Origin of the sequence: Polaribacter glomeratus, from assembly GCF_002954665.1 — a bacterium.
Lineage (GTDB): Bacteria > Bacteroidota > Bacteroidia > Flavobacteriales > Flavobacteriaceae > Polaribacter > Polaribacter glomeratus.
Genome location: NZ_MSCM01000001.1, coordinates 2,130,290 through 2,187,960, shown reverse-complemented (window position 1 = coordinate 2,187,960; position 57,671 = coordinate 2,130,290). Strand labels below are relative to the sequence as shown.

General features: G+C 30.5%; 43 protein-coding genes, 1 tRNA gene and 1 pseudogene (1 of these 45 cut by a window edge). 30 read left to right on the top strand and 15 right to left on the bottom strand.

The window, feature by feature from the left end; all coding sequences use genetic code 11:
• Window positions 1-682, bottom strand: the start of a protein-coding gene (locus BTO16_RS09265) for a putative porin (protein ID WP_245892051.1). Its footprint begins 1,226 nt before the window's first position; the window shows 682 of its 1,908 coding nt (coding positions 1-682); its start codon is at window positions 680-682; its stop codon lies beyond the left edge, outside the window.
• 241 nt (window positions 683-923) lie between these two features.
• On the opposite strand from BTO16_RS09265, the gene BTO16_RS09260 reads away from it, so the two are divergent.
• Window positions 924-1,523, top strand: a complete 600-nt coding sequence (locus BTO16_RS09260; protein WP_105021297.1) for a ribonuclease HII — start codon at window positions 924-926, stop codon at window positions 1,521-1,523.
• Between the two features lie 296 nt (window positions 1,524-1,819).
• Window positions 1,820-2,872: a nucleoid-associated protein gene (locus tag BTO16_RS09255; protein ID WP_105021296.1), complete on the top strand. Its 1,053-nt coding sequence runs from the start codon at window positions 1,820-1,822 to the stop codon at window positions 2,870-2,872.
• 79 nt (window positions 2,873-2,951) lie between these two features.
• Here BTO16_RS09255 and lipB read toward each other — a convergent pair whose 3' ends face one another.
• Window positions 2,952-3,653, bottom strand: a complete 702-nt coding sequence (gene lipB, locus BTO16_RS09250) for a lipoyl(octanoyl) transferase LipB (protein ID WP_105021569.1) — start codon at window positions 3,651-3,653, stop codon at window positions 2,952-2,954.
• A gap of 64 nt (window positions 3,654-3,717) precedes the next feature.
• Here lipB and BTO16_RS09245 point away from each other — a divergent pair, with 64 nt between their 5' ends.
• Complete coding sequence (locus tag BTO16_RS09245; protein WP_245892050.1) at window positions 3,718-7,473, top strand: reprolysin-like metallopeptidase; 3,756 nt, start codon at window positions 3,718-3,720, stop codon at window positions 7,471-7,473.
• A complete protein-coding gene (locus BTO16_RS09240; protein ID WP_105021295.1) occupies window positions 7,470-8,147 on the top strand; it encodes a glycoside hydrolase family 78 protein in 678 nt (225 codons plus the stop codon). Before BTO16_RS09245 ends, BTO16_RS09240 begins: the two co-directional genes overlap by 4 nt.
• A 60-nt stretch (window positions 8,148-8,207) precedes the next feature.
• On the opposite strand, the gene BTO16_RS09235 is transcribed toward BTO16_RS09240, so the two are convergent.
• Window positions 8,208-8,597, bottom strand: a complete 390-nt coding sequence (locus tag BTO16_RS09235; RefSeq protein WP_105021294.1) for a DUF2306 domain-containing protein — start codon at window positions 8,595-8,597, stop codon at window positions 8,208-8,210.
• Window positions 8,598-8,682: 85 nt separating this feature from the next.
• Window positions 8,683-10,308 carry an L-glutamate gamma-semialdehyde dehydrogenase gene (gene pruA, locus BTO16_RS09230; RefSeq protein WP_105021293.1) on the bottom strand — a complete coding sequence of 542 codons (1,626 nt, stop codon included), beginning with the start codon at window positions 10,306-10,308 and terminating at the stop codon, window positions 8,683-8,685.
• A gap of 105 nt (window positions 10,309-10,413) precedes the next feature.
• Between pruA and BTO16_RS09225 the strand changes: the two genes are divergently transcribed.
• Window positions 10,414-11,130 carry an NRDE family protein gene (locus tag BTO16_RS09225; protein ID WP_105021292.1) on the top strand — a complete coding sequence of 239 codons (717 nt, stop codon included), beginning with the start codon at window positions 10,414-10,416 and terminating at the stop codon, window positions 11,128-11,130.
• Between the two features lie 199 nt (window positions 11,131-11,329).
• Here the strand turns inward: BTO16_RS09225 and BTO16_RS09220 are convergent, their stop codons facing one another.
• The 4 genes and pseudogenes from BTO16_RS09220 to BTO16_RS09210 form a co-directional block, all read right to left on the bottom strand.
• Window positions 11,330-12,160 carry a hypothetical protein gene (locus BTO16_RS09220; RefSeq protein WP_245892048.1) on the bottom strand — a complete coding sequence of 277 codons (831 nt, stop codon included), beginning with the start codon at window positions 12,158-12,160 and terminating at the stop codon, window positions 11,330-11,332.
• Window positions 12,161-12,175: 15 nt separating this feature from the next.
• A pseudogene (locus BTO16_RS18040) lies at window positions 12,176-12,331 on the bottom strand (DUF3667 domain-containing protein); the annotation flags it as partial.
• 137 nt (window positions 12,332-12,468) lie between these two features.
• Window positions 12,469-12,855 (bottom strand): Co2+/Mg2+ efflux protein ApaG, encoded by a 387-nt coding sequence (gene apaG, locus BTO16_RS09215; protein ID WP_105021291.1) that lies wholly within the window; start codon window positions 12,853-12,855, stop codon window positions 12,469-12,471.
• 51 nt (window positions 12,856-12,906) lie between these two features.
• Entirely contained in the window at window positions 12,907-14,121 is a 1,215-nt protein-coding gene (locus BTO16_RS09210) for a type IX secretion system plug protein (protein ID WP_105021290.1), read from the bottom strand.
• Between the two features lie 165 nt (window positions 14,122-14,286).
• On the opposite strand from BTO16_RS09210, the gene BTO16_RS09205 reads away from it, so the two are divergent.
• The 12 genes from BTO16_RS09205 to nqrF all read left to right on the top strand — a co-directional run bounded on the left by BTO16_RS09205 (window position 14,287) and on the right by nqrF (window position 36,379).
• Complete coding sequence (locus BTO16_RS09205; protein WP_105021289.1) at window positions 14,287-16,185, top strand: tetratricopeptide repeat-containing sensor histidine kinase; 1,899 nt, start codon at window positions 14,287-14,289, stop codon at window positions 16,183-16,185.
• Complete coding sequence (locus BTO16_RS09200; RefSeq protein WP_105021288.1) at window positions 16,175-16,819, top strand: response regulator; 645 nt, start codon at window positions 16,175-16,177, stop codon at window positions 16,817-16,819. Before BTO16_RS09205 ends, BTO16_RS09200 begins: the two co-directional genes overlap by 11 nt.
• A gap of 147 nt (window positions 16,820-16,966) precedes the next feature.
• The gene (locus BTO16_RS09195; protein ID WP_105021287.1) at window positions 16,967-17,866 is read left to right on the top strand and encodes a phage tail protein; all 900 of its coding nucleotides are present in this window, start codon (window positions 16,967-16,969) and stop codon (window positions 17,864-17,866) included.
• Between the two features lie 21 nt (window positions 17,867-17,887).
• Complete coding sequence (locus BTO16_RS09190) at window positions 17,888-26,749, top strand: LamG-like jellyroll fold domain-containing protein (protein ID WP_245892046.1); 8,862 nt, start codon at window positions 17,888-17,890, stop codon at window positions 26,747-26,749.
• A gap of 4 nt (window positions 26,750-26,753) precedes the next feature.
• Window positions 26,754-28,043 (top strand): hypothetical protein, encoded by a 1,290-nt coding sequence (locus BTO16_RS09185; RefSeq protein WP_105021286.1) that lies wholly within the window; start codon window positions 26,754-26,756, stop codon window positions 28,041-28,043.
• Between the two features lie 13 nt (window positions 28,044-28,056).
• Complete coding sequence (locus BTO16_RS09180; protein ID WP_170064435.1) at window positions 28,057-29,610, top strand: T9SS type A sorting domain-containing protein; 1,554 nt, start codon at window positions 28,057-28,059, stop codon at window positions 29,608-29,610.
• A gap of 678 nt (window positions 29,611-30,288) precedes the next feature.
• Window positions 30,289-31,638 (top strand): Na(+)-translocating NADH-quinone reductase subunit A, encoded by a 1,350-nt coding sequence (locus BTO16_RS09175; protein WP_105021284.1) that lies wholly within the window; start codon window positions 30,289-30,291, stop codon window positions 31,636-31,638.
• Window positions 31,639-31,642: 4 nt separating this feature from the next.
• Window positions 31,643-32,860: an NADH:ubiquinone reductase (Na(+)-transporting) subunit B gene (locus BTO16_RS09170; RefSeq protein ID WP_105021283.1), complete on the top strand. Its 1,218-nt coding sequence runs from the start codon at window positions 31,643-31,645 to the stop codon at window positions 32,858-32,860.
• Between the two features lie 2 nt (window positions 32,861-32,862).
• Window positions 32,863-33,609, top strand: a complete 747-nt coding sequence (locus BTO16_RS09165) for a Na(+)-translocating NADH-quinone reductase subunit C (protein WP_105021282.1) — start codon at window positions 32,863-32,865, stop codon at window positions 33,607-33,609.
• Between the two features lie 3 nt (window positions 33,610-33,612).
• Window positions 33,613-34,260, top strand: coding sequence for an NADH:ubiquinone reductase (Na(+)-transporting) subunit D (locus BTO16_RS09160; RefSeq protein WP_105021281.1), 648 nt, complete (start codon window positions 33,613-33,615; stop codon window positions 34,258-34,260).
• Window positions 34,261-34,338: 78 nt separating this feature from the next.
• Window positions 34,339-35,064 carry an NADH:ubiquinone reductase (Na(+)-transporting) subunit E gene (nqrE, locus tag BTO16_RS09155; RefSeq protein WP_105021280.1) on the top strand — a complete coding sequence of 242 codons (726 nt, stop codon included), beginning with the start codon at window positions 34,339-34,341 and terminating at the stop codon, window positions 35,062-35,064.
• 4 nt (window positions 35,065-35,068) lie between these two features.
• The gene (gene nqrF, locus BTO16_RS09150; RefSeq protein ID WP_105021279.1) at window positions 35,069-36,379 is read left to right on the top strand and encodes an NADH:ubiquinone reductase (Na(+)-transporting) subunit F; all 1,311 of its coding nucleotides are present in this window, start codon (window positions 35,069-35,071) and stop codon (window positions 36,377-36,379) included.
• Window positions 36,380-36,480: 101 nt separating this feature from the next.
• Here nqrF and BTO16_RS09145 read toward each other — a convergent pair whose 3' ends face one another.
• Entirely contained in the window at window positions 36,481-36,663 is a 183-nt protein-coding gene (locus BTO16_RS09145) for a hypothetical protein (RefSeq protein ID WP_105021278.1), read from the bottom strand.
• A 65-nt stretch (window positions 36,664-36,728) separates the two neighbouring features.
• Window positions 36,729-37,190 carry a Na(+)-translocating NADH-quinone reductase subunit F gene (locus BTO16_RS09140; protein WP_105021277.1) on the bottom strand — a complete coding sequence of 154 codons (462 nt, stop codon included), beginning with the start codon at window positions 37,188-37,190 and terminating at the stop codon, window positions 36,729-36,731.
• A 155-nt stretch (window positions 37,191-37,345) separates the two neighbouring features.
• Between BTO16_RS09140 and BTO16_RS09135 the strand changes: the two genes are divergently transcribed.
• The 4 genes from BTO16_RS09135 (at window position 37,346) to BTO16_RS09120 (ending at window position 38,952) form a co-directional block, all read left to right on the top strand.
• Window positions 37,346-37,795, top strand: coding sequence for a retropepsin-like aspartic protease (locus tag BTO16_RS09135; protein WP_105021276.1), 450 nt, complete (start codon window positions 37,346-37,348; stop codon window positions 37,793-37,795).
• Between the two features lie 29 nt (window positions 37,796-37,824).
• Window positions 37,825-38,277, top strand: coding sequence for a GatB/YqeY domain-containing protein (locus BTO16_RS09130; RefSeq protein WP_105021275.1), 453 nt, complete (start codon window positions 37,825-37,827; stop codon window positions 38,275-38,277).
• Between the two features lie 17 nt (window positions 38,278-38,294).
• Window positions 38,295-38,368: transfer RNA gene (locus BTO16_RS09125), tRNA-Arg, on the top strand.
• Between the two features lie 167 nt (window positions 38,369-38,535).
• The gene (locus tag BTO16_RS09120; protein WP_105021274.1) at window positions 38,536-38,952 is read left to right on the top strand and encodes a CBS domain-containing protein; all 417 of its coding nucleotides are present in this window, start codon (window positions 38,536-38,538) and stop codon (window positions 38,950-38,952) included.
• A 153-nt stretch (window positions 38,953-39,105) separates the two neighbouring features.
• On the opposite strand, the gene BTO16_RS09115 is transcribed toward BTO16_RS09120, so the two are convergent.
• The 4 genes from BTO16_RS09115 to BTO16_RS09100 all read right to left on the bottom strand — a co-directional run bounded on the left by BTO16_RS09115 (window position 39,106) and on the right by BTO16_RS09100 (window position 43,605).
• Window positions 39,106-40,386, bottom strand: coding sequence for an FAD-dependent oxidoreductase (locus BTO16_RS09115; RefSeq protein WP_105021273.1), 1,281 nt, complete (start codon window positions 40,384-40,386; stop codon window positions 39,106-39,108).
• Entirely contained in the window at window positions 40,367-41,752 is a 1,386-nt protein-coding gene (locus BTO16_RS09110; RefSeq protein WP_105021565.1) for a 3'-5' exonuclease family protein, read from the bottom strand. The genes BTO16_RS09115 and BTO16_RS09110 overlap by 20 nt, the downstream gene beginning before the upstream one ends.
• A 1-nt stretch (window position 41,753) precedes the next feature.
• Window positions 41,754-42,410, bottom strand: coding sequence for a ribulose-phosphate 3-epimerase (gene rpe, locus BTO16_RS09105; protein WP_105021272.1), 657 nt, complete (start codon window positions 42,408-42,410; stop codon window positions 41,754-41,756).
• A gap of 331 nt (window positions 42,411-42,741) precedes the next feature.
• Complete coding sequence (locus tag BTO16_RS09100; RefSeq protein WP_104810249.1) at window positions 42,742-43,605, bottom strand: sigma-70 family RNA polymerase sigma factor; 864 nt, start codon at window positions 43,603-43,605, stop codon at window positions 42,742-42,744.
• A gap of 215 nt (window positions 43,606-43,820) precedes the next feature.
• On the opposite strand from BTO16_RS09100, the gene BTO16_RS09095 reads away from it, so the two are divergent.
• The 3 genes from BTO16_RS09095 to BTO16_RS09085 are packed head-to-tail and all read left to right on the top strand — an operon-like array spanning window position 43,821 to window position 45,437.
• On the top strand, window positions 43,821-44,390 hold the full coding sequence (locus BTO16_RS09095) for an RNA polymerase sigma factor (RefSeq protein ID WP_105021271.1): 570 nt from the start codon (window positions 43,821-43,823) through the stop codon (window positions 44,388-44,390).
• Between the two features lie 2 nt (window positions 44,391-44,392).
• Entirely contained in the window at window positions 44,393-44,575 is a 183-nt protein-coding gene (locus tag BTO16_RS09090) for a hypothetical protein (RefSeq protein ID WP_105021270.1), read from the top strand.
• Window positions 44,576-44,597: 22 nt separating this feature from the next.
• On the top strand, window positions 44,598-45,437 hold the full coding sequence (locus tag BTO16_RS09085; RefSeq protein ID WP_211298215.1) for a mechanosensitive ion channel family protein: 840 nt from the start codon (window positions 44,598-44,600) through the stop codon (window positions 45,435-45,437).
• 102 nt (window positions 45,438-45,539) lie between these two features.
• Here the strand turns inward: BTO16_RS09085 and BTO16_RS09080 are convergent, their stop codons facing one another.
• A complete protein-coding gene (locus BTO16_RS09080; protein ID WP_262503051.1) occupies window positions 45,540-46,166 on the bottom strand; it encodes a deoxynucleoside kinase in 627 nt (208 codons plus the stop codon).
• Window positions 46,167-46,975: 809 nt separating this feature from the next.
• On the opposite strand from BTO16_RS09080, the gene BTO16_RS09075 reads away from it, so the two are divergent.
• The 6 genes from BTO16_RS09075 (at window position 46,976) to BTO16_RS09050 (ending at window position 57,553) form a co-directional block, all read left to right on the top strand.
• Complete coding sequence (locus BTO16_RS09075; protein ID WP_105021267.1) at window positions 46,976-47,851, top strand: GLPGLI family protein; 876 nt, start codon at window positions 46,976-46,978, stop codon at window positions 47,849-47,851.
• Between the two features lie 30 nt (window positions 47,852-47,881).
• Entirely contained in the window at window positions 47,882-50,668 is a 2,787-nt protein-coding gene (locus tag BTO16_RS09070; RefSeq protein ID WP_105021266.1) for a TonB-dependent receptor, read from the top strand.
• Window positions 50,669-50,739: 71 nt separating this feature from the next.
• Window positions 50,740-51,510: a hypothetical protein gene (locus BTO16_RS09065; protein ID WP_105021265.1), complete on the top strand. Its 771-nt coding sequence runs from the start codon at window positions 50,740-50,742 to the stop codon at window positions 51,508-51,510.
• 47 nt (window positions 51,511-51,557) lie between these two features.
• Window positions 51,558-52,451, top strand: coding sequence for a gliding motility-associated ABC transporter ATP-binding subunit GldA (gene gldA, locus BTO16_RS09060; protein WP_105021264.1), 894 nt, complete (start codon window positions 51,558-51,560; stop codon window positions 52,449-52,451).
• A gap of 686 nt (window positions 52,452-53,137) precedes the next feature.
• A complete protein-coding gene (locus BTO16_RS09055) occupies window positions 53,138-54,715 on the top strand; it encodes a sialate O-acetylesterase (RefSeq protein WP_105021263.1) in 1,578 nt (525 codons plus the stop codon).
• 147 nt (window positions 54,716-54,862) lie between these two features.
• Entirely contained in the window at window positions 54,863-57,553 is a 2,691-nt protein-coding gene (locus BTO16_RS09050; protein ID WP_105021262.1) for a glycoside hydrolase family 2 TIM barrel-domain containing protein, read from the top strand.
• The last annotated feature ends 118 nt before the right edge of the window (window positions 57,554-57,671 follow it).

The window sequence follows — 57,671 nt, the reverse complement described above, 5'->3', positions numbered from 1 at the left end:
ATTGAAAATCTGGGTTATCAGACATAAAATTTTCTAAAGCAGAGGTTGTTAACCCGCCACTTTCTTCATTATAAAAATCTTGATTGGCTAAATGACCTTTTATTTCATATTGATTTTCTTTAGTAGTGTATTTAAAAGTACCTCTAAAATTACCATTACTCACTAAAGATCGTCTATAAGCACCCAAAGAACGCAAACCTTTGTATGATGCAGAAACGTTTAATCTTTTAGAAAAATTTAACGTAAAAAGAGCGTCTACTACCTGCCCTTGTTGCAAACCAGTTCTGTACATAATTTCGGTAGTTGGTGTAGGCACTTCGTAATAATCGATGTCTTCTATATCAAAATAACTAAACTGTTTGGCAGTAAAACCAATGTCTGGAAATTGTTTTAAATGATCAAAACTATACCCTAAATTATTAAAAGTTTGTCCTTGATTATGAAACTCTAAAAGATCAAAATTATCTTTTCTTAGATAATTAAACTTGTATTCTTTTAATATCGACAAAGTAGTATCAATATAGGTGGTATCTCCTTTATGAGAAAAAACTTTATAATCTGTATATGTTGTTTTTCCAGAAAGTTCAACCGTTGTTCGTCCGGGCATCAAGGAATCATTTTCTATTCCGTTTACATTATTAAATCCACTTTCAGAAATACTTCTTTGAGAAAAAGTATTCATAAAACTGAAAAAAAGGAATAAAAAAAAGAAAAGAAATGGTTTGTTCATCATAAATTATACAAAGGCAAATGTAAAATAATTAAACGAAAATAATTGGTAATAATTATGATGAAATCTCTTTATTTAAAAATTGCTTATAAATCTATTTAAAGTCTCTAGTTAGGCTGCATTCTTAGGTAATTTATATCAAGTTGATTGGTTAATAGCAAACTAAAAGAAAAAGTTTTCTTTTCTTTGTACCATGTTAAAATCTAATTACAGTGGGTTTTCTTTAGAAGCAGGAACAGATGAAGCCGGCCGAGGTTGTCTATGTGGGCCAGTTGTAGCCGCAGCTGTAATTTTACCCAAAGATTTTACCCATCCTTTTTTAAACGATTCTAAGCAATTATCAGAAAAAAGGAGGGAAGAATTAAGACCTTTTATCGAAGAAAATGCAATTGCCTTTGGTGTTTCTTTTGTCTGGCAAGAAGAAGTAGATCAAATAAATGTGCTGCAAGCTTCAATTACAGGCATGCACAGAGCTATTGATGCGTTAAAAATTACACCAGAATTTATTATTGTTGACGGGAATAAATTTAGAGATTATAAAGAAATTCGGCATGAAACAATTGTAAAAGGCGATGCAAAGTATTTAAGTATTGCCGCAGCTTCTGTGTTGGCAAAAACCTACAGAGATGAGTATATGGCAAAGATTCATCAGGAATTTCCTATGTATAACTGGAAAAAAAATAAAGGTTATCCTACCAAAGAGCACAGAAATGCAATTCGCGAGTTTGGGCCAAATATTCATCATCGAAAAACATTTAGATTGTTGCCAGAACAATTAAAGTTGAAAGTTTAGTTTTTTACGAAGCTATTTCCTGCTTTCCATTATATCTTTTTTTGAAAAAAACAAAAAAAGGATGCCATTTCAATCAGGGCTAAAATTACTTACCAATTCTTTGAGAAATTTACAGTTATTACATTTTTAAGTATAAATTGATTTTATACATTTAATTCGTGAATTCGTGGCATTGCTTTAAAAATTTTCATCAGTGAAAATCCATGAAATGCATATCAAAAAAAATCACAGAAATTCAATTTAAATCAAAATCATCCGTAAACTTTTTCTATTTTTACCATCCAAAATTTTAAATGATGATTAAAAAAACGAGAGCAGAAATTACCAAATGTATTCTTCATAAAGTAGCCAATAAATTTAATAGCGGACACAACGTGTTTTCTGAAGATTTAATACGTTTCGATCAAGAAAGTTACGACTTAATGAAAAATTTCTTGTTGAAACCTTTTGGAAGTTTAACGCAGAGTTATCGTTTTTCTCATCATGCAGATGTGCGTTTAAATGAGTTAAATAACTACGCTTCAGAGGTTTTTAAAGAAGAAAGTAGTTTTGTAGAATATTCTAAGAATATTGTAAATCATTTGTACGAACAATCCAATTCTTCACAAATTAAAACAGGCGATGTTATTGTTGTTTTTATCGAAGGCATCGAATATAAAGATGTTTTAACAGAGGCAATTGGTGTTTTTAAAATTGAGAATAAAGTCGATTTTTTTCAAACATATTTAGATGATAATGAAAGTTTTGATGTTGTAGTTCAAAAAGGAATATCAACAAAAAAAATAGACAAAGGTTGTTTAATTTTAAACACATCAGACACGGAGGGAACAGTTGTTTTTTCTGTGGACAACAACAATTACGATGCGCAATATTGGATTAAAAACTTCTTGAGTGTAAAGTTAGCTGATGATTATAATTCGCACACACAAAATTATTTAGAGTTGTGTAAAGAATTCTCTGAAGAAGTAATAAAACCAGAATTTGGTAAACACAAACAAGGAGATTTTTTAGCAAATACGGTAGATTATTTTAAAGAACACGAAGCTGTTGATTATCATGAGTTTAAAGACGAAATTTTTGAAGATGAAAAGCACAAAGATTTGTTTGAAGATTATAAAAAACACTATGAAACTTTAAATGATGTGCTAATCAGAAATAATTTTGATGTTTCAGGTGTTGTTTTAAAGAAAGAAAAAAATAAGCTAAAAACAGAAATTAAGCTAGACACAAATATCATTATAAAACTAGATGTTGATGCGCCAGATGCAGCATCAGAATATTTAGAAAGAGGCTATGATGAAGAGAAAAAAATGAAGTTTTACAAAGTATACTTTAATGAGGAGAAATAATTATTTGTCATTGCGAACGATCGTAAAGCAATCTGTATATTGCAATATACAGATTGCTTCGTAAATTCGCAATGACGAGTTATTCTACAAACTCATCCACTTCAAAAAGTGTTTTAAAATGCTTTAAAATTTTTACTTTAACCTCTTCTGCATTTACCTTTTTGCCTAATTCTACTTCCATAGAAGTTACTGCTTTGCCTCTAATTCCACACGGAATAATATGATCAAAATAACCAAGATTCACATTTGCGTTTAATGCAAAACCGTGCATGGTTACCCAACGAGAAGAACGAATGCCCATGGCGCAAATTTTACGAGCAAAAGGTGTTCCAACATCTAGCCAAACCCCAGTTTCACCAGCGCTTCTAGCACCTTTTAAACCATATTCTGCAATGGTTAAAATAATAGTTTCTTCTAATAACCGTAAGTATTTATGAATGTCTGTAAAAAAATTTTCTAAGTCTAAAATAGGGTAGCCAACAATTTGACCAGGCCCATGATACGTAATATCACCACCTCTATTTATTTTATAAAATGTTGCACCTTTTTCTTTTAATTGATTTTCGTTTAGCAATAAATTACTTAAATCGCCACTTTTACCTAAGGTATATACATGAGGATGCTCAACAAATAAAAAGTGATTTTTGGTTATTTCTTGTAAATTGTTTCTTCTATTGCTAATTTTAACATCCACAATTTCTTGCAATAAATCAGTTTGGTAGTCCCAAGTTTCTTTATAGTCTTTGTTGGCTAAGTCTGTAAGTGATATATTTTTATTCATAATTAAATACAAAGGTAAATAATTCGTTATATTTGAAACCATTCATTTATAGTTTATATATTTTATGAAAAGTAAATTCCATTTTTTAATTTTAGTAGCCATATTTTTTTTTAATGTTGATACGGTTCAGTCTCAAAAAATTTGGGCAAAAGTTCAAAAATCAGAATATCTTATTCAAAAAAAGAAAACTTATCAAAAGAAAAATTTTCCTTCAAAATATGAAATCGTATCGCTAGATTTAAACGCTTTTTCAGCAAAATTAAAAAGTAGCAGTTTCAAACAAAAAGAAACCATAGACTTACCTAATACAGATGGAACATTCTCTAAATTTATCATCAAAGAAACTTCAAATTTTGAAGCGAAATTACAAGCTACATTTCCAAATATACAATCGTATTCGGCTCAAGGAATAGATGATCCTACTGCGGTGGCAAAAATAAGTTTAGGAACAGACGGTTTTCATGCAGTAATCTTTTCTGGTAACCAAGAAACTATATATATCGATCCGTATTCTAAGGATAAAAAAGACTACATCATTTACAAAAGAAGCAGTTTACCCAAGAAAGATAAAGATTTTGAATGTTTAATTGAAGAATCTGCTAAAAAAGATATTACTACACAAAATTTTGCACGAAACGCAAATGATGGTAAGTTAAGAACGTACAGATTGGCGTTAGCCTGCAGCGCAGAATATGCGCAGTTTCATTTAGGAGCTAGTCAGCAAAACATATCAGATACGGCAAGTGATCAAGTAAAAAAAGCGGCGGTTTTATCGGCAATGAATACGTCTATGACAAGAATTAACGGAATCTTTGAAAAAGATTTGTCAGTAAAACTTGTTTTAGTAGCTGATAATAGTAAGATTATTTTTTTAGATGCAGCTACAGATGGTATTACCGATGGTGCACCAAATACAATGATTAATGAGGTACAAACTATTTGCGATAATGTTATTGGAAATGCTAATTACGATATTGGGCATATTTTTAGTGTTGGTGGCGATGGTTTAGCAGGTTTAGGAGTTGTTTGCCTTACTGGTCAAAAAGCAAGAGGCGTAACAGGTAGATCGCAACCAGTTGCTGACCCTTATGATGTAGATTTTGTTGTGCATGAATTAGGGCATCAATTTGGGGCAACTCACACACAACATAACGATTGTAACAGAACCCAATCTACTGCTGTAGAGCCAGGAAGTGCATCTACAATTATGGGGTATGCAGGTATTTGTGCTCCAGACGTGCAATCTGGAAACCCGAATGGTAATAGTGACGATTACTTTCATGCGGTAAGTATTGCGCAAATGTGGAATGTTATTCAATCTTCTGGAACTTGCGCAGCAACTACAAACACAAATAATAGAGCGCCTGTTGCAAATGCAGGTTCAGATTATAGCATTCCAAAATCTACCCCTTTTAAATTAAAGGGTTTAGCTACAGATGCTGATGGGCTAAGTTCTCTTACCTATAACTGGGAGCAATTAGATGTAGAAATTTTAGATAATAGTAGCGATAAACCAGATGTGTTGAGTTCTACAAACCTAGAAGGGCCAATGTTTAGGTCTTTACCATCGAAATCAACATCAGAAAGATACATGCCTGCTTTAGCTACTGTTATAGCAGGAAGTACTTCCTCGGCTTGGGAAGTGGTGCCATCTGTAGCAAGAGAGTTAAATTTTTCTTTTTTTGTAAGAGATAATAATCCTGGTGGCGGAAGCACTGCCCGCGATGATCTTAAAATATCAGTTACAAATGCAGCCGCTTTTACGGTAACGTCTCAAAGTTTAGCAACCACTGTAAATTCCGGACAAACAATCGTAGTAAACTGGAACAAAGGAACCACAGATATTGCACCAATAGAATGCAAAAATGTAAATATTAAATTATCTGTTGATGGCGGAATTACCTTTCCTATTACACTAAAAACCAACACGCCAAATGATGGTACAGAAAATATTATTGTTCCAGATAATGAGACTAATAAAGCCAGAATTATGGTGGAAGCGGCAGATAATATTTTTTATAACGTAAACGCATCGCAGTTTTCTGTAGTTTCAACTACTCCTACTTTTTTAATTGCTGATAAAACAGGTGAACAAGCTATTTGCAATACGGCAGCTCAAAGTATTAGTTATACTTTAGATTTCGATTTTATAAATGGTTTTACAGAAACAGCTACTTTAAGTGTAACAGGGCAACCAACAGGTTCTACTATAGCATTTAGTGCGAATACAATTAATGCAGACGGAACGGTAATATTAACAATTTCTAACCTAGAAGACAAAGAAGCAAAAACCTATAATATAAATGTTATAGGTACATCGGCAACAGTTACTCAAAACATAAACTTAGTTTTAAAAGTAAGGAGTTCTGTTTTTAATATTTTAAATTTATCAACACCAATAAATGAGGCAACTGGTGTTTCAGTTACAGAAACCCTTACTTGGGGTCAAGACACAAATGCATCCTCTTATAGTGTTCAAATAGCCTCGGATGTAAATTTTTCGAATATTGTTTCGAGTGCAACTGTTGTAGAAAATACTTTTAAAGCAACTAATTTAAGTGGTCAAACGGAATATTTTTGGAGAGTAAAACCTACAAATAACTGCGGAGAAGGAGCCTTTTCTGCTGTTTTTAGTTTTACTACAAAAACTCCTTTGTATTGCGCTTCTACATTTACAGACGAAGTAGGAGGCACAGAGCATATTACTAATGTAACTTTTGGTAGTATTAATAATACTTCTGAAAATGATAAAATAGATGGTTATGAAGATTTTACAAATTTTTTTACCAATGTTTTAAGAGGACAAACAAAGCAAATAAGTGTAACTATTGATACAGGTGGTTTTCAAGATCATTGTTATGTTTTTATTGATTGGAACAAAGATTTTGTTTTTGATAACGTTACAGAAAGATATGATTTAGGTTCAGTAACAGACGATGTTGGCACAGTAAATTTTAATATTACAGTGCCTAATGATGCCAAGATTGGAAAGACTACAATGAGAGTGCTTATTGAATATGACGATCCTACTGGTACTTACGGATTGGGCGCTTGTGATTCTGATCATTTAACGGAATGGGGAGAAACCGAAGATTACGCTATTGTTGTGCTAAGAACAGATAGCTTTACCGTGCAAACAGTATCAGAATCTTGTGTTGATCAAAATGACGGAATTATCAATGTTGATATTAATCAACTCGAATTTACCTATCAAGTTTCTATTTCTGGCCCCGCAACAAATTTTAATCAGAATGTAACTAACACAACGTTCTCTTTACCAAACTTAGCTCCTGGAGATTACCAAGTTTGCATACTTATAAATGAATTAAATTATACACAATGCTTTGAAGTTGTAATAAAAAAATCTCAGCCTATATCTTTAAAACTGGCCAATAAAAAATTTAGTACAACTTATTCTTTTTCTGTAGATAGCGGCACCGCACCTTACAATGTTTATTTAAATGAAGAGTTAATTCTTGTTTCTGATAGCAAAGAATTTGATTTAGAAATAAAAGGAAGTGGAAAATTAGAAGTTAAGACAGCAAAAGAGTGTGAAGGTTTGTTTAAAACAAGCATTGGAACTATTTTACTAAAACAAAACCCTGTTAAAAATACTATAGATTTACTACTGCCTTTAGATGTAAGTCAACCGTATATTGATGTTCTTATTTTTGATATAAACGGAAAACTAATTTTAAAACAGTCGATAAAAAATGAAGATCATAATTTAATAATTCCTTTTAGAGACTATGCAAAAGGAATTTATATTTTAAAATTATCAATCGAAAACACAAAACCTATTAAAATTTTAAAGCAATGAAAAGAGTAGTAAATATATCGGTTTTACTTTTCTTTTGTTTCCTAACGATTCAATGTTCAAAGGATAAAAATAAAGCCCCTACTGCAGTTCGTTTAATGTTTCCAACACAAAATTTATTGTGTATAGACAATACAATTACTTTTAATTGGAGCAAAGCTACTGATCCTGATAATGATCAAGTTACTTATAATTTAATTATAGCGACAGACAGAGAAATGACAAATGTTGTTGAAAATAGTAGTAGTACAGATTTGAAAACAACAGTTACTCTAGAAAAACAAACTGCTTATTATTGGAAAGTTGATGCTTTAGATGTAAAAAATAATCAAGGTACTGCATCAGAAACATTTTCGTTTTACACCAAAGGCGATGGAGTTTTAAATTATGCTCCGTTTTCGGCAGAATTAGTTTCACCAAAAAATAATAGTAACTTAAGTACCACAACTTCTATAAGTCTAATTTGGGATGCTGCGGATGCAAATACAACTGATACGTTGACTTATGAGCTTTATTTTGGAGAAAATTCATCAGTAGTGTTGATGGATGATTCTTTATCAGAAAAATCGTTTACAGTTTCTGTGAAATCTGGAAAAACATATTCTTGGTACGTAAATGTAAAAGACCAAAATGCTGCAAAGTCAATTGGACAAACTTGGAGTTTTACAGTAAATTAAGTTTCAAAAAAATAGATTTATTTCAACCATATCATTAAAACGATGTGGTTTTTTTTATAATCAATTCCCAAAAAACACAGAATGTAAATACCTTCCTGGTGTAAAAGTAAATCCGCCAGCAATAATGATTGCTCCAACATATAGAAGAATCATTTTTAGTTTGTGTTTTTTTACCTGTCCTTTTTTTACGGCAATAATTGCAGTTGGCACGCTGTATAAAGTAAGAAAACTAAAAAGATGAATATAACCAAAATGATTAAAAAACTGTGGACCAACATCCGCAGGCATAAATAACGTTATAATTGCGGTAATCATCATTAAAGACATGTAAATTTTGCCTAATAATTTATGAAAAGGGGTTCCTTTTTTTACTGATAATAGATAAGCACCCATAAAAAAGCAAGGAACTACGGTTGCTAAATGAGCATACATTAAATATTTATAGTCCATTTTTTAAAAAGTATTTGTCTAAAATAAGGAAATAAAAAAACCGTATCAAATTTTGATACGGTTTTTCTAAAATAATAATTTTAAGCTATCCTAAAAAAGGATATTTATAATCTGTAGGTGTTACAAACGTCTCTTTTATCAATCTAACAGAAGTCCAACGTAATAAGTTTTGTGCAGAACCTGCTTTGTCATTTGTGCCAGAAGCTCTTGCTCCTCCAAATGGCTGCTGACCAACAACTGCTCCCGAAGGTTTATCGTTAATATAAAAGTTTCCTGCAGCATTTTCTAATGCTTTCGAAGCTTTTTCAACAATATATCTATCTTTAGAAAAGATTGCACCTGTTAAGCCATATTCTGTAGTTTCATCAACTAATTTTAAGCAAGCTTCCCAATCAGCATCTTCATAAACATAAACGGTCATAACTGGACCAAATAGTTCGGTTGTCATTGTTGCGTATGTTGGCGAATTACTAACAATTACAGTTGGCTCTATAAAGTAACCAACAGATTTATCATGATTTCCACCAATAATAATCTCTGCATCTTTATCTGCTTTTGCAGCATCGATATAACTTGCAATTTTATCAAAAGAACCTTCGTGAATAACTGCATTTATAAAGTTTGAAGTATCTTCTGGAGACCCCATTTTTAACTCACTTGCTTGTGCAATTAAATGTTTTTTAACATCTGGCCAAAGTGAAGCAGGTATATAAGAACGTGAAGCTGCAGAACATTTTTGACCTTGGTATTCAAAAGCTCCTCTTGTCATTGCAGTTGCAACTTGTAAAGGATTTGAAGAGTTGTGAACCCAGATAAAATCTTTTCCACCAGTTTCTCCAACAATTCTTGGGTATGTTTTGTAAGTATGAATATTGTTACCAATTTGTTTCCATAATTCTTTAAAAACATGCGTAGAACCTGTAAAGTGTAAACCAGAAAAATATGGAGACGCTAAAACGGTATCAGATATCATTACTGGATCTCCATAAACAACGTTAATAACGCCATCTGGCAAACCAGCTTCTTTAAATAAATCTACTATAACTTGTGCAGAATATGCTTGATGATCAGAAGGTTTCCAAACAACTACATTACCCATTAAAGCTGCTGCTGCAGGTAAATTTGCGGCAATAGATGTAAAGTTAAAAGGAGAAATTGCGTATACAAATCCTTCTAAAGGTCTGTACTCAACTCGGTTCCAAACTCCTGCAGAAGATGTTGGCTGATCTTTAAAAATATCAGTCATATACTCTACGTTAAATTTAAAGAAATCGATCATTTCACAAGCAGCATCAATTTCTGCTTGATAAACGTTTTTAGATTGTGCAATCATGGTTGCAGCATTCATTTTTGCTCTATAAGGACCTGCTAATAATTCAGCAGCCTTTAAAAAGATAGATGCTCTTTCCATCCAAGAAACACTAGACCAAGCTTCTCTTGCTGCAAGTGCAGTAGAAATTGCTTCATCTACATGTTTTTTTTCTGCTGTGTGATATTGCCCAACAACATGTTTGTGGTCATGAGGAGGTGTAATATTTTTAGTTATCCCTGTTCTAACTTCTTTTCCATTAATATGCATAGGCACATCAATATTGCTGTTAAACATGGTTTTGTACATTGCTAATAGTTCTGCTCTTTCTGGAGAACCAGGTGCATACCCTTTAACTGGTTCGTTAATTGCTTTTGGAACCTTAAAAAATCCTCTTGCCATTTTGTTTGTTTTTAAATGTTGAATCTACTAATTTTGAAAGACGTAAAGTTACAAATTTTTCAGCCGTTTTATATGGTTTTGAAAGCCTAAATTTATAAGCATTAAATGTGTACAGTAACCTATCTTCCTTTAAAGAATAATAATTTTATTATAACTTCTAACAGAGATGAAACTCCGTTAAGAAAAACAATTCCGCCAAAAACATATCTAGAAAATGGCATTGAATTAACCTATCCAAAAGATGAATTAGCAGGCGGAACTTGGATCGGTACAAGCAATAAAAACAGATTGGTTTGTCTTTTAAATGGTGCGTTTACAAATCATTTAAGAAATAAATACTATAAAGTAAGTAGAGGTGTTATAGTAAAAAATATACTTTCTGCGAATGATGTTGTTGGGTATATTAACAAGTTTGATTTTATAGATATAGAACCTTTTACACTAATTTTGGTTGATTATCAAGCTCAATTAGTAACGTATGAATTGCTTTGGGATGGCACAACAAAGCACTTCACAAAATTGCTGCAAGAACCTAAAATTTGGTCTTCGTCAACCTTGTATTCTGAAGATATGAAGCAATTAAGAAAAGATTGGTTTGCGGATTGGTTATCAGTAAATGAGGATTTTAAGCAAGAAAAAATCATCCAATTTCATCAAAATGAAAACCTAGGGAGTGTAGAAACTTCTCCAAAGATGAAACGTTCTTTTATAAAAACGGTAAGTACAACATCCATCAAAAAAGAAAATGACAAAGTAGCTATAACGTATTTTGATTTTCTAAGTGATGTTGTTGAAAATAATGTAATTAAAATTTTAAATTGAAATATACAAAAAGTTTTAATTTGTTCGAATAAAGTGATTTTCTAAACCGTTGTTTTATGTTTTTTTAATTTAATCGGAATATTTTTTAAATCATCATTTTTAATTATTTAAATAATAATTATTCAATTAGCGCACAATTTTGCATTTTTACTTAAAAAACTTCTTTTTAAAACCATCTTTCAATTTAAAAAAATAAAATTTAAAACAGCGCAAACGAAATAAGTAAAACAAACACAACACCTATACTTGCAACAATGGTGTAGCTTAAATTTAGTAGTAAAAATTTTACAAAAGTTTTAAAATATCCTTGCTGATAAAACTGTTTCATAGCAATTATTAAATACAATAAAAATAAGGTTACAAAAACCCAAAGTTGGGGGCTTATACCAACTATTTTTAAAAGATAAAAGATTGAAAACAGCATAAAAAAAACTGTTTGAATATGAAAAACAAAAATTAAATGATCTACATAAGTGTATTTTCTTCGGATGTAAAACAGTTTAAGAAACAAGGTAAAAATAGGTAATAAAACAAATAAAGAAATGGAACCAAAAGAAAGGATTTGGTTTAAAAATTGATCTCTACTTTCTTCATCATTTGTAAAAGAATTCGCTGCTTTCGCTCTGGTATATATAAATCTATTTGTAAAGTTTTTTTCGAACTCTAAGGAGTCTAAAGCAACATCTATGCTAGAGTTTGGGTATTTTTTTTGATAGTTTACAAATTTATCTAATTTTGAATCTCCTTCTCCAACATTAAAGTTAATAATGCTGCTGTTCATTTTATTTTCTGTGGTGTCTCTGGCTTCTTTTTCTACTTCCGCTAAAATATTTTTTCTCACTTTTTCTGGAACAGGAATAAATGAACTCTTCATTTTCTCATTCAGTTTCTTTTTAATAGAATCTATCTTTTTATCTGTTAAAGCTTCTTTTGTTTTTGAGGTTTCTTCTTTAATTAAATCAACAATTTCTGTCTTACTTTCTTGAGCTAAAGATTCGTATTTTACTTTGGTATTATACAAACCAATCAATAAAAAAAATAGAATTGAAACCGTTAAATAAAAACGAAATGGATTTGTGTATCGCTGTCTTTTACCAGCAACATAGTCTCTAGAAACTTTACCAGGGTTAATTAAAAGCGGAATAATAGTTGTCCAAAATTTAGCGTCAAAATTAAAAAGACCATTAAAAACTTCATGAATAAAGCTTTTAAAAGTAATTTCATTACCTTTATTTGCTTGTCCGCAATCTGGGCAAAATTTCTCTTGTCCGTTAAAAGGATGTCCACAATTTAAACATGCTGCATCTTTAACAACTGTTACTTTATTTTTTGTTTTTTTTAGTTTGATAATATGGGAGTTGTAAGTTGAAAAGTGGGTATAATTACTTTAAATTGTTCTAAAGTTCTACAATTTATCATTGTATAATAACCCTTCATTGCGCCAATTGATGATTCTAAAAAACAACCAGAACTATAAGTATAATTGTCATTAGGTTTTAAAACAGGTGTTTGTCCAACAACGCCTTCGCCTTCTACAATTTCTATGTTGTTTAATGAGTCAAAAATTTGCCAAAAACGATCTGTTAATTGTACGGTTTCAGACGATTTATTTTCGATAGTTACAAAATAAGCAAAAATGTAGTAAAGCTTGTTATTTCGATAGCTTGTACCATTATATTTCGTTTTTACAGAAATTTTAATTCCTTTAGTAATTTGCTCAATCATAGTAGTAAATATAGTTTTTTTTTGAATAAGAGTTCAAACTAAACCTTTTAATTATCTACTTTGATTATAGTAGCCGCTGCCAATACCTACAACTCTGTCGTATAAACCGCCAAAAGGTTTGTAATACACTAATACAGTATATTCATTTTCAGTTTGAAAATAAGTGCCATTTATTTCATTTGTATCCACAACCTCATTTTTATCAACTGTAGCAAAAGTGTAGTTATAAAAGCCTTGTTTTAGTAAAAAAGCACCTTGATAACTTTTGTCTTCAAAGTTATAAAAGAGTTTGTTTTCTTCATTAATTTCAAAATTATTAAAAGCTCCGTAAACATAAACTCCTTTTTCGGCAAAAGGCTCATCAGCAAATAAAGTAAAGTGCATCATTGCATAGTCTGCTTCTGTGTTAGGGTTAGCTGCTTCTAAAGTTCTAATTACAAATTGCCCATTAATATCTGGATTGTATCTATATTTTCCGTTTTCGTCATAAGTAAAAGGATATAAATAATGATGAAAGAGGTCTCTCATTTCTATTCTAACAACATTTAAACTTTGATTTCTGATAAATTTACTATCAAAATTTAAATATTCATTTCCTCCCCAAAAATTAGTCTTGTTAGAGTAGGTATATTGTAGTTGGTTTTGTTTGAAAAAGGTAGGTTGTAGATCTGTTATTTTTTCATTCCAATTTTCATTTTTTAGTAAAACAACATTTATTTCTTGTGATGGATTATTGATTCGCAAACTTGGATGATTTATTGTGAATTCAACAGTTTGTTGCGTGTTGATGGTTTTTGTGTTTCTACTTCTAGAAACATTAACAGCAACAGTAGTTGTGTTTTCATACAAAACAAATTTTCTAGAAAATATAACTTCATCATAATCATCAATAACAGAAATTAAATAATTTCCACTTTTAGTAATTACAGAATTTATATTCGGAATTTTTACTGCATAATGCGTGTAATTTTGAAACGTATTAAAAGAATTGGTAACACTTAAAATTGAGTTTTCATCAAAACCATCTATAAACTGACTAGATAGCAGCCTGCTTTTTTGCCAATCATGCGTCATGTGTTCTATTCTGTAATTATAATCTTTACTGTCTGCGTCTAAATCATCAAAAGACAATTCTAAAACGGTTCCTAAAGGTACAATTGATGAATAATTGTTTTCTTGCAAAGGTCTTAACTGTATCGATTTTATATTTTGAGCATAAAAACTAGTCGTAAAAAACAGAATAGCAATGATTATTTTTTGAGTCATATCAATATTTTAAGCTTTGTAAAAGTAGTAATTTTTCAACTTTTAAAACAAATGCAAATACTGTTCCTTTTTCTCTCTTTTACAGTAAATTACAAAATGTAAGTCATATAGTAGTATATTTAGCAAACTTAAATAAAACCTAATAGAACTCTTTTGCAAATTGAAATGAAAAAACAGCTCTTATATTTTTTCTGTATTTTTTTAATACAAATATCTTTTGCTCAAAGAATAATCGAATCTTCATCAACAGTAAGTGTAGAAACAATTAACACAAATTATAAAAGAGGTTTAGAATTTCTTGAAAAAGATAATTTTACTGAAGCTTTAAAAGCTATTTCATCAGGATTAGAAGCATCAAAAAAAATAAAGAATACAAATTTAACAGCATTTGGTTATCAATACCTAGGTGATTATTACAATCAAATTAAGAATTATTATGAAGCAATAGAAAATTTAAAAACTGCGTTAAGTATTTTTGTTGATTTAAAAAACCAAGAAGAAGTTTATAACTGTAGCTTTAAATTAGCTCGATTATATTATAATATTTCTGAATATGATAAATCTTTAGATAGCTATTTTAAAACTTTAAATACTGCAGAAATACATAAAAACGAACTACAAATTGCAGATAATTTAAAAAAAATAGGAGAAGTTTATTTAATAACCCCAGATTTAGAAGTTGCTAGAATTAATTTTAACAAAGCGTTGGTTATTTATAAAAAACTAAATAATGAAAAAGGTATTATTGAAAATCTAACAAATTTAGGTGTAACTTATCAAAAAGAAGGCGGTAATAAAAATAATGATGCTCCTCTTTTACTTAAAGCAATATCGCTTTATAAAGAGGGTTTAGATAGAATTAAAAATGGCGATTTTAAAAGAAATAAATCTATTTTTTTGGGAAATATTGGTTCTTCTTTTAGGCGATTAAAAAAATATGATGAGTCTTTACAATATCTTTTAAAGGCGTTAGATTTAAAAGTTGAAATGCAAGATTATTCTAGTGCAGCGCATACCTGTAACGATATTTCTGAAACTTTTATAGAAATGAATAATCTTACAAAAGCGAGGGAGTTTGCATTAAAAGCAATTGAATATTCGGAAGGATTAAATATACATCAAGAAAGATATGCCTTTTATTTAATGTCAAAAATTGACTACGAAACAGGTAGTTTTAAAAGCGCTCATAATTATTTAAAAAAATATCATCAAATTCAAGATAGTTTATTTTCTGTTCAAAAAATCGCAAATATTAATGACTTGCAAATTAAATATGAAACCGAAAAAAAGAACCTAAAAATTGAAGCGCAACAAAGTAATATTGCTTTATTGGCTTCTAAAAATAGGAATAAAAATCAATGGTTACTTTTTGGGGGAATAGGGCTTTTGTCAATATTTGTAATTACCTTATTATACTATTCTAGAAATACAGCTAAAAAAGAAATCGTTCAGCAAGAAAAATTTTCGCAAGCATTGTTGCAATCACAAGAAGAAGAAAGAACAAGAATAGCAAGAGAATTGCATGATAGTGTTGGGCAACAATTAACGTTAATTAAACGAAAAGCACAAAATTTACAACAAGACGAACTTACTATTTTAACAAACAAAGCATTAGAAGAAGTACGAAGTATTTCTAGAGATTTATACCCTGCATTGTTAAAAGAACTAGGTTTAACAGAAAGTATAGTGCAATTAATTAATGAGTATGATGAGCAAACAGATTTATTTTTTACAATGGATATAGATATGATAGATGCTTATTTTACAGAAACTACAAGTTTAAACTTTTATAGATTACTTCAAGAATGTTTAACAAACATTTTAAAACACGCCAAAGCAAAATCGGTAACCATAAGCATAAAAAAAGAGCACAAAAATATTATTGCTTTTATTTCTGATAATGGAAAAGGTTTTAATGTTGATGAAAATAAAAAGAAAAATAGTTTAGGATTAAAAACTATTTTTGAAAGAATTAAAATTATGAATGGAAATATATCTATTGATAGTGAATTGAACAAAGGAACTAGTTTTATATTTTCTATACCTTCAAAAAATGAATCATAACGTAAGTATTTTAGTAGCAGATGATCATCCAATTTTACTAAAAGGATTAACAGATGAACTTGTTAATCTAGGGTATAATGTTATTGATAGTGTAGCAAATGGTGCACAAGCATTAGAAATTATCACTTCAAAAAAACCAAACATTGCTATTTTAGATATCAATATGCCCTTTTTAAGTGGTTTAGAAGTGATAAAAAAATGTAACGAAGCAACTTCGCTTACAAAATTTATTATTCTTACTTCTTACAAAGAAAAAGGGGTAGTATTAAAAGCAAAAAAATTGAATATTTGTGGCTATCTATTAAAAGACGAGCCAATTGTTGAAGTTCATAAATGTATACAAGCCGTTTTAAATGGGAATTTTTATGCCAGCACTATTTTTAATGAAGTATTTACAAATGAAGTATCTCCAGAAATGGAAAAAATAAAATATTTATCACCATCAGAAAGAACAATTGTAAGGTTAATTGCCAAAGAAAATTCTTCCAAACAAATTGCAGAAATACTATCTATTTCTATTAGAACAGTCGATAAACATAGATCAAATATAATTTCAAAACTAAATTTAACTTCAGATACGGATTCATTAACGGTTTGGGTAAAAGAAAATAAAGATTTACTCGAGTCTTTATAAAGTTTCAACTACTTTTTTCATTGGTATATAAATTGTTGTTTGCTATAAGTAGTGGTACGCACTAAATGTGCGCACTACTTATTTCAATAACAAACACTTAAACATAATTTTGTTAGCAATCAAAAACAAACTTAAAAAGCTAACATCATGAAAAAAGTATACTACTCATTATTATTACTATTTATAGCAACTACAACACTTGCACAGGGAATCGCAATACAAGGTATTGCAAGAGATAATACAAATTCTGCAATTACAAATACTGACCTAACATTTACATTTAGAATTACTAAAAATGACAATACAGAATTGTATTCTGAAACACAGGCTATTAAAACAGATAATTTTGGCGTCTTTTCTCACATCGTAAGCACAGGAAACCCAACAACTAGTGCTTTTAGTAATGTAGATTTTTCTATAACAAATTTAAAAATGAAAGTTTGGGTGGTCTATGAAGGAAATACCATAGCAGTTTATAACCAAACTTTTCAATACACGCCTTATGCATTTTTTGCTGAAAAAGCAGCATTTGCAACTAACGCAACCAATGCAGATAATGGCGTGCCAACAGGTTCAATTATAGCATATAGAGGTGCAACTGCCCCAGAAGGTTGGGTGCTTTGTAATGGGCAAAGTTTAACATCAATTACTGGTGCTACAGCATTAATAGCTTTAGTAGGTAATACAGCACCAAATCTTCAGGGTACGTTTTTAAGAGGTACAGGCGTAAGTACTACTAATGGTAAAAGTGGCCCAGCATTAGGTAATTTTCAAAATGATGCTTTTGAAAGTCATTTGCATGGTATTAGTTTAAATACGAAAAGTACAAGTTTAGGAAATATCCCACTTAGCGGAGCGGAATGGAGAGCAATGAATATCGAAACGGCAAATTCTGGTGGTTTTACTTATAAAGTACTTGTTGGAGATGATAATAGAAGAAATACTACTGGTATCCATAATCATACAATAAATGGTGACGTTTCTTCAACTGGTGATATTGAAACTCGCCCAGTAAATTATGGTGTAAATTATATCATTAAACTGTAGTATTTAAAAAATCTAAAAATGATGAAAAAAATACTACACATACTATGTTTGTGTTTGGTTAGTTATATAGCCAAAGCACAAGACCAGAGCCAGCACCAACTTTTTGTTGGTAATGCTGCTGTAGATTTTAAAAATGCTAATTTACAGATGCAAATGAACATAGGAAGCCCTTTTATTGTGGGGTCTGCCATAAGATCTGCTATTCCTAAAGCTGGAAATTTAGAAATTACCAGTCCTGCATCTATTGCAGGAGAATATGGATTTACGATGAATACAAATTTTGGAGCACCTTTGGATAGGATTTTTACTGCAGGTTTTGTGTTAGCAATAGATGGTGTAGCTCCAACAGATGATGGTTGTACAGCTTTCACGAATGCAGCTGCTTTGAACGGGAAAATTGCTGTTATAAGAAGAGGAAGCTGCACGTTTACAAGTAAAATTAAAAATGCCCAAAATGCAGGTGCTATTGCTGTAGTTATTGTAAATAATGTAGCTGGTCATATTCTTATGGGAGGAGAAGATGCAACCATTACAATTCCTTCCGCAATGGTTTCGTTAGATGATGGAAATACCATTATTAATGCATTGGCAAGTGGTGTTGTAAATGGAGCGTTGCAGCCAAATAGAATCATATATTCTTCTGTTGATGGTTATAATAAATCAATGGTAGGTTTTCCATATGGAGCCTTATATATTTCACCAACTTTTGTGATTGATGGTTTTGAGGTTTCTAAAGGATATTTTAGCGATCGCGTAAATATAAAATGGGAGTTTGGTGCAAATCAAAATTTAATTGAAAAAATTAATGTTTTTAGACAAGAATTAGGGAGTGCAACTCCAGAACAATTAATTGGTAGTGTAAGTAAAGATGTTTTTGAATATAATGATACCCAAGTAGAAAGTGGTGTTTTGTATAAGTATAGAATTGAAGCTTTTGGTGTATCTAATTTTAACGAGCTTTATTTAGATTATATCGAAGGTGTTGGTTTTAGAAACCCTACAGCAACCGTTTCTGGAAGTGTAAGTTTTGATGGTGGTAGCCCTGTGCAAGATGTTATTGTTTTTGCAGAAGCAAATGGCGAAGAAAACAGCTCAAGTGGAAGTAGTTTAAAAATTGATAATGGCTTTGTTTCAATAGACAATATAGATTATGAAATCCCTGCCAATAAATTAACACTACAATCTTGGATTACAAATTATGGAGAAATTTTTAAACTTTCTACTGCAAATACTAAAGTTGTAAAATTTATTGGAGGAAAATTGGACGTTAATTCTATAAAGTTTCAAATACTTGTAAGTGATACAAATATTCAAGAAATTACTTTAGAAAACTCATATCCTACAGGTGAATTAGATTTTTTAGGAAAAGATGTTTTTAAAAATATTGCAGACCTTACTGCTACTTCATTTATGCACGTTTCTGTTGCTTTAGAGGATGAAAAAACACCTAAATTCTATATTAATGGTAGAGAAATTACTCCTGAATATATTAATACTGCAACCCTTACAGACGGCGTTACAGCACCTAAACTAACCATTAACAAAACCGGGAATTTCCCGATTTTTAATACCACTAACATTAATAAAGTAATTTTAGGAGATGGTTACAATGGGTTTTTAGATGAAGTAAGAATTTGGAGTAAAATATTGACCAATGAACAAATTAGAAGAGATTATAGAAGATATATTGGTGGTGGAGAAACTGGTTTAAGTCTTTATTTGAGAATGGATGAAAACGCAGGCACAAATGTATATGATTTATCTAAAAAAGGATTTCGCCAAAATAAAAATGATGGCGTACTAATTCAAAACGGAAATAATGGAATTTCTTTTAGCACTACAAAACCAACTAAAGAGCAGTTAGGTGTTTTTGGTGTTACAGATAAAAATGGTAGTTATACCATTTCTAGTATTCCTTATTCTGGTACCGGAGAATCTTTTGTAATTACACCATCTTTGGGTATTCATAAATTTGAACCTGCAAGTCAAACTGTATTTTTAGGTGCTGAAGCAAGTGTTGTAAATCAACTAAACTTTAAAGATGTTTCTTCTTTTAAATTTAATGGTAGAGCAGTATATAATGTACAAAATGTTTTTAATACGATTGCTTTAGATACTGATGAAAAAAATTACACAGAGATTGAAGATTTTGGCTACAACAAATATCGAGTTTTAAGCAATGGTTCTAAAATAACCATCAATAAAGGGCAGTTTTATTACGAAGATGGTACAATTGATGCTTTAAACGGATTTTATAAAGATGGAAATTTAAAAAAATACCCAGTAATTGGTTTAGAAAAAGCATACATTTATATTGATGGTAATATTGTTATAAATTTTGATAATCAACCTGTTGAAACAGATGCTTATGGTAATTTTAGCGTTAATGTTCCTATTGGCAAACATAAAATTGAAGTTAAAAAAGACGCACATACGTTTGCATACAATGGTTATTTTCCAGCTTCTGATACTTTTGAGTTTTTCGAAGATCAATTAAGTCCAACTTGGTTTTTAGACACCACAAGAATAACATTAGTTGGTAAAGTTGTTGGAGGAAAATTACAATCAGATAAACCAATTGGTTTTGGTTTAGATGGCGAATTTTCATACACCAATTTTGAAGGCAAACCAGCGGAAGACAAAGAAATTATTTCTTCAAAAAATAATATTGGGGTTGCAAATATTGTCTTTAAAGGCGATATCAATACCAGTACTTTTGATGTTGCTGTGGCTACAAATGCTGTTACTGGCGAATACAAAGCGTCTTTAATTCCATATATTTATTATATCAAACAAGCCGATTTAAAAATACCTAAAAACACAAGCATCAATATTTTAACAAGTACTGAAACTTTAAATTTACTATCAACTCCAAAATTAGATTCTATCAGCTACAAAACTATTGATGGAACAGAAATCTTTTCTGTACCTTTTCATCATAAAAAGAGCTTTAGATATAATTCGCCTGTAACCTTAACTTTATTGGATCAACAATATGAAAAAGAAATCAAAATTGGCAATCAAACTTTTGATATTAGTGGTTTAATAAATCCATTATACATTCAAAAAAATAAATATGAAATTACTTTTGAAGTTTCTCAAAATTACACCAATAAAGATGCTACAGAAGCCGTAATTACCAAAGAATTTTTTACAGAAGGTACGTTTAATATCACCAATAATTTAGCACTTTCAGATAAAAGTACCACTGAACTTACAGACAATAACGAAAAATATAAATATTCATTTATAGCAGGTGAAGCTAATATTTCGCACGCAGATGGGTATTTAAGTTCAATATCAGTTCAATATAGTATTCCTGGTAGCAACGCTTTAAGTATTTTTAATAGTTCCGATTTTAAATCGAAAGGAATTATTAAAGGAATGAAAACTGCAGGTAGTGTAGCATTTGCGTCTATTGCACCAGAAATTCCAGATATTATTTTAAGAGATCCACCTGGTTCTAGTAGTTTTGCTACGATTGAAAAAGGAACTACAATTACGTATTCTGAAGAAACAACAAATGAAAAATTAGACACAGATGGTGGAGGCTATTATGTTTCTGTTGCACCAACTATTGATATTAGTGTTGGAGGACCATTTCTTTTAGCAGGTACAGAAACCAATATTATTGTAGATACAGAAGGTACCTTTGCTAAATCTACAGTAAATACAACCAAAAATTTAACCACAAATACCTATACTTTTAATCAAACAATTTCTACAAGTGATGATGTAAATTTTGTAGGTGCAGATGGCGATTTATATATTGGAAATGCAAAAAACATATATTATGGTTTTGTAGATGGTATTTTTGTTACGAGCACTCCAATGACGTTAGCAAACGGAACTGCAATAGCAAACATAAAACTTACTGCAAAAGCTGAAGATGGTAATGATACAGATTTATACATCAGTACAAGAAAAGATAGAATTATAGGTGAGCAACCAACCAAAACATTTTTCACCTATTCACAAAAATATTTGAAAGAAACTTTAATTCCAGAATTGGAAGATTTGGCAGCTAATTTTGTTCCAAACCCAAATCCAGATCCTTTAAAACCATTAGTTACCAAAGCAACGTATGAGAAACAAGCAGATTTATGGAAAAGAATTATTCAAGAAAATGAAAAAGCAAAATACAATGCAAAAAACAACAGAGCTGCATCTAGAACTGCAGTTTTAGAAAAAATAAAGGTGTTTGGCGAAAATCAAAGCATTTTAAATGGTTTGGTGAATGATAATTTTTTCACAAACAGATCTTTTGACGCTGGTTTAGGCGAGTTTACAAACGCTGTAACTTCTACAACTATTACAGAAAGTAGTATAGAAACATCCATAGAAACTACAGAAGAATTTAAAACAAAATTAGGGCTTTTAGTAAATAACGAAGGTGGTTATGGTACGTATACAAAAAACAAAGGAAGTACTTTAAATACCGTAAATACAGCCGAAAAAGAATATACAACAACCATTTCTTATACCTTAAAAGACAATGATCAATACAATGTGTTAAGTGTAGATGTTATAAATATGTTTGATGGAAATGGACCAATTTTTATCACAAAAGCAGGTGCTACTTCTTGTCCTTATGAAGCAGAAGTAACCTCACTTTTTTATAAAAATGCAGGCTATGATCCAAATATAGTTGGTGTTGGGGGAGAAATTTTGGCAGATGCAACCAATAGTGTCTATAAACCAGATATAAAATCCGACAAAACAGTTTTAACAAATATTCCAGAAAGTGAAGGTGCTTTATTTGTTTTAAAATTAAAAAATAATAGTGAAACACAATCTGATTTAGAATACATTATAGAAGTAGATGCCTTAACTTTAAATGGAGCAACTTCCAACATTCAAGCAAATGGAGTAAACATTTATATTCCTTATAATGAAACTATTGAGTTTCCTTTTGAAGTCTATAAATCATCTGCTTCTAGTAATTTTAAGTATGATAACATAAGAGTCTATTTAAAAACACCTTGTGATGATATTAATGATTCTGATGCATTTATAGATGTTTCTGTAGAATTTAAAAAATCATGTTCAAAAGTTACGGTTTCTGCTCCAGAAAATAATTGGATTTTTAACAGAGCAGAAGGTTTTTCTAAAGATGCAAATGGCAATACAACAACCAATACTTTGCCAATAACATTTACCGATTTTAATACCGATTTTGCAGGTTTCAAAAAAATAGAATTGCAATACAGAAACGCAAGTTCTGCAAATTGGGTGAAGTTTAAAACCTATTATGGTTCTCAAGAATTATTAGATCAAGCAAGTGATGATTCTGGTGAAGTTATAGCTGCTTCAAATTCAGAATACACCTACAATTGGGATATTATTGGAAATCAAATTCCAGATGGAAATTACGAGTTCAGAGCCATTTCTTATTGTACAGATAATGTAATTTATAATTCACCAATTGTTACAGGGGTTATCAATTTAAACGCACCTGTCCAATTTGGCACACCACAACCTAGTGATGGTATTTTAGACGTTGGCGAAGATATTTCTGTTCGTTTTAACGAAGCTATTTTTGAACGTGGAGCAACCAATATTAAAGTTTCTGGTGTAAGCAATCAACAAGTAATAGATCATAGTGTTGCTGTATTTTTAGATGGTGGCGCAAATCAAATTGAGTTGCCAAACCAAATTTTACCAAAAGATTCCTTTACGTTACAATTTTGGTTAAAAAATGCAACAACTGCATCAGGAAATTTAATCACACAGAAAAACGGAATTAATGCAACTTTAAATGGATCTGAACTTACCTTTAGTTTGGGTGGAAAATCTGTAAAAGCAGGTATTAATTCTTCGCAATACAATTTTTATTCTTTGGTGTACCAAAGTGGAAATGATCCTCAATTGTTGATTTTAGAAAACGGAACTGAATTAAAGTCTGAAGTTTTAACAAGTAATTTAGACATCAATTCTAATAATTCCATTTTTATTGGAGGTGCTAATGTCAAAGGAAATATACACGATATTCGTTTTTGGTCTAAAATATTTACACCAGCGCAAGCAACTGTAGATAAAGATAAAACCTTGTCTGGAAGGGAATTAAATTTATTAGGATATTGGACCTTAGACGAAGGAAACGGGAAAATTGCAATTGATAAAGCAAAAAGTAGAAATGCAACTGTAAATTTAGATTGGGATATTAAACCAAAAGGAACAGCCTATACATTTGCAAATAATGCCTATTTATCTTTAGAAAATGTGGGTTTTGTGCAACCAAGTAATGTAGAAGATGTTACAATGTCTTTTTGGGTTAAAAAAGCAAGTGCTTCTGCTGGGACTATTTTTTCTAATGGAAAAGGTACAAATGACGATTTAGTGCAAACCAATGGTTTTAGAAATAAATGGTCTGTAAATATGAAATCTGATGGGAATTTAGAATTAATGTCTGAAAATGTTTCTTACAACTTAACAAAACAATCAGTTGCAGATGGCAAATGGCATCATATTGCATTGGTTGTTAAAAGAGGAGGTTCAATTAATGCTTATGTAGATGCTTTAGAAACAACGTCTGTTTCTTCTGCAAATATTGGTGCTTTTTCTGGGAATAGAATTTTAATTGGAGCTAGATTAAAAGAAGATATTTTATCAAACAAAACTATTGACAATTACTTTACAGGAAGTTTAGATGAAATTCGTTTTTGGAATACTACAAGAAGTTTCGAGCAAATTAAAAGAGATCGTTATTTTGAATTGGCACCAAATTCTGAGGGTTTAATGCTGTATATGGATTTTAACCAAGAAGCAGGGAATACTACAAAAGGACCAAAATACAATCATGTAGCCATCAATAATACTGTAAGTAGCACTTTTTCAATATTAAATGGTGCAACACAAACATATACAAATGATTCTCCAGCTTTAAAACCAAAATTACAGTTTACAAATATTCCTTTTTCAACGGTAATAAATGGAGATCAAATGATTATTCAACCAGAATTAACCAGAGAAGAATGGTCGCTTTACGAGGGTCAAATTTTAAATTTCTCTGTATCAAGAATGTATGATACTCATTTTAACGAACAATTATCGCCAATAAGTTGGTCTGCTTTTGTAAACAAACAAGAAATTGAGTGGTTTACACAAAATCAAAGCAAAGAAATAATTGATGAGAAAAATGTAAACGAAAATTATTCATTTATCATGGATATTGTAAACAAAGGTGGCAGTAATCAATCGTATACGATTAGCGGTTTACCAACCTGGGTTACAACAGCAAATATAGTTGGCACTGTAGCACCAAATGCTACCAAAAAAGTGATTTTCACGGTTGATAAAGAGTTGGCAATGGGAACTTACAATGCTACTATTTTTCTGCAAACAACTTCAGAATTTAATGATGTTTTAACGTTACAATTAAGAGTATTATCAACATCACCAAATTGGGCTATAAACGCTCCCGATTTTTCTAATAGCATGAATGTAATTGGGAAAATTAAAATTAACGAGGTATTTTCTAGAGATCAATACACTAAAATTGGTGCTTTTGTAAATAACATTCCTAGAGGTGAAGCCTACTTAAAATATGACATTGCTTTTGATAGTTATTTTTTGTATTTAACAGCTTACAGCAATGTTACAAGTGGCGAGGAAGTAACCTTTAAAATTTGGGATGCTATCAATGGCAAGGTTTTAATTGCATCCGTAAACGATTTTCCAAACACTCAGTTTTTACAAAACGAAGTTTTAGGTTCTAAAAATGCACCTACTATTTTTTCTGGAGCACAGTTTTCTGAACAAAATACAGTTTTGAATAAAGGTTGGACTTGGACTTCTTTCTTTGTTGAAGACAATAGATTTAATGATATAAAAGCAACTTTTAATGAGTCGATTTTAACGGATGATGATCAAATAAAATCGCAAACCGATTTTGCTCGTTTTGAAAATAATAATTGGTTTGGTTCTCTAACAGCGATCGAAAATACTAAAATGTATAAAGTAAAATTAGCAGAGGCAAACTCATTAAGATTAATAGGAAATGATGTTGATGAAACCAATTTAAACCTAGCCATTAATCTTGGTTGGAACTGGTTGCCATTCCCAATTCATAGAAATGTTAGTTTGCAAGAAGCACTTGCTTTTTACAATCCAAAAGATGGTGATGTAATAAAAGACCAATACAACTTTGCAATCTATGATTCAAGTTCTGGTTGGAGTGGAACTTTAAATTACATGCAATCTAACAGAGGTTATATGATTAAGTCTGGTAATGCTCAAATATTAAATTATCCAAACTCTCAAAATGCAGCTAAATCTGCTAAATCAACTACTACTGGTCAAGAACATACTTCAGAAACCATTTCTTTATTTGCTAAATATAATGGAAATATGAGTATTGTTGTGCAAATTATAGGAGCTGAAAATTTCACTGAAATTTTAGTATATGATGCCAAAGGAATTTTAAGAGGAGCCTCTCCTGTTGTAACTTTAAGCAATAGAGAGATGAGTTTTATTTCGGTTTTTAGTAATACAAATGAGGTTCTTAAATTTATGATTTCTGATGGATTAACAGAGTTAGATGTAACTGCTAGTTTTGTTTTTGAAGATAATAAAGTACTTGGTAACATGCAGTTCCCTTTTGTTTTAAATGCTGCAAATCTGACTTCTGAAACCTTTTTGTTAAACAATGTAGTTATTCATCCAAATCCATTTTTAAACACAATTTCTGTTAAATCATCTCATTTATCTGTAAAAGTTTCTAAAATTGAAATTTTTTCAACTTTAGGTGCTTTAATTAAAAAAGTGTTGGCAACAAATGATGAAACTTTGGTAAACACATCCAACTTAGCTGCAGGTATTTATTTAATAAAAGTGTCAGATAATGAAGGCAAAAGTGTCATCAAAAAAATGGTAAAAAAATAGAACGATGAAAAGATTCCTTATTTTATTTCTTGCATTTTTTGCAGTCAAAAATAGTGCTGCTCAAGACCCTAATTGGTATTTAAATACGTTTAATTATCAGTATAGCATGACTTTTATAGCTTTCTTAAATGTAAATGGTAAAACGCTTTCTGCTACAACAGATAAAGTTGTTGCTTTTGTAAATGGGGAAGTTAGAGGAGTTGCAAATGTAACCTATGTTGCTAGTGCAAATAAATATGTGGCGTATTTAAGTGTATATGCGAATAATAGTGGAGAAACCATCAATTTTAAAATGTACGATAGTGCTACTGAAAATGTTTTGACAGTAGATAAAACACAAAATTTTATGATTGATGGTCATTTAGGAGGTATTTTTCAATCATATAGCATTGCAAGTCCTGCTTTAAAGAACCAAGCAGTTTTAAATTCGTTTTCATTTTCTAATGTTACACCAGTTTCACAAACCATAAACAACCAAAAAATAAATGTGGTTGTACCTTATGGAACTGATGTAACTAACTTATTAGCTGAATTTAGTGTCAGTTCTGGCGCTAATTTTTTTGTAGAAAGTGTGCAGCAAGTTTCGTCAACTTCTGCTCAAAATTTTACAAATACTGTTTTGTACAAGCTTTTATCCGAAGATGAAACTGTTTTAATTGAATATGATGTAACTGTTTCTCTAGAAAATACAGCTTTGGCACAACCAAATATTACGTTAAGTTCAGTAGTAAATTCTATGGTTAAAACAGCACCCATTTTAGTAAATATGGCAACTAATATTGCGATTTTAAATTTTGCTGAAGATGTTTTTTTAGTGGAAAACGCAATAGTTTCATCCATAGAAAAAGTAAACGATTTGTTATATACTATTAAAATTGTGCCTATTCAACAAGGAGTTTTTTCTATTGAAATTCCAGAAAACGCTGTGTTTAATCTTCAAGAATTAGGCAATTTAGCCTCTAATAAAGTGATGCTTAGCTATGATTTGGTGAGTCCTTATTTGTTGTCAATCAAAAGAAAAAATCCGGTAAATGAAATAACAACTTTAGATGTTTTGGAGTTTAATGTCGTTTTTAGTGAAGCTGTTGAAAATGTTTTTTCCAACGATTTTGAAACTGTAGCAAATGCAAGACACACACTTGTCAAAGTAAATGAAACTAATTACACACTTAAAATTGAGAATGTTAATAATTTTATTGGAGTAATATCTTTACGAATAAAGCCCACAAACACTATTCAAGATAAAGCGGGTAATTTATTAAGAAACACTGTAGTTAATGTGTATCAAAACTAAAAAAATGCAAAAAATGAAAACTAACTTATTTTTTATTTTTTTAATGGGTTTTTTTATAAAATCGATAAATTCTCAAAATCCAAATTGGACTGTGAATGCTTCTAGTTATCAGTATAGCATGACGTTTACATCGTTTTTAAATGTTAATGGCGCTACTTTAACCAATACAAATGATGCAGTTGCAGCCTTCGTAGATGGAGAAATAAGAGGGGTTTCTAAGGTTCAATTTGTGCAAAGTGCCAATAAATATGTTTCTTTTTTAACGGTTTTTGCAAATACTAATAACGAAATTATCAATTTCAAAATTTATAATAGCAACTCAAATACTGTTGTAAATACCGATACATCAGAAATTTTTAAAATTGATGGAAATTTCGGAGGCATCTCCCAGTCTTATAGTATTGCGAGTCCGAAATTAAGTGAAATTGCACAGATTACCTCCTTTAGATTTGATGGAATTACAGCAGTTTCAGTAAACATTTCTTCGGATAAAATAAGCATTATTTTACCAAATAATTCTGATGTTTCGTCCTTAATACCTGTTTTTGAATCGAGTGCAAAATCCAAAGTTTTTGTGAATGAAGTTGTGCAAACTTCAGGAAAAGATTTGCAAAATTTCATCAATAAAGTTGAATATAAAGTATTGTCAGAAGATGAATCTACACTTAAAGAGTATCTAGTTTCTGTCTCTGAAGCATTTAATAATAATCCAACTTCTACTACTATTTCTACCACTAATAATTTGTTTACAAATTTAGTTCCTGTAAATGTAGAAGTTGCTTTTTCTAAAGCTGTTTCTGGTTTTAAAAAAGCCGATATTGTGCTAGAAAATGCAGTTGTTGCTTCCTTTTCAACTACCAATTCACAAAGTTATCAACTTACGCTTGTTCCAAAATCTCAAGGATTTTTTTCAATTACAATACCTGCAAATATTGCTGTTGATGCAAATAGTAATCAAAATGAAATATCAAACACATTAGAATTTGTGTTCGACCTTTCCAAACCTATAATCACTGCTATTTCTTTGGATAAAAACGAAAGTTCCACTTGGTTTTTAATCACTTTTAATGAAGAGGTTTTAAATGTAGATTCAGCAGATTTTGAGTTAGTGGGTTTGGCATCTACAGATTTAGAAATAGCAGAAATTACGGCTATTTCTAATGCGCAATATAAAATTCAACTTGCTAATTTAAACACAAAAATAGGCGTCATCTCGTTGCAAACTACAGCTTCAAATAATATAAGAGATAAAAGTAATAATGCTTTAGTAAATGCAACTTTTGAAGCGTATTTTCTAAATAATGAAGTACTTACTGTAAATGATGTAACTCTTGAAAAAAATATAAGTATTTTTCCAAATCCTGCTAAAAATAATATCAATATAATTTTAGACAAGGGTGAGGTAAATCAAATTATTTTATATGACTTATCAGGAAAAAAAATTGTAGAAAAGCATATTAGACAACAAAAAATGATTTTAGATATTAAAAAAGTTAAAACTGGAATTTATTTTTTGAGCATTGTTTCTGATCAAGGAAACTTTATGAAGAAGATCATTATAAATTAATAATTGTAAGATCACCAATTCCATTAGCAATTTAATTATAAAGGCAAAAGCGCTTTTAAATTTACAAATTAATATGGATAGCGTAAAGACTTACATCATCAATTAATTGAATGTTCTATAAGTATAGGTACTTATTTTTTGCAGCAACTACTTATTACTTTCCTCCTATAATTAAAGTATTTTTACCGAGTATAAAAACATTAGAAATTGCTGTAGGGAAATAAAGTACACACGTTTATATAAAAATAATTAGAAGCATTATATATTTAAAATAGGTGTATTTGAATGTTTTTTCTCTGATAAAGTTAAAGAAAAAGAAAACATTTTTTGTTAGATGATAGTAGTTAAACATCTAAATTGTAGTGAAGTTCTCTGAGATAAAATATAATTTGTTAGCATTTTGATAGATTCAACCAAAAATAACTAACCAAACTTTTAACTATCAAAGCTTTTTTTAAATAGAGAACCCAACTTTTTTTTGTTAAAGCCTCATGTCTTTTTAAGATGTGAGGTTTTTTTATTTTGTGGAAATAAAATTTTTACTTCTGTTTTATTTAATTTAGAACAATTATAAATAATAATTTTAACAAAATATATACTTCAAAACATACAGTAAATACTGCTTAAAAACATTAAATTTGCTTGATTTTTTTAGATAACTAAAATTCCTAATTTACTATGTCAAAAGACATTCGTATTAAAAAAGGCTTAGATATTAAGCTTGTTGGTATTGCAGAAAAAAACACTACAAAAGTTTCTTTAAGTGGTGTTTATGCAATTAAACCAGCAGATTTTCATGGAATTACACCTAAACTTACTGCCAAAGAAGGAGTAAAAGTAAAAGCTGGTGAATCGCTTTTTTATTCAAAAAGTGACGAACGTATTTTATTTTGTAGTCCTGTTTCTGGTCAAGTTATAGAGGTAATTCGTGGAGCAAGAAGAAAAGTATTAGCAATTAAGATTGCTGCTGATCCAGCTCAAGAGTATAAACAATTTGAAACTAAAGATGCGGCAAAAATGTCTGCAGAAGAGGTTAAGAATTATTTATTTGCTTCGGGTTGTTGGCCATTTATAAAACAACGTCCTTATGATGTTGTCGCAAACCCAAATCAAGCACCAAAAGCTATTTTTGTGTCTGCCTATGCAAGTGCGCCACTAGCTGCTGATTTAGATTATACTTTGGCTGGTAAAGAAGCAGAATTACAGGCTGCAATTACTGCAGTTTCAAAACTAACGGAAGGTAAAGTTCATGTTTCTGTTGGCGCTAATTCTAATTCTCCATTAGCAAAATTAAATGGAGTAGAACTTCATAAGGTTTCAGGCCCTCATCCTTCAGGAAATGTAAGTACTCAAATTGGAAAACTAGATCCTATTAATAAAGGTGAAGTTGTTTGGGTTGTTACGCCTCAAGATTTAGTAATAATAGGTGAGTTACTTTTAACAGGTAAGTTTAATGCTACAAGAACTATAGCTTTAACGGGTTCTAAATTTAATAAACCACAATATGTAACTGCAATAGCAGGTGCAAATATTACTGATATTGTTGCTAATAATTTAGATAACGACAATACTAGAATTATTAGTGGTAATGTTTTATCTGGAGTAGAAGTAAAAGAAGATGGCTATTTAGGGTATTATGATAACCAATTAACTGCAATTCCAGAAGGAAATGATTATGAGCTTTTTGGGTGGACTAAACCTGTTTTTAATAAAGTTTCTACATCAAGAGCATTAACTTTTTCTTGGTTAACACCAAAGAAAAAATTTGATTTAAACACCAATACAAATGGCGAGCATAGAGCTTTTGTAGTTACCGGTTCTTATGAAAAAGTGTTTCCTTTAGATATTTATCCAATGCAATTGTTAAAAGCATTTATGTATAAAGATTTAGATGAAATGGAAGCTTTAGGGGGTTACGAGATAGCACCAGAAGATTTTGCGTTAACGGAATTTATATGTGTATCTAAACAACCTCATCAGAAAATAATAAGAGAAGGTTTAGATTTAATGAGAGAAGAATTAGGATAAGGTTATGGGCTTAAAAGAAAACTTACATAATTTAAAAGAGAAATATAAAGGAACAAAAATGGCGCCTGCATTTAATGCGATCCATACCTTTTTATATTTACCGAATGAAGTTACTCATGGAGGAACTCATATAAAAGCAGCAGACGATTTAAAGCGTACCATGAACACGGTAATTTTAGCTTTAGTTCCATGTTTGATTTTTGGAATGTTTAATGCTGGTTATCAGCATTACGCGGCAATAGATGGCTCACTAAGAGCAGATGTATTAGCAAACTTTTTTACTTTTGATAACCTTTGGATAGGTATTATAAAAGTATTACCACTTGTAATTATTTCTTACGGAGTTGGCCTTTTAGTCGAATTTATTTTCGCAGTTATAAAAGGGCATGAAGTTGAAGAAGGATATTTGGTAACGGGTATGTTAGTTCCGTTAATTGTGCCTGTAGATACACCACTTTGGATGTTAGCTGTTGCAGTTGTTTTTGGAGTTATAATTGGTAAAGAGGTATTTGGTGGTACAGGAATGAACATCTTAAACCCTGCTTTAACAATTAGAGCATTTTTATTTTTTGCATACCCAACGTGGATGTCTGGAGATAAAGTTTGGGTGCAAGGAGCAGTAGAAAGAGCAAATGAAATAGCTGCAGGTTCAAGTGCAGACGCAATTTCTGGAGAAACTATTCTAGGAAGTTATGCACAAAATCAAGAAGTAATTTATTCTACTTTTGATAAATTTATGGGATTTATTCCCGGTTCTGTGGGTGAAACATCTACATTCTTGATCCTTTTAGGAGCAGGATTCTTGATTTTCACCAAAATTGGTAGCTGGAGAATTATTTTGTCAACCTTTATAGGAGCCGCGGTTATGGGACTAATTTTTAATCAAGTTGTCGCAGCAGATATTATTACAGAATCTAGTAAATTTTACGGATTAATGAATACAGTTTGGTGGGAACACTTAATGATTGGTGGTTTGGCTTTTGGAGCAGTTTATATGGCTACAGATCCAGTAACAGCATCACAAACAAATAAAGGAAAATGGATTTACGGTTTCTTAATTGGTTTTATATCAATTATGATACGTGTATTTAATCCTGCATATCCAGAAGGAGTGTTTTTAGCAATCTTGTTAATGAATGTTTTCGCTCCAACAATAGACCATTACGTGGTTCAAGGAAATGTAACTAATAGATTAAAACGAGCTAAAGTTAAAACTGCCTAATTATGAGTAAGAGAACAGATAGTAATAGTTATACAATAATTTTTGCCGTAATAATGGTGTTAATTGTTGGTTCGTTGTTAGCATTTTTTGCTTCATCATTAAAACCAAATATTGATGAAAACAAAAGAATAGAGAAACAACAAAATATCCTGTATGCAATGGGTATAAACGAAAATGATGAGTCAAGTGCAAACTTTGTTTCTACAGATAAAGCTGGTGCTGATTTTAAAAAGTATATTAAAAGACAAATTGTTATTCAGGGGGATAAAATTTCTGAAGATGAAAATGCATATTTAATTGATGTAAAAAAACAACAAGCTTTTGCAAAAGAAGGTAAAGACAGAAAACTGCCTTTATTTATTGGAGAAAAAGATGGCGTTACTTTTTATGTAGCACCAATTTTAGGAAAAGGACTTTGGGATGCAATTTGGGGGTATGTTTCTTTGGATGAAAATATGGTTGTTCAAGGAGCTTACTTTGATCATAAAGGTGAAACACCTGGTTTAGGAGCAAACATTAAGCAACGTTTTTTTATGGACGATTTTATTGGCGAACATTTAATGACCGATGCAGGAGTTTTTAAAGGAGTTACTGTTGCCAAAGGAAATAATGATCCAAAGAACGAAAATAAAACAGATTATGAAGTAGATGCAATTGCTGGTGCAACAATTACTGGTGATGGAGTTTCTGCTATGATGAAATCTGATTTAAAATTATACGTACCTTATTTTAATTCATTAAAAAAATAATTTATGGCACTTTTATCAAAAAAAGACACCGCATTACTGACAGACCCATTAGCAGACAATAACCCTATTACAATTCAGGTATTAGGTATTTGTTCGGCATTGGCAATTACAGCAGAATTAAAAGCATCAATTGTAATGGCAGTATCGGTAATGGCAGTATTAGCTATCGGTAACGTAGTAATTTCACTTTTACGTAATGTTATTCCATCAAAAATTAGAATTATAGTGCAGCTTATTGTAGTTGCGGCTTTAGTTATTATTGTTGATTTAGTTTTAAAGGCATTTGCTTACGAATTAAGTAAAACACTATCTGTTTTTGTTGGTTTGATCATTACAAACTGTATTATTATGGGACGTTTTGAAGCTTTTGCTTTAGGAAACAAACCATGGAGATCTTTCTTAGACGGAATAGGAAATGCAGCTGGTTACGGTTTAATCTTGATTATTGTTGGTTTCTTTAGAGAGCTTTTGGGTTCTGGAACTTTATTAGGATTTAAAGTGTTAGGAGATCCGATAGAAAAAACAGGATTATACGCAATTGGTTATGAAAATAACGGTTTTATGTTATTATCACCAATGGCTTTAATTGTAGTTGGTATTATTATTTGGATTCAACGTAGTAGAAACACCTCATTAATAGAAGAAAATTAAATACAATTATCAGTGCGCTGTTTTTAATGAATATAAACATTGAAAACTGATTACTGATAACTTATAATTGTAAAGAATATGGAACACATAGAATTATTTTTCAAATCGATATTTATAGATAACATGGTTTTTGCAACCTTTTTAGGAATGTGCTCTTATCTTGCTGTATCAAAAAAAGTAGCTACTGCTGTTGGTTTAGGAGCAGCTGTAATCTTTGTATTAGCAGTAACTGTGCCTTTAAACTGGTTGTTAGATCAGTATTTATTACAAGAAGGCGCATTATCTTGGTTGGGTGCAGAATACGCACAATATGATTTAAGTTTCTTGTCATTCATCATGTTTATTGCAACGATTGCAACCATGGTGCAACTAGTAGAGATTATTGTAGAGAAATTTTCACCGTCTTTATACAACTCATTAGGTATTTTTTTACCTTTAATTGCTGTAAACTGCGCTATTTTAGGAGGAAGTTTATTTATGCAATCTCGTGAAATCCCTACTTTAGGTTTAGCACTTACTTATGGTGTTGGTTCTGGAATTGGATGGTTTTTAGCAATTTTAGCAATTGCTGCAATTCGCGAAAAAATACGTTATTCAAGTGTTCCTCCTGCATTAAGAGGATTAGGAATTACGTTTATCATCACAGGGTTGATGGCAATTGGTTTTATGAGTTTTGGAGGAATGTTAACTGGAGGTGATGAACCTGCGGTAGATAAACCAAAAGTAGAAGCTAAAGTTGAAAGTAAAGAAGTAAAAAAAGAAGCTAAAGAAATAGTAGCAAATAATACAAATATAAATCCATAGAAGAATGATATTAGCAGCAGGTACAACAGGAACCATTTTTGCAACAGTAGCAGCTTTCTTATTAATAACACTTTTATTAGTGTCGTTGTTATTGTTTGTAAAACAAAAATTATCTCCCTCAGGTCCGGTAACAATTACCATAAACGGAGAAAAGAAAATAGTAGTAGGATCTGGAAGTACTCTTTTAACAACACTTGGAAACGAGAAAATATTTTTACCATCGGCGTGTGGTGGTGGTGGATCATGTGTACAGTGTGAATGCCACGTTTTAGAAGGTGGAGGAGAGGCACTGCCAACAGAAACACCTCACTTTACAAAAAAGGAGTTAAAAACAGGAGTACGTTTAGCATGTCAGGTTAAAGTAAAACAAGACATGAATATTACAATTCCAGAGGAAGTATTCGGAATAAAAAAATGGGATGCAGTGGTTGTTAGAAATTACAATGTAGCTTCATTTATTAAAGAATTCGTTGTTGAGATCCCTGCAGACATGGGATACAAAGCAGGTGGATATATTCAAATTGAAATACCTCCATGTGAAGTTAAGTTTGCTGATATGGATATTACAGCGCATCCAGAAGAGCACGAAACTCCAGATAAATTTAAAGCAGAATGGGATAAGTTTAAACTTAGACCATTAGTAATGAAAAATTCGGAAACGATAGAAAGAGCATATTCTATGGCTTCTTACCCAGCAGAGGGAAGAGAAATTATGTTAAACGTACGTATTGCTACACCACCATTTGATAGAGCAAAAGGCGGATGGATGGATGTAAACCCAGGAATAGCTTCGTCTTACATTTTTAGTCTAAAGAAAGGTGATAAGTGTACTATTTCAGGACCTTACGGTGAGTTCTTTATCAACGAATCTGAATCGGAAATGTTATATGTAGGTGGTGGAGCAGGTATGGCACCAATGCGTTCTCACTTATATCATTTATTCAGAACTTTAAAGACAGGTAGAAAAGTAACTTATTGGTACGGAGGTCGTTCTAAAGCAGAGCTGTTTTATATGGATCATTTTAGAGCTTTAGAAAAGGATTTTCCAAACTTTAAATTCTTCATCGCGTTATCAGATCCTTTAGAGACTGATAACTGGAAAGTTAAAAAAGATATTAATGATGAAGCTGGAGATGGTTTTATGGGATTCATTCACAATTGTGTAATTGAGAACTATTTAAATCACCATGAAACACCAGAAGATTTAGAATTATATTTCTGTGGACCACCGTTAATGAATAATGCGGTTCAAAAAATGGGTGAAGACTTTGGTTTAGCAGACGAGAATATCCGTTTTGATGACTTTGGTGGATAAACAGCATATTTATTTCAGTACTATATAAATTAAAAAAGTCGATTCATTTATGAATCGACTTTTTATTTTATAATCGTAAAAGAATAAAATAATCAGATTAATTATTTGTCTTTAATCGTAATATCAACATTTCCTTTTTTATCAGTTTTAATACTCCCTTGAGGTGTTTCAATATTTACTTCGCCTTCAGTTTCTACTTTTGGTTTTTCTTGCTTTTTTTTATCTTCTCTGCAAGAAGTTAATGATAATGATAAACAGAGTACAATAAATAATAACTTTTTCATATATCTTAAATTTAGAATTACTGCAATTTAAACCAATTCTAATTAGAATATACTTTTATTTCTATTTATCCTAAAAAAGTTTCTAAATGATAGACAGGTTCCCCATCTTCTTGCTCAAACAGTTTAGAGTAATCTAAGATGTAAGGAATACCATCTAATTTGCACAATAATTCAACCACATTGCATAAACCATCAAACAAAACTTCGTTAGAGGTTGGGTTTTTAGGTTTAGGATTGTAATGGCATAAAGGTGTTTTAAATCCGCAAGAATCTAAAAACAATTTTTCAATCTGTAAGATTTCTTCAGGAGAATATCCGTTAAATTTTCTTCCTAAGTTTTGATGAACTCTGCCTACATAACTTAATTTTAATGAACCATGCTGATCAGATAAATGTTTCCAACTATCATGGTTATCTAAAATATTACCAACAGCGCATGCTGTGCAATCTTCTGGATTTAATCTGTTATTATGGTAGGCATTATATAACTTTATTAATGCAGCTTCTAGTCTTTTTGTTGTTTTCATCAGTAACCAATTTATCTTTATTAAAAGTACTGATTATTTATAACGATTGCAAATTCGTTTTTGAATACTTAATATTTAGAATAATATTAAATAACACGTCTTTAGCTATTTTTTTTAAATGATTAAATCGTATTTTTGAACACCTAATTATCATAATGAAAAGGATTTCTAAAATATTAAAAAAGAACAAGTATCTTAAAATAAAATTAAAGAAAATTGCCACGAATCATTTAGAGTTAAAAGCGAAGATAAATGGTGTTAAAGGACGTTTTATTTTAGATACAGGTGCTTCAAATTCATGTGTTGGTTTAGATAGAATTGCATATTTTAATTTAGATGCTCAAGAAAGCGAAACCAAAGCTGCTGGTGCAGGAGCTATTGGCATGGAGACGCAGCAATCAGAGAACAATACCCTTAAAATTGGCAATTGGAAAACAACTAAATGTCATTTAGTCTTGTTCGATTTATCGCATGTAAACACTGCTTTAACGCAGCACAATGCAGATGAAGTTCATGGAATTATTGGAGCAGATATTTTACATAAAGGAAAGGCTTTTATCGATTATCCTAACAGAATACTTTACCTTAAAAAAAGGAGGAAATAATAATACTTAATAATCACAAAATATAAAATATGAGTTTGCAAACACAAGTAATGGACAAAATGAAAGAGGCCATGAAAGCAAAAGATACAATTGCTTTACAAGCTTTAAGAGCTGTTAAATCTGCTTTTTTGTTAGCCAAAACAGAAACGGGCGTTAAAGAAGAATTGACAGAAGAACAAGAAGTTAAAATTATTCAAAAGCAAGTTAAACAAAGAAAAGATAGTGCAGCTATTTTCATAGAACAAGGAAGACAAGATTTAGCAGATCCTGAATTAATTGAGTTGGCTGTTTTAGAACAATTTTTACCCGAAGCAGTATCAGACGAAAAAATAGAAGAAGTGGTAATTACAACAATTAAAATGTTGGGCGCTTCTGGAATGCAAGATATGGGGAAAGTTATGGGTGTTGTTTCTGCAGAATTAGCAGGTAAAGCAGATGGTAAAACAATTTCTACGTTGGTGAAAAAGAATTTAATGGGTTAAGTTTTTAGTACAATAATGGCTGTGTAGTTCAATTGGATAGAATATCAGATTTCGGCTCTGATGGTTGAAGGTTCGAGCCCTTTCACAGTCACATATAAAGCCTCAAAACATTTTAGTTTTGAGGCTTTTTTGATTTTTATTGCTATACGTTCCATCATCTAATAAAAGCCGGCTATAAAAGTGTTTATACATGATAAAAATCATCTTTTAAAATCTATTTTTTACTGAAATTTGTGTTAGAAATTAAAGAGTAATATCATGAAAAAAAGAACTCCTATATCAAAAATAATGACATCAAATGTTGTCACATTAAATATAACCGATACGTTAGAAACAGCAGAAAAATTATTTAAAGAACATAATATTCGCCATATTCCTATTATTCAAAATAAAGAGGTAATAGGCATGTTAAGTTATACAGACCTTTTAAGAATTAGTTATTCTGATGTATCTGAGGATGAAAAGAGTGTGGATACGTTTATGTATGACATGTTTACAATAAAGCAAGTTATGGCAAAAAACTTGTATATGGTTGCACCGTATGCGTCGGTTAAAGATGTTGCAAAATTGCTATCTAAACAAGAGTTTCATGCGCTACCAGTGGTAGAAGATAATGAGTTGGTTGGTATTGTAACTACAACAGATTTAATCAACTTTTTAGTTGATAATTTATAATTTTTAAAGAGAAAATTGGTTAGTTACTTAGTTAGCGGAAAGAGGCTTTTTTAATAGCCTCTTTTTATTTGTTTTAAAAAAAGATTTCAACTCTAATGAAGTGTTTAAAAACTTTAAAATATGCTGCCTAATATAAAATTGTATGCTATTTTTTTAAGAATATTCTGATGTTAATTCATCTACAATTAAACCATCTTCTAACGTTTGTATAACTCCTAAAGCAGCTCTTTCTCCCGAAATCATAGCAGCATTTAAAGAACCGTTTAGCAAAATATCACCAGCTAAAAATATAGCAGATGTTAGTTTCGTTTCTGTACTTGAAATCTCATATTGAAGATTGGTTAATTTTGGCAACGCCATGTTAATTCGGTAACGTTTTAAAAATTTTATATCAAAAATGTTGCAATATGTTTTTAAATCTTCTGTTACTTTTTTAACTAATTTTTCTTCGGATAAATCATGTTCTTTAACAATTGTAACCGAAAGTAATTCTTGTTTTGCTTTTGCTGATGTTTCTATAGATGTATGATAAAAAATATTATTAATTAATGCTTTTTCATCCGCAATTAAACCGATAATAGGTTTTTGAATATTTCTGGTTTTGCTTTCAAAATAAAGGGTATCACAACTTTTCCATGTAGTTTCTTGGTTTTTTAAATTAGAAACTAAATGACTTGCTTCTGTGGCAATAATGGTAAAATGAGTTTTAATTTCTGATCCGTCTTGTAAAATTATGAGGTTGTTTTTTACTTCTTTTACTGATGTATCAAATTGAAATCGCGTCGTTTTTAAATTGTTCTTCAACTGATTTGGGATAGCTTGAATTCCGTTTTTAGGTAGCACCGCTAATCCGTCGCCAAACATTTTATAGACAAATTCGAACATTCTACTTGAAGTTTCTAAATTAGGCTCTAAAAAGATTCCGCTAAAAAATGGTTTAAAAAAGGTTTGAATCATATCTTTAGAAAATCCAAAATTTTGCAGATAGTTTAGGGTTGATTTCTCTTCCGTTTTAAAAATATCAGTCAGTGTTTTTTTCTTTAAAAACGCATTTAATTGTAAGATTTTTATTTTATCAGAAAAAGTACCTACAGATGAAAATAAGGTTGGTAAAAGTAAAGAAAGACTTCGCAAAGGATCACCAATAGTTTGTGATTTGCCATTTTTAAAAATAGTTGCACCAGGTAAAAACTGCTGCAACTCTAAAGCATCATAATTTAGATACTTTTGCGCTGCAGGATACGAAGTTAATAAAACTTGAAAACCATGATCTAAATTATAATCGTTTACAACATCTGTTTTTACCCGACCGCCAACAGAATTAGAAGCTTCAATAATTACAGGGCAATATCCATGATTCTCTAAAATTTGAGCAGCAATTAAACCACTAATTCCTGCACCAATAATATGTATTTTATATGCTGATTTCTCCATTTTCAATTGCTTTTAATTTCGCTGTTTTCTTTAAATAGGACGCTATAATTCTTTGAATATCTCTATTATCTTTTTTAGGTTCTACAAAAAATTGATACTCTTCTGGATTCTCTAATTCTTCAGCTTGTTGTTTTTCTACATAACCGAAACCTTTGTAAATTCCGTCTAAAATTAAAGCAAAACCAACTTCATTTTTAGTTCTTCCTTTTTGTTTGATTACTAAATTTTCTGCGCCAATTCCTACAGATTTTATAGCTGCTCTAACTCGTTTATTATATTCTTCTACAGGTTCATTGCCGCAACAAATACCTTTACACTCTTTAATTTGATAATGAAAACAGCTAGAAACATTGGTTTGTAAAAGACAATATTTGGGGCATAATTCAAATTCTTTACACAGATACTCTAAATGAGTTCTACATTCTGCAATAGAATAGTATTTCATAATTGCATTTGGCGCTAATTTTAAACGATTATAAGCCAGATGAATAATTCCCTTTTGGTCTTCATAAGAAAACAAACCAACAGCTTCACCAGCTCTTCTTTGTGCTCTGTTGTATTTTGGATAAATGTGTTTTATTTCTGAAGATTCTAATAAAAGTGCCAATAATTCACTACCTGTTTTTGTATAAGAAATATCGGCAGTTTCTAGGCACATCGTTTGTTCTTTTTTCTTTTTATCGTAAAAATGGCTGATTACTCGTTGTTTTATATTATTGGCTTTGCCAACATAAATAACTTCTTTAGCAAGATTTTTAAAATAGTAAACGCCGTGTTTTTCGGGCAAATTATCCACTATTATTTTATCTAAAAGCGGTGGTAAAGTAGCTTGCCTCGATTTAGGATTTAAAAAAGAATTGATTGTAAAATTAGTATCTCTTTCTAATAATCTTCTAAATAATTCTGTAGTTGCTTCTGCATCACCTTTTGCTCTGTGTCTGCCATTTATTGGAATGTTTTCTGCAGTACAAATATTACCTAAACTATACGAGCTTAAACCCGGGACAATCTTTCTAGTTAAACGAACTGTACATAGTTTTTTTCGTTTAAAATCAAAACCTAGGTTTTTAAACTCAGCCTGAATAATATTGTAATCAAAATTAACATTATGTGCTACAAAAATAGTGTCTTTAGTAAGTTCTTCTACTTTTTTTGCAATTTCATAAAACTTAGGCGCATTTCTAACCATGGCATTTGTAATACCTGTTAAATTGGTTATAAATGTAGGAATGTTTTGTTCTGGATTTACTAGAGAAGTAAATTCATCAACCACCACTTTGCCATCAAAAACAAAAATAGAAATTTCAGTTATTTTCTGACCTTTATATCCGTTTCCTGTGGTTTCTATGTCTATTACAGTGTACAGTTTATCCAATTAAATTTTTTAAACTTGAAATAGTTCCTGTTGGGTCTTCTGATCTAAAAACATAACTTCCTGCAACTAATACATTTGCGCCGGCTTCAATTAACTCATTAGCGTTTAGATCTGTAACACCACCATCAATTTCTATTTGGCAACTAGATGCTGTAAACTCAATTAAATGTTTTAGTTGCTGTACTTTTTTGTAGGTATTTTCTATAAAAGATTGACCTCCAAAACCAGGATTTACACTCATGATACACACTAAATCTAAATCGGTAATAATATCTTCTAAAACAGCAACTGGCGTATGCGGATTTAAAGCAACTCCGGCTTTCATTCCGGCAGCTTTTATGGCTTGTACAGTTCTGTGTAAATGATTGCAAGCTTCATAATGCACGGTTAAAATATTGGCACCTAACTCTGCAAAAGTTTCTATGTATTGATCAGGATTTACAATCATTAAATGCACATCAATAGGTTTTGTAGCGTGTTTGGTAATTGCTTTTAAAACAGGCATTCCAAAAGATATGTTGGGTACAAAAACGCCGTCCATAATATCAATATGAAACCAATCTGCTTCGCTATTGTTAACCATTTCTATATCGCGTTGTAAATTGGCGAAGTCTGCTGCTAAAATTGAAGGTGCAATTAAGTTACTCATTATTTTGTGGTTGTGTCGTTATTTTTACAAAGATAATTAATTCGTTTTAGTGAAGAAGAATGAGAAAGTTAATTTTTTAATAGTTTGGTAGTATTTAGTTTTAGTTTACCACATAGATACATGGAAAACGATTTGCTTATAAACAAGTTTAGCCCTGATTGAACGGTTTGTTTGAGCTCTTTTTTATTCCTTTTTAGGATAAAAAAAGCGAGTAGTGAAAGCAGGAATTAGCTTCAAAAAAAAACCCTCGAAAATGAATTCGAGAGTTTTCTATAAAATATTCATACGTATAATTCAGGATGAAAGAAATATCTAAAATGGTTTAAGACCATTATCCAAGATACGTCATTAAAATTTTACTTCTTGATGTATGTTTTAATCTTCTAATTGCTTTTTCTTTAATTTGACGAACACGCTCGCGAGTTAAATCGAACGTTTCTCCAATTTCCTCTAAAGTCATTGGTTGATGCTCTCCTAAACCAAAATATAATTTTACAACATCTGCCTCACGTGGAGTTAATGTTTCTAAAGCTCTATTAATTTCGATACGCAAAGATTCGTGTAGTAATTGTCTATCAGGATTTGGAGATTCTCCAGAGTTTAAAACATCATATAAATTAGAATCTTCACCTTCAATTAAAGGTGCATCCATAGATACGTGACGTCCAGAGTTTTTCATAGATTCTTTAACGTCATTAACCGTCATGTCTAGTTTTTTAGCAATTTCTTCTGGACTTGGAGGTCTTTCATTTTCTTGCTCTAAGAACGCATACATTTTGTTAATTTTATTGATAGAACCAATTTTATTTAACGGTAAACGTACAATTCTAGATTGTTCTGCTAATGCTTGTAAAATAGATTGACGAATCCACCAAACGGCATATGATATAAATTTAAAACCTCTAGTTTCGTCAAAACGTTTTGCAGCTTTAATTAAACCTAAGTTACCTTCATTAATTAGATCTGGTAAAGTTAGTCCTTGATTTTGGTATTGTTTTGCTACAGAAACCACAAATCTTAAATTGGCTTTTGTTAATTTTTCTAGTGCTCTTTGGTCACCAGCTTTAATTAGTTGTGCTAATTCTACTTCTTCATCGGCAGTAATTAAGTCTACTTTACCAATTTCTTGTAAATATTTATCTAACGATGCGGTTTCTCTGTTAGTAACCTGCTTGGTGATTTTAAGTTGTCTCATCGAATTCTATATAACTTTTTAAACGATTATTGTAATTGCTACACTTACTTGTACGTAAGAATTTATATAAATGTTACAAAAAAATAAAAAAGAGTTCATTTTTTTTTATAAAAAGCAAAAAAAACACGCTTTATCGAAAGAAAAGCGCCGTTTGTCTTATTAAAAAAAATAATTGTGACTTATTAATTTTCTTTGTGTCTAAAATATTATAAGTATTGAAAGCTAGTAGTGCGCACTCCCTAACTGATGAAGAATTAGTTTTTAAAATAGTAGAAACAAACAACTCGCAATTGTTTGCTATATTATATGACAGATTTTCAAAAGTAGTATATAACAAATGTTATGGTTTTTCTAAGAATAAAGAAGAAGCAGAAGATTTGACTCATGACATTTTTATTAGGCTATTTGTAAAACTAAAAACATTTAAAGGAAACTCTAAATTTTCTACATGGTTGTATTCTTTTACCTATAATTTCTGTGTAAATTATGTGCAAAGAAACGATCATAAAAAGAAAGAAAGAGTTACAGTTGTTACAGATCAAATAAAAGGTGATGATGATTTTGATGATATTGAAGATGCACAATTATTTGAACTTAAAGCCGATAATCTAGCAAAAGCATTTGCTATAATTGATGCAAAAGAAAAAATGATACTTTTAATGAAATATCAAGATGACATGAGTATCAAAGAAATTTCTGAAGCTTTAGAAATAGGGGAAAGCGCAGTTAAAATGCGTCTTAAAAGAGCTAAAGTAAAAGTTGTTAGTGTGTATGAAGAATTGTAATTATGAGTAACCCGTTTAAAGAAATTTTACAACATCACGAAGTTCCCCAGGTTTTAAAACAGCGGGTAATGAATGATGTGAATATGATTAAGCTTACAATGGATATTGCAGATTTGTTCTTGGTAAAATACCCAAGCACTATTGGCGATGTTTTTGGGGGCAATTCTCTTAAGAAAAAAAAATAACCATAATTATTAACCAATCATGATGATACCAATATATCTATCAACAGATTTTGATTTCAGTTTTTTATATAACCTTTGGAATAGTTTTGTAGCTTTTTTACCGCAACTTTTAAAGGGTGTTGCTTTTTTTATCTTTGGATGGCTTTTTATAAGAGTAACTTTATACATTATTAAAAAAGCATTGGGTTTTACTAAGATTGATAGTTTGCCCGAAAAATTAAATGTTGATGAAATTTTTGGCAATTCGTTTATCAAAATTCAACCAACCAAGATTATTGTAACCGCTATTAAGTGGGTTTTAATTTTAGTTTTTATTATCATAGCGTCAGAATTATTAGGTTTAAAAATGATTTCCGAGCAGCTAAGTATTCTAATAGCATATTTACCAAAATTAATAAGCGCTTTAATAATTTTCGCAATTGGGGTTTACCTTGCAAATGTTGTAAGAAAAACAATTTCGGCAACGTTTTATTCTTTAGAATTAACAGGAGGGCGGCTAGTTGGTAATATTGTTTTTTACGTAATAGCAATAATAGTAAGTGTTACAGCATTAAACCAGGCAGATGTTAAAACAGACTTGATTACTAACAATTTATCTATTATATTTGCGTCAATTTTATTGGCTTTTACTATTGCTTTTGGTTTAGGATCTATAGATGTAATAAAAAGATTATTATTTGGTTATTATTCTAGAAAAAATCTACAAGTTGGCGATACAATAAAAGCAACTAACTTTGAAGGCATTATAGAATCGATAGATAACATAGCTGTAGTTTTAATGTTTGAAAACAAAAAAATTATAATTCCTATTAAGGAAATTGTAGATAATAAAATAGAAGTGTTGAGTTCATACTCAACCTAAGATTTGATAGAAAGTTGGGGGACTATCTATCATGAGTGATTTTATCACGAAAAAAGAGACCGTGAAAACGGTCTCTTTACTTTTTTATAATAGTTATTTTTATTAAAATAAACCATTTATCTGCGAGTCTATTCTATCTATAACATATCCTAAATCTTCTTGATTTGTTACAAAATCTAAATTATCGACATCAATAATTAATAACTTTCCTTTTGTATACGTAGAAATCCAAGCTTCGTACCGTTCATTTAATCTGCTTAAATAATCGATACTTATAGAGTTTTCATAATCTCTACCACGCTTATGAATTTGACCAACTAACGTTGAGATATCGGCACGTAAATAAATTAATAAATCTGGAGGTGAAACTAAGTTTTCCATTAAATCGAACAAAGAGCTATAATTACTATAATCTCTATTCGTCATTAAACCCATTGCATGTAAGTTGGGCGCAAAAATATGTGCATCCTCATAAATGGTTCTGTCTTGAATAATGTTTTTACCAGATTCTCTCAATTCTAAAATTTGACGAAAACGACTGTTTAAAAAGTAAACCTGTAAATTAAAAGACCAACGTTCCATTTCTGCATAAAAATCGTCTAAATAAGGATTTTCATCAACAGATTCAAAATGAGGATTCCATTTATAATGTTTGGCTAAAAGTTGGGTTAGTGTGGTTTTACCAGCACCAATATTTCCTGCAATTGCAACGTGCATATTTTTAAAAATTCTAAAATTAAAAAGAGACTATAAAGGTAGTAAAAAATATAGTTATGAAATGGTTAACAAATTAATTTATATCCAAAGACTCTTCTAATTATTTATAATTTGCAGAATGTTGTCTTTTTTTTAATTTTTTTCGAAGTTTACCAATAAGCACATCTATATTTTTGGCGTTAAAAAAAATCATCATTTTTCTAAAGTTTGTTTAAAATAAAAGCGCGCTGTCTAGAACTTCATTTTTCTTTTCAAATAAATGAGAAAGAAGTTGCACTTCTCGATGTATAAGTTGTTCAATTTCTGATGTGTATTTTAGCGTTTACTTCGTTAAATTAAAAGAGTATTCTCCTATTTTAATATTGTCAACATTCGTTTTTAGTTCGATTCTGTTTTCAATTATTTTATTCTAACGATCAACTCTATCATCGAAAAAGTTTTTTTAAATAATTGTTTCCACTATGATGAAAGCCTTAAAAAACATCACTAGTTTGCGATTTTTCGCAATAAAAACAATATTTTTTTTGATTCCAAACTCTTGTTTTAATCATTCTTAAACTAGTTTTGTTTTCGGCAAACAATACTTTATTTTTTAGATAAGTTGAACGAACTGTTTACTTCATAAGTCTCAAAAAACGAAAATGACAAATCAAATAAGAAAAACTATTTTAATAGAAATAGCTTAAACATTAAAATGAGTGGTAATTAATATTAAAATTACGTTCAATTTTTTTTGCAATTCAATTAAACCTTTTAGTTTTTTTAAAGTCTAAATTAAATCACTAAAGATTACTTTAGATTAAAAAATTAAATTTATAGACATGAAATTATTATTTACATTATTTTTTGCACTTGTTACATTAGGCACATTTGCCCAGAAAGATTTTCAAGGAAAAGCAATCTATATGTCTAAAACGACTATGGACATGAGCAGTTTTGGCGGTCGTGGAGGAGGACAAATGACAGAGGCTAGAAAAAAAGAAATTGCAGACAGTATGAAATCTATATTAGAAAAAACATTCATATTATCTTTTGATAAAACTTCTTCTCTCTATAAGGAGGACGAACAATTGGCATCTCCAACGGCCAGAAGAGGTTCTGGGTTTATGGCAATGATGGCTGGAAGTTCTGTGAAATATAAAAACACAAAAGATTTAATAGCTATAGAAGAGACAGAGTTTTTTGGTAAAAAGTTTTTAGTTTCTGATAAAATGGAAACTCCAAAATGGGAGCTAGGAAGCGAAACTAAGCAAATTGGAAATTATACCTGTTTTAAAGCTACTTTGATAAAAGATGTTGATCCTATAGATTGGACAAATATGAGAAGAAGGAGTAATGATGACAAAAAAGGTGAAACAAAAAAAGATTCTATAAATGTTGTTAAAGTTTCTGATGATATAGAAATTCCAAAACAAATAGAAGTTGTTGCTTGGTACACGCCACAAATACCCGTTAATAATGGCCCAGGTGAACATTGGGGTTTACCGGGTTTAATCTTAGAAATTAATTCAGGCAGAACTACAATTTTGTGTACAGAAATCATTTTAAATCCATTACAAAAAGAGGTCATAGAAGCACCATCAAAAGGAAAAGAAATTACAAGAGAAAAGTATAACGAAACCGTTAAAATTAAGACGGAAGAAATGAGACAAAACTTTCAAGGTGGTGGAAGAGGAAATAGAGGTGGACGCCAGTAATTAAAAACAAAAACAAATCAAACTTTATAAATGAAAAAAATATTCTTACTAGCCTTTTTAATGGTTACGTTTATTACTAGCGCCCAACTTAAACTAAGCGGTGTTGTTAAAGATAGTATTGGTGAACCTTTAGAAATGGCAAATGTTTTAGCTATAAATAAACTTACCAAAAAAATGGCATCGTATGGGTTTACAGATGCAAAAGGAATTTATAAATTAGAACTTGGCGTAAACGCTACTTTTGATGTGAAAATAAGTTATGTTGGTATGAAATCTACCGATTTTGTCTTAGAAACAAAGACTGAGGATATCGTTAAAAATGTAATTTTGAAATACGATAATTCTTTAGACGGAATTAATATTATCTCTAAAATGCCAGTTACTGTTAGAGGTGATACTATTATTTATAATGCAGATTCTTTTCAAAATGGTACAGAACGTAAACTAGAAGATGTTTTAAAAAAATTACCAGGAGTAGAAATAAATGCAGCAGGAGAAATAGAGGTAGAAGGTAAAAGGGTAGAAAAAATAATGATAGATGGTAAAGAATTTTTTAGTGGTGACACTAAATTAGCATCTAAAAATATACCATCTAATGCTGTTGATAAAATTCAAGTTTTAAGAAATTACTCTAATGTAAGCCAGTTAAGTGGTGTTCAAAGTAATCAAGACAGAGTTGCTATTAATATTAAATTAAAAGAAGGAAAAAAGAACTTTTGGTTTGGAGATGTTACTGCTGGAGCAGGAAATTCTGCAAATACTGGGTTGTACCTTTTTCAACCAAAATTATTTTACTATTCTCCTAAATATACCATAAATGTTATTGGTGACGTAAATAATATTGGCGATGTTGTTTTAAGTAGAGGTGATGCTAGAAGTTTTGGCGGAAATTTTCAAAGTCAGAGTCCATCAAACGGAACAAACATTAATATTGCAGATGCAGGAATCGGTTTTTTAAATGCTGGTGCAAGAAATGCAAATAGAATTGAAACAAAGTTAACCGCTTTAAACTTTAGTTACTCACCTAATCCTAAGTTAGATGTAAGTGGGTTCTTAATTTGGTCTGGTAATAGTAACGGACAAAGAAATATTGATAATATTGATTATATAGATCCAAATACTCCTGATGACATTGTTGATAATCAAACAAGTCAGACTAGTAATACAGGTTTATTTAAGTTTAGTACAGCCTATAAAAAAGACTTTAGCAATCAATTAAACTATAATTTAGCAGGTCGTTTTTCTAACGAGTTTAGAACGGATGCTGTAAATTCATTTGTTTTAAGTGATATAACTCAAAATGAAAGTTCTACACCATTTACAATAAATCAAGATTTTAGTTATTTTTATACCGCAAACGAGAACAATATTTTTGCTTTGGAAGTTAAACATTTGTTGCAAGATGAAGATCCTTTTTATATTGCTTCTTTAGAAAATGACCCAACTAATAATAGCGAACCAAATCGTGCAGATCGTGATGGTTTTGATGATGCTGCACTTGCTCTAGGTTTAGATAGAACATTAACCTATTATGATTTAGAACAAGACAGACGCGTAAAATCAAACCAGTTTGATGCAAAATTAGATTATTACTATATCTTAAATAAAAAAAGTAATTTAAACTTTGTTGCGGGTACAATTTTAAGCACACAAAACTTTAATTCTCAATTTTTTCAACTTTTGAATAATGGTGGTGTTTTAGATCCTAGTCCAGATGTTATTACAGATCCTGTGCCTAATCCATATCCAAATAGAGACTATAATAAAACAACAAACGATACAGAATATAACTTTACAGATATATATGCAGGTGTAAGATATCGACTAAAAAATGGTATTTTCACATTTACTCCAGGTTTTACTGTGCATTCTTATAATTCTAACAATACACAATATGGAACAGAGTTTTTTAAAGATAAGTTTGAGAAATTTTTACCAGAGTTTGAGGTTGTCGCCCAATTTAAAACCAGTGAAAGTTTAACTTTTAGTTATAAAGAAGAGGTTAATTTTACAGATGTAAATCAAATTGCGAGAGGTATTGTAGCAAATAGTTACAATTCTTTTTTTGCGGGAAGCTCAGATTTAGTAAACGCTAGTTTTCATAATTTAAGTTTATTTTATAGAAGCTTTAATTTATTTAATGCGAGTAATGTTTTTGCAAGGGTAAGTTATACAAAAACTGCAGATCAAGTAAATAGAAATACTATTTTTGAACCAGGTTCTGTAGTTTCTAGTAGTACAAATTTAAATTCACCCTTAGATAACGAGAATCTTAACGCTTTTGCGAGTATTGGTAAAACAATTAAAAAGATTAGAATGAGTTTAGGAGGTAATTTTTCTTATAATAAAAGCTATCAATTTATCAATTCTAGAGAAAATACAAATGAAAACATATCTAGAGGTTTAAATTCAAGCATTGGAACTAATTTTACAAAGGCTCCTAATGTTAGTTTGCGTTATAACTTGAATTTTAATGACCAAATTAACACTGCAAGGGCAGAAGATATAAAATCGATATCTCATGCACCTTCTATTAATTTTGATGCTTATATATGGAATTCCTTGACAGTAAAATCAGATTTTTCTTATAATGAAACTCGTCAAAAAGGCAGTGTTATTAATTCATTTCAAATTTGGAATGCTAGTTTAGCCTACAGAAAAGATAGAGATGCTAAATTCGAATACGAGTTGGTAGGTAGTAACTTATTAGCAACAGGTTCAGAAGTTTCTGTAAATCAAAATATTGTTTCATTTAATATAAATGAACGCTTTATTTTACCAAGGTTTATAAGTTTAAGAGTTCGTTATCAGTTGTAATTTTATTTCAATATATAATTAAATGGCTCTTTATTGAGCCATTTTTTATTTAGTTTACTTATTTTTACCGCATGAGTTTATTAGCTACTAAATCTCCTTTTATTGCTACTTTTAAAAGTTTAGGAGCTCTTTATCTGTTTATCTTTTTTGGTTTATTTTTAGATAGTTTTCATAGTATAAAAATTACTAAAGACGCACAGTTTTATGCTAATGTTAGCATGTTTATTGGGTTTTTAATCACTTTTTGGCAAGTAAACAAAAGGGTCAAAGAACAAATGGTTACTGCTGTAATCATAGCTGTTTTGGGGGAATACTTGTTGTCTATTGGTTTAGGAATGTACACCTACAGATTAGAAAATGTGCCACATTATGTGCCTCCAGGGCATGCTTTAGTGTATGTGGCTGTTTTATATTTTTCGAAAGCAAAATCAATCATTAAACATAGAATAACCTTAGAAAAAGTTTTTGCGATTTTCATTTTTATATATGCCACAGTTTTTCTAATTTTTAAAAATGATGTTTTTGGTTTTGTATTAACAATTGCCACACTTTTTATCCTTAGAAACAAACCAAGAGAGCGTCTTTTTTATCTAACCATGTATATTTCTGTTGCGTATTTAGAAATAATTGGCACTAATTTTTTATGTTGGAAATGGCCGGCTACAGCTTGGGGCGTTTTCGATTTCTTGCCAAGCCATAATCCGCCAAGCGGAATTAGTTTTTTCTATTTTTTATTAGATTTAGGTTGTTTGTGGTTGTACAAAAAACGCCATAAAATTGCGTGGTCAAGGATGAAAAGTATCAGAAAAATTCGTGCAGATTCTACTACTTTTTTAAACTAAAAAAGTAATAACTTCGTTTATAATGTAAAATTAATTCCATTTAAAAAATGTCAATAAAAGTAATCGCTGTTTCTAAAACTTATAAAACTCAAAAAGCATTAAATGAAGTTTCTTTTTCTGCGGATAAAGGTCAAATTATTGGTTTTTTAGGCCCTAATGGAGCAGGGAAATCAACAATGATGAAAATCTTAACAGGTTTTATAAAACCGAATTCAGGTGAAGTTTTTGTAGATGAAATTGATGTTTTAAAAAATCCGATAGCAGCACAAAAAATAATTGGATATTTACCAGAACACAATCCATTATACACAGATATGTATGTTCGTGAATATTTACAATTTCAAGCATCAATTTTTAAGGTTAATAAAAGTGAAATAGAAACTTGTATAGAAAAGGTTGGTTTAACCGAGGAAGCGCATAAAAAAATTAATGAATTATCTAAAGGATATCAGCAGCGAGTTGGTTTGGCAGCTGCAATTTTACACAACCCAAAAGTGTTAATTTTAGATGAACCAACAACCGGTTTAGACCCAAATCAAATTGCGGAAATTAGAGAATTAATTAAGGAGTTAGGCAGAGAAAAAACAGTATTATTTTCTACTCATATTATGCAAGAAGTAGAAGCAGTTTGTGATCGCGTGATTATTATTAAAAAAGGCGCAATTTTGGTTGATAAAAAATTGTCTGAACTTAAACAGAATAATCAACAAATTATAGAAGTTACTTTTGATCGTAAAATTGAAGAGCAATTTTTTAAACAATTATCTGATATTATTTCTTTAAAGAACAATTCTGAAAATACGTGGTCCTTAACTTTCGAAAGTAAGGAAGATAAGCGTTCTAAAATCTTTGATTTTGCGCAACACAACAGTTTAAAAATACTTAGTTTAAACGCACAGCATAAAAATTTAGAAACACTTTTCAAGGAGGTTACTAGTTAAGGGAAATTAATTTTTTTTCTACCTATTTTAGGAAAGTATACAATTGTACAATTCACAAAATTCTGAATTTGTTCGTAACTCAAATCAGACCATTTTACTTTATTTAATTCAGACATTAATGAAGTTTTCTATTAAAATTACCTTAGATAATTCTGTAAGTTTTTAAGGTACTGAGCAATTCCTTTCGAATACTAATAAAACAATATAAAGTGCTATTTACTATTCGCAGACAGAAAGATAAAACTACTATTTACTCCTGCACTTTTTCACCTTGTTAGTGCTCAAGTTTTAGACAAAGACAACGCTGTTTAATGTATTCTTGTTTATTAGGGTTTCTTCGGATGCGTATTTTTTACATTTTATACTATTTGCATCAAATGGATAAATTTTTAGTAAAAAACTATTTTAATACTTTTTATAAATTTATGACCTCCTAATTTAATAATTAAAACTATAATTTTACTTCTATAAATATTACAATGTTAAAAGTTAATGGCAATGGCAAGCCAAACAATAATTAAACAGATGTATTAGAAAGTAATAAATTGGATTTAAAATGATATTTAAGTATCCCTTAGGATATGTGCCATTTATAAACCAATATTAACGATGGAAATTAATCGAGTTTAACTAAGAAAACTAAAGGGCACTTAACAATCATAAAAGAGTAATAGAACGATTTAAAAATGAAAATAAAAACACAAAAAAATAGGCTCTTTTTTATTAAGAAAAATGGTTTATACCTAATACTTATATTGCTATTTTGCTCTAATACGGCTTTATCTCAAAATACGTTTTCAGACCTAGAGATATTTCTTTGTATAGGACAATCCAATATGGCAGGAAGAGCAGTCATTGAGACACAAGATAAAGGTACTTTAAATAATGTATATCTTTTAAATGCTGCTGCAAATTGGGAAAAGGCCGAAAATCCTTTAAATAAATTTTCAACTATTAAGGGTAATCCTTCTCTTCAGAAATTAGGACTGTCATGGGAATTTGGTAAAACATTACAATCGTATGGAAAACGTGTAGGTTTGGTCGTGAATGCAAAAGGAGGGTCTTCTATAAGTCAATGGGCAGAAGGAACCACTTTTTTTAACCAAGCAGTAGCTAGAGTATTAGCAGCACAAAAGGCAGGTGGCACTATTAAAGGTATTGTTTGGCATCAAGGAGAATCAGATCAAGGTAACACTAACTATGCAGCGGACTTTGCTGCTATGATTATGGCATTAAGAACAGCTCTATCTATTTCAGATTTGCCTGTAATTGCTGGACAAATTCGTAAATGGCAAGGGGAGAAAAATATCAATACGATAATTTCTAAACTCAAAAACACGATTAGTAATGTTGATTTTGCAAGTTCCATAGGTCTTTTTCATTTGGGTGATGGTACGCATTTTGATAGTGAATCACAGCGGGAGCTTGGTGTTCGATATGCGCAAAAATATTTAGAACTCACCGGGCAGTTCGATAATGATATTGATGTTATCGTTTTAGAAGATACGCATGTGCAAGGAGGTAGTCAAGCAGATATTGTTCAGAATGGAAATTTATTAAGAGTAAGAAAAACAACAGGTGAAGGATCTACAAGAAAAACATGGTTAAAATTTGATCTTTCAAATTATTCTAAGGTATCAAATGTCTTTCTTAATTTATCTGGTAACAATAACCAAACCGAATTTACCGTTTCGGTTTTTGAAGGTTCAGATGACTGGGGCGAAAAGACATTAACTTGGAATAACGAACCTACTAAAGGTGCTTTGATTTCTACTTTTAATTCACCGGTTACAGGTTCTAGCGCTTATAATCTAATAGAAAATATAGACATTACAAGTTATGTTCAAGCGCAATTAAATGGGGATAAAATTATTACGTTGGTTATAGAAGGCACCACAGATGATGACGTTCAGTTAAGAATCACAAACTCAGAAGATGCTAGGATAAATAATCCAGCGCCTTTTTTAAAAGTAATGAGCACCACGTTATCTGTCAACGATAATAATAATGATATTAAAGGGTTTACAGCGTTTCCAAATCCTGTAAATAGCACTAATGGTTACCGTTTAGAGCTGTTTTCGCCAACAGGAATAGATAATATTCAAGTTTTTAGTTTAGTAGGACGAGAAATAAAAAGTATTAATAAAATAAAGGCGAATACCTATTCACTAGATTTTAGTGATATAAATAGTTCAGGTATTTACCTTGTAAAAGCTCAAGATAACAAAGGTGCTACAACATTTAGAAAAATCATTAAAAATTAAATATAATTTATTAATTAGCAATCAGAAAATAAGTTTAATTTTTTAAAAAAATGACATGGTTTTTGCACAAAAACTTTGTTGAATGACTAAAAATGGAATAATTATTTGTGAACTTTTTACAAGGATTATGAATTAAATATATATAAATTGAAAAAATTAAATATAAGTTTATTAGTATTGTTTTTAGGAGTAGCCCTAACAGCTCAAAACGTTAGAACCATTTTTACCGTTAATTCAGGATGGGAATTTCATAAAGGGAATCTATCTCAAAAGGCTATTTCTGACAAAGAAACAATTTGGGAGTCAGTTTCCATTCCGCATACCTGGAATAATGTAGATGCTTTTGATGACGAGCGAGGATATTACCGAGGTGTTGGAGTCTATAAAAAATCGATTATTTTTTCTAAAAAGGATGCAAATAAAACAATCCTATTGCATTTTGAAGGTGCAAATCAAGAAACCGAAGTTTTCGTAAACGGGAATATAGTAGGGACACACAAAGGTGGATATACTGCATTTTCTTTTCCAATTACTGAAAATTTAAAGTTTGGAGAAGTAAATGAAATTGTCGTGAAGGTAACGAATGCCTTCGACGAAAATATACCAACATTAACTGCAGATTTTACGTTTTTCGGCGGAATTTATAGAGATATTTATATTGAAAAAATGAATCAAGTTCATTTTAGCACTTCTAAATATGCGGCAAAGAATGTACTAATTAGCACGCCTAAAGTAACTAAGAAAAATGCATCTATTGAATTTAAAGGGCATATCAGTAACAAAACAACATCTATCAAAAAGATTGAAGTGCTGCAATCGATTAGAAATGGTAATAAAGAGATTGTAAAAGAAATTAAAACAAATTTCCTTTTAAAACCAAATGAAGACTTAAAATTTAACCAAACAATTAAAGACTTTAAAAACCCAATACTTTGGTCCCCAGACAATCCTTATTTATACCAAGTAGTTACAAAAATAATTGATAAAAAAACAAAAGAAATTTTAGATGAATCTGTAAATTCTTTAGGATTCCGTTGGTTTGAGTTTGATGTTGACAAAGGATTTTTTATGAACGGGAAACATTATAAATTAATGGGTACTTGTCGTCATCAAGATTATTTAGGGATTGGAAATGCAGTACCAGACGCGCTTCAAGTTAAAGACATAGAACTTTTAAAAGCGATGGGTGGTAATTTTTTACGTTTGGCTCATTATCCACAAGACCCTGTTATTATGGAAGCTTGTGATCGTTTGGGAATTATTACTACGGTAGAAATTCCTATTGTAAATTACATTACAGAGTCTAAAGAATTTGCGACAAATAGTATTGAAATGGCAAAAGAAATGGTGCTTCAAGATTACAACCATCCAAGTTTAGTCTCTTGGGCTTACATGAATGAAATTTTATTGCGTCCACCATTTAAAGACAACCCAGAAAGACAAAAACTGTATTATAAATCAATTACGGCATTAGCAAAAGATATAGAAAAAGTAATTAGAGAATTAGATCCTTATCGGTATACCATGATTCCAAATCACGGTTCTTTTTCAAGATATGTAGCAGCTGAACTTACAGAAATCCCGATGATTGTTGGTTGGAATTTGTATGCAGGTTGGTATGGAAATGACATTCGCGGTTTTGAGCAATATTTAGATCAGCATCACGAGAAGATAAAAAAACCCTTGCTTGTTACAGAATATGGCGCAGGTGCAGACCCTAGAATACGATCGCTAACACCAGAGCGTTTTGATTTTAGTTTAGAATACCAGGTGTATTATCACACACATTATTTAAAAGAAATTTTAAAAAGACCTTTTGTAGCAGGTGTTAATATTTGGAACCTTGCTGATTTTGCTTCAGAAACAAGACATGATGCAATGCCGTTTGTAAATAATAAAGGAATTGCAACGCTAGACCGAAAACCGAAAGATGCGTTTTATTTATACCAAGCTTTTCTGAAAAAAACGCCATTTATTGCCATTGGTTCTAAACTTTGGGAACAAGGATCTGGATTTACTGATACCAAAGATGGTATTGTTTGTACACAACCCATTAGTGTATTTACCAATCAAAAAAGTGCAGTTTTATATCTCAATGGAATCTCTTTAGGCAAAAAAATGTCGAATGAAGATAAAACTTTGGTTTGGCAAGTTCCTTTTAAAAATGGTAAAAATTTATTAGAGGTAGTTTCTACTAATGATGGTAAAACGATAAAAGATTTCCATTCTATAGACTTTAATCTCATTGCTAAAAATTTAGACAGTAAGCTTGTACCCTTTGAATCTGTTCGAATTACACTAGGTTCTAAACGTTATTTTTTAGATGAATTAACAAAAGAAATATGGTTGCCATCCAAAGAATATACTGGTGAAAACGATTCTTGGGGAACCATTGGAGGAGCGCCATTTCAAATGAAAAATACGTCGCGCCAAAATTATAGTACAGATCAAAGTATTAAAAACACTAATAATGACCCAATTTATCAAACGCAACAAGTAGGATTAGATGCTTTTAAATTAAAAGTACCCGATGGTTTTTATGAATTGACTTTGCATTTTGCAGAACTAATTTCTGATAAAGAAAAAGAAGTTTTGGCTTATAATTTGGATGCTAATTCAGAAAAAGAAGCCGAAAATAGCAGCCGTATTTTTGATGTTTTGGTCAATGGAAAAGTGATTTTTGAAAATTTAGACTTGCTGAAAGAATATGGTTCAGAAAAAGCAGTTTCTTTTAAAATTAAACAATTGGTAACTGAAAATAATGGAATTACTATTTCTTTCCGTTCCGTAAAGGGCGAGCCGATCTTAAATGCTGTAGAATTAACAAAGGTTTTTTAAACGGATAAAATTAAATATAAAATCTGAATAAGTGAATTACTCAGACATAGATAGACCGTTTTTGGGAGAACCGGTCTGGTTTAAAAGTTTTTTTTGAAGTCCTTAGAAGTTAAAATTT

What these genes read in the sequence shown, in the direction of transcription:
- BTO16_RS09145 (WP_105021278.1), bottom strand. Translation starts at nt 36,663, where the DNA reads ATGAAAAAGTTATTATTTATTGTACTCTGTTTATCATTATCATTAACT.
- BTO16_RS09085 (WP_211298215.1), top strand. Translation starts at nt 44,598, where the DNA reads ATGATACCAATATATCTATCAACAGATTTTGATTTCAGTTTTTTATAT.
- BTO16_RS09205 (WP_105021289.1), top strand. Translation starts at nt 14,287, where the DNA reads ATGAAAAAACAGCTCTTATATTTTTTCTGTATTTTTTTAATACAAATA.
- nqrF (WP_105021279.1), top strand. Translation starts at nt 35,069, where the DNA reads ATGATATTAGCAGCAGGTACAACAGGAACCATTTTTGCAACAGTAGCA.
- BTO16_RS09160 (WP_105021281.1), top strand. Translation starts at nt 33,613, where the DNA reads ATGGCACTTTTATCAAAAAAAGACACCGCATTACTGACAGACCCATTA.
- BTO16_RS09170 (WP_105021283.1), top strand. Translation starts at nt 31,643, where the DNA reads ATGGGCTTAAAAGAAAACTTACATAATTTAAAAGAGAAATATAAAGGA.
- gldA (WP_105021264.1), top strand. Translation starts at nt 51,558, where the DNA reads ATGTCAATAAAAGTAATCGCTGTTTCTAAAACTTATAAAACTCAAAAA.
- rpe (WP_105021272.1), bottom strand. Translation starts at nt 42,410, where the DNA reads ATGAGTAACTTAATTGCACCTTCAATTTTAGCAGCAGACTTCGCCAAT.
- BTO16_RS09240 (WP_105021295.1), top strand. Translation starts at nt 7,470, where the DNA reads ATGAAAAGAGTAGTAAATATATCGGTTTTACTTTTCTTTTGTTTCCTA.
- BTO16_RS09115 (WP_105021273.1), bottom strand. Translation starts at nt 40,386, where the DNA reads ATGGAGAAATCAGCATATAAAATACATATTATTGGTGCAGGAATTAGT.
- BTO16_RS09140 (WP_105021277.1), bottom strand. Translation starts at nt 37,190, where the DNA reads ATGAAAACAACAAAAAGACTAGAAGCTGCATTAATAAAGTTATATAAT.
- BTO16_RS09190 (WP_245892046.1), top strand. Translation starts at nt 17,888, where the DNA reads ATGAAAAAAATACTACACATACTATGTTTGTGTTTGGTTAGTTATATA.
- BTO16_RS09195 (WP_105021287.1), top strand. Translation starts at nt 16,967, where the DNA reads ATGAAAAAAGTATACTACTCATTATTATTACTATTTATAGCAACTACA.
- BTO16_RS09235 (WP_105021294.1), bottom strand. Translation starts at nt 8,597, where the DNA reads ATGGACTATAAATATTTAATGTATGCTCATTTAGCAACCGTAGTTCCT.
- BTO16_RS09200 (WP_105021288.1), top strand. Translation starts at nt 16,175, where the DNA reads ATGAATCATAACGTAAGTATTTTAGTAGCAGATGATCATCCAATTTTA.
- BTO16_RS09130 (WP_105021275.1), top strand. Translation starts at nt 37,825, where the DNA reads ATGAGTTTGCAAACACAAGTAATGGACAAAATGAAAGAGGCCATGAAA.
- BTO16_RS09090 (WP_105021270.1), top strand. Translation starts at nt 44,393, where the DNA reads ATGAGTAACCCGTTTAAAGAAATTTTACAACATCACGAAGTTCCCCAG.
- BTO16_RS09210 (WP_105021290.1), bottom strand. Translation starts at nt 14,121, where the DNA reads ATGACTCAAAAAATAATCATTGCTATTCTGTTTTTTACGACTAGTTTT.
- BTO16_RS09255 (WP_105021296.1), top strand. Translation starts at nt 1,820, where the DNA reads ATGATTAAAAAAACGAGAGCAGAAATTACCAAATGTATTCTTCATAAA.
- BTO16_RS09135 (WP_105021276.1), top strand. Translation starts at nt 37,346, where the DNA reads ATGAAAAGGATTTCTAAAATATTAAAAAAGAACAAGTATCTTAAAATA.
- BTO16_RS09165 (WP_105021282.1), top strand. Translation starts at nt 32,863, where the DNA reads ATGAGTAAGAGAACAGATAGTAATAGTTATACAATAATTTTTGCCGTA.
- BTO16_RS09065 (WP_105021265.1), top strand. Translation starts at nt 50,740, where the DNA reads ATGAGTTTATTAGCTACTAAATCTCCTTTTATTGCTACTTTTAAAAGT.
- BTO16_RS09100 (WP_104810249.1), bottom strand. Translation starts at nt 43,605, where the DNA reads ATGAGACAACTTAAAATCACCAAGCAGGTTACTAACAGAGAAACCGCA.
- BTO16_RS09075 (WP_105021267.1), top strand. Translation starts at nt 46,976, where the DNA reads ATGAAATTATTATTTACATTATTTTTTGCACTTGTTACATTAGGCACA.
- pruA (WP_105021293.1), bottom strand. Translation starts at nt 10,308, where the DNA reads ATGGCAAGAGGATTTTTTAAGGTTCCAAAAGCAATTAACGAACCAGTT.
- BTO16_RS09245 (WP_245892050.1), top strand. Translation starts at nt 3,718, where the DNA reads ATGAAAAGTAAATTCCATTTTTTAATTTTAGTAGCCATATTTTTTTTT.
- nqrE (WP_105021280.1), top strand. Translation starts at nt 34,339, where the DNA reads ATGGAACACATAGAATTATTTTTCAAATCGATATTTATAGATAACATG.
- apaG (WP_105021291.1), bottom strand. Translation starts at nt 12,855, where the DNA reads ATGATTGAGCAAATTACTAAAGGAATTAAAATTTCTGTAAAAACGAAA.
- BTO16_RS09120 (WP_105021274.1), top strand. Translation starts at nt 38,536, where the DNA reads ATGAAAAAAAGAACTCCTATATCAAAAATAATGACATCAAATGTTGTC.
- lipB (WP_105021569.1), bottom strand. Translation starts at nt 3,653, where the DNA reads ATGAATAAAAATATATCACTTACAGACTTAGCCAACAAAGACTATAAA.
- BTO16_RS09070 (WP_105021266.1), top strand. Translation starts at nt 47,882, where the DNA reads ATGAAAAAAATATTCTTACTAGCCTTTTTAATGGTTACGTTTATTACT.
- BTO16_RS09055 (WP_105021263.1), top strand. Translation starts at nt 53,138, where the DNA reads ATGAAAATAAAAACACAAAAAAATAGGCTCTTTTTTATTAAGAAAAAT.
- BTO16_RS09180 (WP_170064435.1), top strand. Translation starts at nt 28,057, where the DNA reads ATGAAAACTAACTTATTTTTTATTTTTTTAATGGGTTTTTTTATAAAA.
- BTO16_RS09175 (WP_105021284.1), top strand. Translation starts at nt 30,289, where the DNA reads ATGTCAAAAGACATTCGTATTAAAAAAGGCTTAGATATTAAGCTTGTT.
- BTO16_RS09225 (WP_105021292.1), top strand. Translation starts at nt 10,414, where the DNA reads ATGTGTACAGTAACCTATCTTCCTTTAAAGAATAATAATTTTATTATA.
- BTO16_RS09260 (WP_105021297.1), top strand. Translation starts at nt 924, where the DNA reads ATGTTAAAATCTAATTACAGTGGGTTTTCTTTAGAAGCAGGAACAGAT.
- BTO16_RS09185 (WP_105021286.1), top strand. Translation starts at nt 26,754, where the DNA reads ATGAAAAGATTCCTTATTTTATTTCTTGCATTTTTTGCAGTCAAAAAT.